The sequence below is a fragment of the Hoylesella pleuritidis genome, assembly GCF_963541955.1.
In the GTDB taxonomy this organism is placed as follows: Bacteria; Bacteroidota; Bacteroidia; order Bacteroidales; family Bacteroidaceae; genus Prevotella; species Prevotella pleuritidis.
Map to the genome: position 1 here is coordinate 115,344 of NZ_CAUTUT010000002.1, position 57,671 is coordinate 173,014.

Sequence of the window (57,671 nt, forward strand, 5' to 3'; positions counted from 1 at the left end):
TACCGTTTTCGTCTTGTGTCGGCTGTGTTTCATCGCCCGTCAGATTACCTTTCTCGAAGCGAACGGCCCGCACCTTACCGTCGCGAAACGACTTTACTTCAAAGTGAGAACTCAATGCATTAACGGCTTTGAGACCTACTCCGTTCAAGCCTACGCTCTTTTTAAATGCCTTGGAATCATATTTTCCACCCGTGTTGAGCATACTCACGGCCTCGACTAACGGTCCTTGGGGAATGCCTCGACCGTAATCGCGCACGCTGACACGCAGATTCTCATCGATATCTACCTCAATCCGTCGGCCAGCATTCATCCGAAACTCATCGATGGAGTTATCGATCACCTCCTTGAGCAGCACATAAATACCGTCTTCGGGCATCGAACCGTCGCCCAACCTACCGATATACATTCCCGGCCGAGTGCGCACGTGCTCCATATCCGACAAGTGACGGATGTTGGCATCGGTGTAAGAAGCGGTTTCTTTTGCCGCTGTCGAGGAACCCGAAAGTGTTTCTTCTATATCTTCCCTCATTCTATTTCACCTTTCTTCAACGGCTTTCTGTAACACGCTCTGCGCTTATGCTGCACGGGTTCCAGTGCTCCCCACTGACTCTGAACCGTGAAATTGGTCTCCATTTCCACCTGCGTCTCACCCCATTCAAAGCCATAAGCCTGGTAATAAGGAATAAGATCGGCTAAAATCAAAGCATTGACGCCCTTCGGACGATACTCCGGAAGCACGCCAATGAGCAACAAATCGACCACCTTAGTCTTGTGAAACTTGATGGCACGAAGCAGATACCACCAACCGAAAGGCCACAACCTACCGCGCCGGCACTTCTGTAACGCACGCGTAAGTGACGGTATCGAAATGCCTACTCCTACCAATTTGTTGCCCGCACTGCGGTCTTCTACCAATGTAATGAGGTTAAGATCGGCTAGTGGGAAATACATATTGATGTATTGTTTAATCTGTCTTTCAGAGAGTTGAGAATATCCATAGAGGTCTTTATATGTCTCGTTGATAATCTCGAAAATCTTAAATCCATAGCCTTCTTCAAAGATTTCTTTCTTCGTCAGCTTCTTTACGCACAAGTCGTAACGCTCACTTACAACCTCGGCAATCTTGGCATACTTCTCGGGAATCTCTTTCGGAACATACAATTTGTTCTCAACATAATTCGTATCGACAACAAAACCGCCTGCATTCTCAATGTGGCGGGGGTAATAGTCATAGTTATAAATCGTGGGCATCGTACCCAATTGGTCGAAGCCCAACGTAAGCATACCCTCCGGATCCATATCGGTGAAGCCCAGCGGACCCACGATTTCGTCCATCCCGTGCTGCAAACCGTAGTCTTCCACGGCTTTGAGCAAGGCTCGTGAAACCGCCTCGTCGTCGATGAAATCAATCCATCCGAACCGTACCGAATTGCGTTTCCACTTCTCATTAGCTCTGTGATTGATGATGGCTGCTATCCTTCCTACCAATCGGTCGCCCTTATAGGCCAGAAAATATTCGCTTTCACAGAAATCGAAAGCCGCGTTCTTGTCCCGCCGTAAGGTGTTCATCTCTTCGCTGAAAAGGTTAGGTGCGTCATACGGATTACCTTTATACAAGTCGTAATGAAAGTTGATGAAAGTGCCTAAGTCCTTTTTTGTCTTTACTGTTTTTATCGTTATTGATGACATTATAATCGTTCGATTAATGCTTTAAACGTGCAAATATACTTCAATTCGTGCAGATTACAAAATAAAACGTCGTGAATCGCATAAAACATTTTCATAACTCCTCGATTCGGGTACACTTGCTTACACCTTGTTTTATACCCGGTTTCACCGCCCTACTCTACTCGTCAATACAGGAAAAAGAACCGGCGGTTACGATTTCCATATTTCATTGTCAATCAATAAGATACAAGTCGTGCTGCGTTTAACCGTTAAACAGCCTGCATTCAACCGTTAATCACACACCGTTTAACGGCCTTTCACAAGGTAATTTACCGTTAATTAAAACGTAAGTAGAAAATGAACCGGATGGCGGTCGCTGAAAGAACAGTATCAGCAACCGGTAAATTGGACAAAGAAAAGGGGCACACCGGTTATCCACCGATATGCCCCTTATGTATAAATTGTGCTGAGCACAGATGCGTTTTAATCGTTGAGCTTGGCCGCAATGAACTCGCGGTTAAGACGAGCGATATTGGCTATCGACTCGTTTTTGGGACATTCGGCCTCACAAGCACGCGTATTCGTGCAGTTTCCGAAACCTAACTCCTCCATCTTCATCACCATAGCTTTAGCTCGACGAGCTGCTTCGGGACGACCTTGGGGCAGCAATGCCAACTGACTTACCTTCGAACTGACGAACAACATAGCTGAACCGTTCTTGCAGGCAGCCACACAAGCGGCACAGCCAATGCACGTAGCGCAGTCCATTGCCTCGTCGGCAGCCTCTTTGGGGATAAGAATTGCATTGGCATCTTGCGGCTGACCGGTACGCACGCTGATGTAACCGCCGGCCTGGATAATCTTATCGAAGGCTCCGCGATCGACCATACAGTCTTTGATTACAGGGAATGCAGCCGAGCGCCAAGGCTCTACCGTGATGACATCTCCGTCATTGAAGCGGCGCATATAGAGCTGACACGTAGTGGCTCCGGTGGCCGGTCCGTGCGGATGTCCATTGATATAGAGCGAACACATACCGCAAATGCCCTCGCGACAGTCGTGATCAAAGACAAAGGGTTCTTTGTTTTCTTCGATCAACTGTTCGTTAAGAATGTCCAACATTTCGAGAAATGAGGTGTCACCTGGGATGTCTTTCATCTCGAACGTATCAAAATGACCTTTCGCTGTGGGGCCGTTCTGACGCCAAACTTTAAGCGTAAAACTGATATTTTTGTCCATTGTATTTTTAATTTTTAAGTTGATGAGTCTTTGAGTCAATGAGTTTTAATGGAGACAATGCCTCTTTTCAGAAGAAACATGAGTTGAATTTAACTTACAAACTTGTAAACCTATAAACTCACAAACCCAATTACGACTTGTAATTTCGTGTCTGCACCTTAATATATTGATAGTTAAGATCCTCTTTCAACAGCGTAGGTTCAGCATCATCAGAGCCTTCATATTTCCAACAAGCAACGTACATATAGTGCTCGTCATCACGTTTGGCCTCGCCTTCCTCGGTTTGCGACTCTTCACGGAAATGCCCGCCACAACTCTCGTTACGGTTAATGGCATCGTAAGCCATCAGCTCTCCCATCGTAATAAAGTCACGAAGATGGATCGCTTTGTCAAGTTCCACATTGAGACCTTCCTTCTCTCCGGGAATACGCACGTGCTCATAAAACTCTTTGCGCAATGCTTTGAGCTCGACAAGCGCCTCTTTCAAGCCTTCGAGATTACGCGCCATACCTACCTTATTCCATAAGATCGTGTAGAGTTTCTTATGAATATGGTCGACACTCTCATCTCCCTTTACATTATATATACGGTCGATTTCAGCCTGAACAGCTTTCTCAGCCGCTTCAAACTCGGGCAAATCAGTAGAGAAACGAGGCACAGTGATCTGATCGCTCAGGTAATTCTGCATCGTGTAAGGTATCACATAATAGCCGTCTGCAAGGCCTTGCATCAGCGCACTGGCACCTAATCGATTGGCGCCGTGGTCTGAGAAGTTACACTCTCCGAGTGCAAACAGCCCCTTGATGGATGTTTGCAGTTCATAGTCTACCCATATTCCACCCATTGTGTAATGAATTGCGGGATAGATCATCATAGGGTTTTCATAGGGACTTACATTCGTTATCTCCTCGTACATATCAAAAAGGTTGCCATAACGCTGCTCTACTACGTCGCGACCTAATCGTCCGATGGCTTCCGAAAAATCAAGGAACACAGCTAAACCGGTATTGTTTACGCCAAAGCCTTTATCACAACGCTCTTTCGCTGCACGGCTGGCAACATCACGAGGAACGAGGTTTCCGAATGCAGGATAGCGCCGCTCAAGATAGTAGTCACGGTCTTCTTCGGGAATATCTCTACCCTGAAGCGTTCCAGCTCGCAGTTTTTGGGCATCTTCGAGTTTCTTAGGTACCCAAATTCTACCATCATTTCGCAGCGACTCCGACATCAAAGTCAATTTCGATTGCTTATCTCCGTGAACGGGAATGCACGTCGGGTGAATCTGCACAAAGGCTGGATTGGCAAAATAAGCACCCTTACGATAACACTGAATAGCAGCCGTACAGTTGCAGCCCATTGCGTTTGTAGAGAGGAAATAGGCGTTACCATAACCGCCGGTAGCGATACATACAGCGTGTGCAGCGAATCTTTCGAGCTTGCCTGTTACCAAGTTCTTGGCTATAATACCGCGGGCCCTGCCGTCGATAACAACGAGATCTTCCATCTCATAGCGTGTATAGAGTTTTACCGTGCCATTATGCACTTCCTTGCTCAGGGCCGAATACGCACCGAGCAACAACTGTTGACCGGTCTGTCCCTTTGCATAGAACGTACGACTAACCTGCACTCCGCCGAAAGAACGGTTCGCAAGCATACCTCCGTATTCACGAGCGAAAGGCACCCCCTGCGCTACACACTGGTCGATAATCGATGCACTGACCTCTGCCAAACGATAAACGTTAGCCTCACGAGCACGGTAATCGCCTCCTTTAATCGTGTCATAAAACAGTCGATAGACTGCATCACCGTCGTTCTGATAGTTCTTTGCCGCATTGATACCACCTTGTGCAGCAATCGAATGGGCACGACGCGGAGAGTCTTGAATGCAGAAATTAAACACGCGGAATCCCATTTCACCAAGCGAAGCAGCAGCAGATGCCCCCGCCAAACCTGTTCCTACGACGATGACATCAAGTTTGCGCTTGTTCGCGGGATTAACAAGCTTCTGATGAGCTTTATAGTTTGTCCACTTCTCTGACAGTGAACCTTCGGGAATTCTTGAATCTATTTGTGACATAATCGTTATTTTTTACGTAATAAAGGATAAATTATCGACAACAGAGACTGGGTGCACAGCCGAACGCGAAAGCTAAAACGACAACCAAAAAGCCCAACATCAGCAAGGTAGTATAAACTAAACCGATCGTCTTCCAACGGTCGAACCAAACCTTTCCATTGATTCCCAAGGTCTGCATTGCACTCCAAAAGCCATGCGAAAGATGAAACCAAAGGGCTGCTAACCATACAACATAGAGCACGACGTACACCGGATTGCTGAATGTTTCCTGAATATATGCAAAGCCATCAGACGGACTGAAGCGTGTGGGAAGATGCAAAAGTTCGGCAAACATCATATTATACCAAAAGTTAAAGATATGCAACAACAGGCCCAACACAATGATCAAGCCCAGCACAAGCATATTTCTTGACGCCCACTCTACCTTAGGACTCCAGTCGGTAACGGCATAACGCTCCACACCACGTGCCCTACGGTTCTGCGCTGTCAAGATAAATGCATAGACAATGTGAATCACTGTGAGTGCACCCAGGCCCACTGTAGCAACGACGGCATACCAGTTGGCACCCAGAAATTCACAAATCAAATTGTAAGCACTACCCGAAAAGAGTGCCACTACGTTCATCGACATATGAAATGTCAGGAATAAGACAAGCGCAATGCCGGTTACCGACATTATGACTTTCCTACCGATAGATGAATTAATTAACCACATAAATGATTGATTTTTAATTATTTAATTGTTATTTTTTGATTTTTCAACTTCATATCTTTAACATTCTAATACACTTTTTGAGTGAAACAATACCTACTTATAAGTATGTTTCACCCTCGATTTGCTTGCAAAAATACTATATTTTAGTGATTAATCAAAAGTTTTTCACTAAAAATCAAATTAAAATTCTTACTTTTGCGGAAAAAAGAAAGAAGTAAGGATTTAAGTGAGTGGAAAGAGATTGCAAACCGACGGATAAGAATTTCCCAAACAGTTGATAACAAACGAAAAAAGCAGCAACCGAAAAGGGTGTAACACTTAACTTAAAAACTCAAGAACTCAGAAACTTACAGTGTATGCAATTCAAATATGATGTCCTCGTCATCGGGGGCGGACACGCTGGGTGCGAAGCTGCTTCAGCAGCAGCAAAACTTGGTGCCGAGACCAGTCTGATTACGATGGATATGAACAAAATAGCCCAAATGAGTTGTAATCCAGCCGTAGGCGGGATTGCAAAAGGGCAGATTGTACGTGAAATCGATGCCCTTGGTGGACAAATGGGACTGATAACCGATGCCACGGCAATACAGTTTCGGATGCTCAACCGCGGTAAAGGGCCAGCAGTTTGGAGTCCACGTGCCCAGTGCGATCGTGCAAAATTCATTTTAGAATGGCGTAAAAGGCTCGATGAGATCGACCATTTAAGCATTTGGCAAGACCAAGCAGACGAGTTAATCGTTGAAAACGGCGAGGCCGTCGGCGTGCGAACAGTATGGGGTACAGAGCTTCGTGCCAAGAGCATTATCGTTACCGCAGGTACGTTTCTCAACGGATTGATGCACATCGGACGCTATCAGATTCCCGGCGGACGGTGTTCCGAACCCGCAGTTTACCATTTCAGCGAAAGTATCTCACGTCACGGCATTCGCGTTTCACGAATGAAGACAGGCACACCGGTACGCATCGACGCCCGAAGCGTACATTTCGAAGATATGGAAAGACAAGACGGCGAGACCGATTTTCACCGATTCAGTTATATAGGTGAACATCGAACATTGAAGCAATTACCGTGTTGGATCTGTTATACAACCGAAGAATCACACACCGTCCTTCGTCAGGGACTCGCCGATTCACCCCTTTTCAACGGTCAGATACAGAGTGCGGGCCCCAGATATTGCCCTTCCATCGAGACAAAACTCGTTACTTTCCCTGACAAAAACCAACACCTATTATTCTTGGAGCCCGAAGGCGAAGACACAAACGAGATGTATCTCAACGGATTTTCATCGAGTATGCCGATGGAAATACAGCTAAATGCCCTCCATCGAATACCAGCTCTGCGCGAAGCAAAGATTTATCGGGCCGGTTATGCTATCGAATACGATTATTTCGATCCGACACAATTAAAGCAAACATTAGAATCCAAGGTAATAAAAGGCTTGTTCTTGGCTGGCCAAATCAACGGAACTACCGGTTACGAAGAAGCCGGTGGGCAAGGACTTGTAGCCGGAATCAATGCCGCTCTGCACTGTACCGGCAACCAAACATTCACGATGAATCGGGACGAAAGCTACATCGGAGTACTCATCGACGACCTGACAACAAAGGGTGTAGATGAACCTTACAGGATGTTTACATCCCGGGCAGAATATAGAATACTGTTAAGACAAGACGATGCAGACGCCCGACTTACCGAGAGAGCTTATCATTTAGGTTTGGCCGACCGCAATCGCTATGATCAGTGGATACAAAAGAAAGCGGCAATTGCGCGAATTGTAGATTTCTGCAATACCACATCGGTGAAACCAAAAGATATAAACACCAGCTTAGAAGCCATCGGAACCACCCCACTTCACGAAGGTTGCAAAGTAGCTGATCTCATTGCACGCCCACAAATCACACTGAACAACTTGTCGGAAGCCATTCCCGAATTAAAAGCTTTGATAGAATCTGCTCCTGATCGATGTGCAGAAATTGCTGAAGCTGCCGAAATCAAGATGAAGTATAAAGGTTATATCGAGCGCGAAAGACTGATTGCCGACAAGATGCACCGTCTTGAAGACATCAAAATTAAAGATAGATTCGACTACGAAAAACTGCACGAGATTTCCACAGAAGGCCGCCAAAAGCTTGCAAGAATCAATCCGGAGACACTCGCGCAAGCCAGTCGCATCCCCGGAGTATCACCGAGCGACATCAACGTATTACTCGTTTTACTCCACCGATAATCGTTTCACGTGAAACAAAGAACAGCTAAACAAACTCATAAAGTATTGAAAATGAACAACAAACTATTGTTAGACCATCTGAGATGTGTACCAGATTGGCCGAAGAAAGGCGTCAATTTCAGAGACGTTACAACGTTATTCAAGAACCCCGAATGCCTCAAAGAGATTACTGAAGAGATGTATGACTTGTACAAAGATAAGGGTATTACTAAGATTGTTGGCATCGAAAGCCGAGGCTTTGTGATGTCATCGGCTTTGGCATTAAAGCTGAACGCCGGTATCATTCTATGCCGAAAACCTGGCAAATTACCGTGTGAGACAGTGCAAGAAAGCTATGCCAAGGAATACGGAAAAGACACGATTGAGATTCATAAAGACGCAATCGATGAAAACGACATTATTCTTTTACACGACGACTTGCTGGCAACGGGCGGAACAATGAAAGCCGCCTACGACCTCGTTAAGAAGTTTCACCCTAAAAAAGTGTACGCAAACTTCATCATCGAATTGGTAAATGAAGGAATGAACGGACGCGAAGCATTCAACAATGAACTTGAAATCTCAAGCCTCATTAAGATATAAGAGAAGCAAGAGAGATAACGCTCTGAAAATCAGCAGCTTCTAAACCTCTTGCGAAAAGCCGTTAAACGCACTGCAATTAACGGCTTTTCGCAGTGCATTTAACGGTTAAATGCAACGTATTTAACCGTTAATTACAATACAAGAAACAGTTAAACGCAAAACGCTTTCAATAAGTCTAAATTCCGACCAACAACCAAAGTCAAACTAACCATTATCATCCAGCAGATACAACTGTCGTTCCACGTGAAACAAAACGACATAAACGTACTTTAAATAAAAGAGATTACGAATGACGAAAGAAGAAAATGAGAAGCGCCTTTCCTACTTAAAGAGCATCGTTTCGACAATGCCCGAAAAGCCTGGTAGCTATCAGTTTTATGACGATAGCCACACAATTATCTATGTAGGAAAAGCAAAACATTTGAAGCGTCGTGTCGCATCATATTTCCATAAAGAAGTAGACCGATTCAAGACAAAGGTTCTCGTCAGTAAGATTCGGGATATATCTTACACCGTTGTCAATACCGAAGAAGACGCACTTTTATTGGAAAACAGTCTTATTAAGAAGTATAACCCACGTTATAACGTGCTGCTGAAAGACGGAAAGACTTATCCCAGTATCTGTATCACGAACGAAACATTCCCCCGAATACTAAAAACACGCACGATAGACAGACGTTTCGGTACTTACTTCGGCCCTTACAGCAACCTTTCGAGTATGTATGCCATATTGGAACTCATCAACAAACTCTATAAGCCCCGCACCTGCCACCACCCTATCGAACTTGGAGGCATTGTACAAGGAAAATACAAAGCCTGCTTAGAATACCACATTCAAAACTGCGATGCACCGTGTATCAACAAGATTTCTTATAAAGAATACCAGGAAAATATTGCCCAAGCACGGGAGATTCTAAAAGGAAACACACGCAAAGTAAGCCAAATAATCTATGCAATGATGCAGGAGAAAGCCGCCGAATTAAAGTTCGAAGAGGCAGAAGTGTTGAAGAAGAAATACTTATTAATCAACAAATTCTGCGCCAAGAGCGAGGTTGTAAGCCATACAATCGATGATGTCGACGTGTTCACAATCATCAACGACGACAGCCATAAGAACGCTTTCATCAATTATATACACGTTAAAAACGGCACGATCAACCAGAGTTTCACTTTTGAGTATAAGCGAAAACTACACGAAACAGATACCGACCTATTGATTACTGCGGTTACAAATATCCGCGAAAGATTTCAAAGCACGGCCAAAGAGGTTATCGTTCCTTTCGAGATGGAGTGGAAATTGAAAGACGCCGAATTCTTCATTCCTAAACGGGGAGACAAGAAACGCCTTTTAGAACTCTCTGAAATGAATGGTAAGCAATATAAATTCGACCGACTGAAACAGGCAGAAAAGCTCAATCCCGAGCAAAAATCAACGCGTTTAATGAAAGAGTTGCAAGACAAATTGAAGCTGCCCAAACTCCCTTATCAAATAGAATGCTTTGACAACTCGAACATATCAGGCAGTGATGCGGTTGCGGGCTGTATCGTGTTCAAGGCAATGAAGCCATCGAAAAAAGACTACCGAAAATACAATATCAAGACAGTCACGGGCCCAGACGACTATGCTTCAATGCAGGAAGTAGTACGACGACGTTACAAGCGAATGCTGAACGAAAGACAACGGCTGCCAGATCTCATCATCACTGACGGTGGAAAGGGGCAAATGGACGTTGTTCGGCAGGTCGTAGAGGATGAATTGGGAATGAATATACCCATTGCCGGTTTAGCCAAAGACGACCGACACCGCACCAACGAACTGCTTTACGGATGGCCACCGAATGTCATCGGATTGAGCACAAAATCGGAGTTGTTCCACATTCTGTCTCAAATCCAAGACGAAGTTCACCGCTATGCCATCACTTTTCATCGCGATAAACGCAGCAAACGCGCCCTTCACAGCGAGTTGGACGATATCCGCGGCATCGGCCCTAAGAGCAAAGAGGCGCTCATCAAGGCATTAAAGACCGTCCAAAACATTAAAAACACTGATATTCAGAGGCTTACATCAATCATTGGAAAGGTGCGAGCGGAAATCGTATTCACATATTTTCATCCTTAAATTTGGAGCTTTCCACAAATTTAAATACCTTTGTAAAATGAGACTTGTGATACAAAGGGTGAGCCGAGCATCGGTTACTATCAACGGGAAAGTCAAATCATCAATAGAAAAAGGACTGTTGGTGCTCGTGGGAATAGCTCCGAAAGATTCGGCCGAAGACGCGGAATGGTTAGCAAAAAAGACCGCTTCCCTACGCATTTTCGATGATGAACAGGGTGTGATGAACCGTTCCATACAAGATATCGGAGGTGAAATCCTCATTGTAAGTCAGTTTACACTGATGGGCGATTGCCGCAAGGGGAATCGTCCCTCATGGATAAACGCAGCACCACACAGCATTGCCATTCCCCTTTATGAGGCCTTTTGCGAACGACTTTCTGCACTATTGGGCAAGCCGGTAGGTACCGGTGAGTTTGGCGCCAATATGCAAGTGGAACTCGTCAACGATGGACCTGTGACGATAGTGATGGAAAGGCCCCTCCCCATCCCTACCCCGTAGGGAGAAAGTTATTCGCAAATCGAGTAAGAAAGAGGAAGTAGTAAGGAGGTAAGGAGCTTACAGTAAAGGAGTTAGAAGGAAATAATAAAAAGGCAAAGAGCTTATGACAAGCGAGGAAGAAGTATCTCATTAAACACCAAAAGATAATGATGGACATAGAAAAAGACAGTGAATATACACGCAATAAAGGCTCCCTCCCTACGGGGGAGGAACGGAGAGGGGCTCTCGCTGAGGATTGGCGAGCTCCCCTCTCTTTATCATCCGCTCAACGCCTTGTAGATGAATGGATCAAGACTTACGGTGTGCGCTATTTTTCGGAACTGACAAATATGGCATGCTTAACCGAAGAAGTGGGCGAATTGGCACGTATTATGGCCCGCACTTATGGCGATCAGAGCTTTAAAAAGGGTGAGAGTCACGACCTCGGAGACGAAATGGCAGACGTGCTTTGGGTGCTGCTCTGCCTTGCAAACCAGACCGGTGTTGACCTAACCGAAGCCTTTCGGAAAAACCTCGAAAAGAAAACCGCACGCGATAAAACACGACATCACAATAACAATAAATTGAAATAAGTATGGCAATAACACCAAAAATCGAGCCCGCTCATCACCACCATCACCACGATGAGCCACAGAAAAGCAAATATGAACAGGTTCTCGACAAGTATAACACAGACATTAACGACGACGAAATGCGCACGGCCGTGCAGCAAATTATTGCTGAAAAGGTGCACGAAAACGACAATTTAGAGACAAAAAAATTCCTTTTCGGCAGCATTGAACTCACAACGCTCAAGACAACAGACTCTGATGAGAGTGTGATGGCATTCGCCGAGCGTGTCAATCAGTTTGATGCCGCCTATCCAAATCTGCCCCACGTGGCCACGATCTGCGTTTACCCGTGTTTTGCTTCGATTGTAAGCGAGACATTGGAAGTAGACGGTGTGGAGATCGCTTGCGTCTCGGGGAGTTTTCCTTCATCGCAGGCGCTCATCGAAATAAAGATTGCCGAGACGGCATTAGCCGTGAAAGACGGAGCCACGGAGATTGATATCGTGATGCCGGTAGGCAAGTTTCTCAGCGGCGATTACGAAGGCGTGTGCGACGATATCAGCGAGTTGAAGCAGACGTGTGGCACTGCTGCAATGAAGGTTATCCTCGAAACGGGTTGCCTCCGCAATGCTTCAGACATCAAAAAAGCCTCCATTTTATCGATGTATGCAGGTGCCGACTACATCAAAACATCAACAGGCAAGGAGAAAATTGCTGCTACACCCGAGGCCGCTTACGTGATGTGCCAAGCCATCAAGGAGTATTACGACGAGACGGGAATACAGATCGGCTTCAAGCCCGCAGGCGGAATTAACAGTGTGATGGATGCACTCACCTATTACACAATCGTAAAAGAAGTGCTCGGCGACAAATGGTTGACCAATAAGTGGTTCCGTTTGGGCACGAGTCGGTTGGCTAATCTCCTGCTGAGTGAGATCGAAGGAGAAGAGATTAAGTTCTTTTAAAAAGGGGAGAAGTGAAAAGGTGAAAGGGTGGAAAAGTGAAAAGAGATTTCAGCCAATGCCCTTTTGCAATGCAATTAACCGTTAGTTACAGTGCGTTTAACGGTTAGTTATACTGCAATTAACGGTTAATCGCACACCGATTAACGGCTTTTTAGAATACAACTAATGGTTAGTTACAATCTCTTTCCACTTTTCCACCCTTTCACTTTTTCACCTTCCTTCCCCCTTTCAAACGTTTCTGTCAATAATAAAGTCGACATATGCCGTGAGTGCCGACTTGATTCCGGGATCTGAAACGTACGTATCGATAAACGCCATTGCCGATTTTCGATACTCGTTCATCCGCTGTTCGGCATATTCGATACCGCCGTTAGTCTTAGTGAAAGCCACCAAACGGGCGATTTCATCGGTGTTTATCTCACGTGTTTTCACTTTTCGGGCCAGCGACATCATCGTCTCGTCGCCCGCAGAACGCAGTGCATAAATGACAGGAAGCGTCAACTTACCCTCTGCCATATCGTTACCCGTAGGCTTGCCGATGGCCGTCGAGTCGTAATAATCAAATATATCGTCGCGAATTTGGAAGATAATCCCGATGTCGCTACCGAACTTTTCGGCCGCCGCCACATTCTTTTCACTGGTTCCGACAGATAAAGCACCAACGGCAGCACAGGCTTCAAAGAGAGCCGCTGTCTTCTGTTCGATCACTCGGAAATATACTTCCTCGGAGATTTCTTGACTCTGAATGTTCGTCAGTTGCAGTATTTCGCCGTTCGAAAGCGTGCGCCCCAGCTCTGCCAAACGGCGAACGATGACCTCACTGTGCGTGAACGACACATAAAGCAAGGCCGTAGAGAGAATGTAATCGCCCACAAGCACGGCCACCTTGTTATTATATGTCGCATTGACCGAGGCCTGACCGCGCCGCTCACCACTCTCATCCACCACGTCGTCGTGCACCAGGCTGGCCGTGTGAAGCAGTTCCAGCCCCACCGAAGCGTTCTGAGTGGCATCGTTGATAGTGCCGAACGCCTTTGCTGCCAGCAGTATCAGCATCGGCCGCATACGCTTTCCGGCTCGATGACGAATGTGTTCGAGCACTTGCGAAAGCAGTCCGTCGCTGTGCGAAAGCGACGTATCAAAGAGCCGGATAAAGTCGTCGAGCTCCGGTGTTATCGGTTTTTTGATGCGTGACAAATAATCCATTGGTGATCGAAATTTGTCACAAAATTACTGCTTTTATCGCGATTTGTGGCATTTTTTTATTACTTTTACACGGTCAAAGCAAAAGATTTATGGACAGACTCTTCCTTTTAGACGCTTACGCATTAATCTACCGATCTTACTATGCGTTTATTCGCAACCCGCGAATTAATTCAAAAGGCCTCAACACTTCGGCTATAATGGGATTCTGCAACACGCTGAACGAGGTGTTGACAAAGGAAAATCCCACCCACATCGGCGTGGCTTTCGACCACGGATTGACGTTTCGCAACGAGGCATTCCCTGCTTATAAGGCGCAGCGAGAGGCTACTCCCGAAGACATCAAGATTTCAGTGCCCATCATCAAAGATATTCTGGCGGCCTATCGCATACCTATTCTGCAAACAGAAGGCTTCGAAGCCGACGACATTATCGGTACATTGGCCGTGAAAGCAGGTGCCGACGGCATCGAAACTTATATGCTCACGCCTGACAAAGACTATGGACAGCTGGTGAGAGACAATGTTTTTATCTTCCGCCCTATGCACGGCGGAGGTTACGAAACGATGGGAGTAGACGAAGTAAAAACCAAATACGGCATTGCATCTCCGGCTCAGGTAATTGATCTTTTGGCACTGATGGGCGACTCGGCAGACAACTTTCCGGGCTGTCCCGGCATCGGAGAGAAGACGGCTGTCAAGTTAATCGGCGAATTTGGAACTGTCGACGAGCTGCTGAAACATACAGATCAGCTTAAAGGAGCAATGAAAACAAAAGTAGAAGAACACGTAGACGATATTCGAATGTCGAAGTTCCTCGCCACGATTCGCACCGACGTACCCATCGATCTTAACCTCGACGAATTGCAACTTACCGAACCCGACAATGAAAAACTGCGCGAACTGTTTACCGAATTAGAGTTTAAGAGCTTCGCAGATCGCATCTTGAATAAACGTAAAAACAATAAAACGCCTGTTAACGGACAGCTGGATCTGTTCGGCGTAAACACGACCGAGCATGCAGGTGAGCCTGAAAACGAGAGTTTTGAGAGCTTAAAAACAGTCCCGCACGAATACAAACTCGTTGAAGATCAACACGAAATGCAGCGCATTTGTGACTTTTTCAGGACAAAACAGATATTAAGTTTAGACACGGAAACCACTTCTACTAACCCGATTGACGCCGAATTGGTGGGCTTGAGCTTTTCGGTCGAAGAACGAAAGGCCTTTTATGTGCCTGTTCCAAACAACAGTGAAGAGGCTCAAAAGATTGTTAATATCTTCAAACCGCTATATGAAGACCCGTCAATTGTTAAAGTAGGGCAAAACATTAAGTATGATTTAGAGGTGTTGCAACATTATGACGTAGAGCTCAAAGGCCAGCTTTTCGATACGATGATAGCGCATTACCTCATCCAACCGGAACTTCGCCACAATATGGATTATATGGCCGAAGTGTATCTCCGATATCGAACCATCCACATAGACGAACTCATCGGGCCCCGCGGAAAGAATCAACGCAGTATGCGCGAGCTGTCGCCCGAAGCCGTTTATGAATACGCTGCGGAGGATGCCGACATCACTTTGCAACTGAAAAACGTATTGGAACCGAAACTGAAAGAGCTTGGTGTAGAAGAGCTTTTCTATGAAATAGAGATGCCTTTGGTTCCAGTCTTGGCCGAAATGGAGATGAACGGCGTGTGTATAGACACTCAGGCGCTGCGCGAAACATCCGAAACACTCAACCGACGGATGCACGAACTGGAACTCAGAATTTATGAATTGGCCGGCAAAACATTCAACATCGCTTCGCCGAAACAGGTGGGCGATATCCTGTTCGGTGAAATGAAGATCATCGAAAAGGCCAAACGAACGAAGACTGGACAGTATGTCACGAGTGAAGAAGTACTTCAACAACTTCGTGGCAAGCACGAAATCGTGGCCGATATACTTGATCACCGCGGGCTGAAAAAGCTCCTCGGCACTTATGTCGACGCCCTTCCGAAACTCATCAATCCCCGAACAGGCCACATACACACATCTTTTAACCAAACAGTTACGGCCACTGGGCGTCTCTCTTCAAGTGACCCCAACCTGCAAAACATACCTGTTCGCGGCGAGGATGGCAAGGAAATACGCAAGTGTTTCATACCGGACGCGGGCTGCGAGTTCTTTTCCGCCGATTACAGTCAGATCGAATTGCGCGTGATGGCGCATCTGAGCGAGGACGAAAATATGCTCGAAGCCTTTCGCGAAGGCTATGATATTCACGCTGCAACGGCTGCAAAGATCTATCACGAAACGATGGATAGCGTGACACGCGACCAACGGACGAAAGCCAAACGGGCCAATTTCGGCATCATTTACGGCATCACTGTCTTCGGACTTGCAGAGCGTTTGGACATCGATCGGGCAGAAGCCAAACAGTTAATAGACGGTTATTTCGAGACGTATCCGCGTGTGCGCGACTATATGGAGCGGTCGAAAGAGTCGGCTCGAATGTGCGGTTATGCCGAGACTGTTTTCCATCGGCGTCGCTATCTGCCCGACATCAACAGTCACAATGCCACCGTTCGCGGTTTTGCCGAGCGTAATGCCATCAACGCTCCGATACAAGGTAGTGCAGCAGACATCATCAAAGTGGCGATGGTTCGCATCTACCAGCGTTTCAAACGTGAGGGAATCCACTCTAAAATGATTCTTCAAGTGCACGATGAATTGAACTTCAGTGTGCTGCCCGATGAACATTCGCAGGTAGAAAAGATTGTGATGGAAGAGATGCAAGCTGCTTATCCCCTCTCCGTTCCCCTCATTGCAGACGGCGGTTGGGGCAAGAACTGGTTGGAAGCGCATTGAATATAAATGGCAAATAGACAATGGAAGAGCAAAATAATATCACCATTTATAAAACTAAAGATGGCAAATCTTCTATCGCTCTTTATGCAAAAGATGGCAATGTTTGTCTGAATCAACAGCAAATTGCACAACTTTTTGCCACCTCAAAGCAAACAATCAGCTATCACATAGTTAATATTCTGAAAGACAAAGAGTTGAAAGAAGAATCAGTTGTCAAGTATTTTTTGACAACTGCAGATGATAACAAGCAATATAAAATCATTTACTACTCCTTGGAAATGATATTAGCCATCGGGTATCGAGTACGAGGAATACGTGGAATTCAATTTCGCTAATGGGCAACACAGCATCTCTCGGAATACCTAATAAAAGGTTTCACGATGGATGATGAGCGCTTAAAGAATCCCAATGGATATCCCGATTACTTCGATGAACTGTTAGAACACATCCGAGATATTAAAGCTTCGAAAAAAAGATTCTATCAAAAACTACGGGATTTATTCAAATTGAGTTCAGATTACGACACATATCAAAAGGCAACTCAGATGTTCTTTGCTGAAACTCAGAATAAATTGTTATATGCAGTTACCCATCATACAGCAACAGAACTTATCGCATCACATGCCAATTCATCAAAACCCAATATGGGATTGACTTCTTGGAAGGGAACTATCGTACGTCTTCAAGACATTATGATAGCTAAAAATTATTTGGGAAAAGACGAAATTGACACGCTGAATCGACTCGTGACAATCTTCCTTGAAACAGCAGAACTAAGAATAAAAGAGCGAAAGAGTTTAACGTTAGATTATTGGCGAAATAATGTCAACAACTTACTTAATTTCCAAAATATGGATATCCTATCAGGAAAAGGAACCATATCAAACAACCAAATGGAACTTTTCGTAAAAAAAGTATATGAAAAATTCGATCAAAAAAGAAAAGAAAGCGAAGCAAAAGAAGCTGATCTTGATGAATTGAAAGCATTAGAAGACTTAGAAAAAAGAATTAAAAAGCGAAATAATAATTAGTTTGCCAGTTCCTGAGATGTTCGATTTCACGAACAAAAAACAGACAACCTCATACTCAGTAACCATCCACACCTTACACGGACGATAACGATTCTATTCCTACTAATTCTTCTCTGTCAATTCACAAATCATTTTCAATGATGCAAGAAGTATCTAACCGCTACTCAGAAAGCGTTACTTACCCGCCGTTTAACGGTTAGTTGTACTGCAATTAACGGTTAATCGCACAGTTAAGTAACGGTTAATCGCACACCGTTTAATGCTTAAATACACATCCATTAAATATCAATTGCTCCACCAATAGATATTTATTTGATAATCAATAATTTGCAGCGGTAGTCTTTTTTGCGTTCATCCGCGTAGCGGATGATACAGAGTCATTCACGCTCTGTATTTACGTGGGAATCAACCAAATACAATCCGTTTTGTGAGGAGCGACTCATCATAAAACGGATTATAGCTTTTCGAAAGATAATTAACCATTAGCCGGAATATGACTCGTATATATATGATTTTCGATGATATAATAGGTGTAGCCTGATTTTAGCTTTGGACTGTTTCGGCAGGACCTTTTCACCCTTTCACTTTCTCACTTTTTCACCTTTAAAAATATTCTTGTGGCGTTCAATACGGCTAAAAGGGCGACGCCACTGTCGGCAAATACGGCCTCCCATAGTGTGGCAACGCCTAATAAGCCGAGACACATCACGAGGAGTTTGATGCCGATGGCCAAGGCGATATTCTGATAAACGATGGTGCGGGTGCGGCGACTCAGACGGAGCGCTTCAGCTACTTTCGACGGTTCATCAGTTTGAATGATTATGTCGGCGGTCTCAATCGCAACGTCAGAACCCATTGCGCCCATCGCCATTCCTACACTGCTGAGAGCCAAAACAGGTGCATCGTTGATGCCGTCACCAACAAATGCCACCGTCATTCCGCGCTGTTCCAACTGTTCGATGTAGTTGACCTTATCCTGTGGAAGCAAATTGCCTTGGCCGTTATCAATGCCGAGAGCGGCTGAAACCTCGTCGACCATAGCCTGACGGTCGCCCGAAAGGATATCGATTCGTTTCACGCCTGCTTCACGCAAAGCATCGACGGCTGCACGGGCATCGGCTTTCGGCATATCGGCCAACTCAATATGCCCTCGAAACTCGCCGTTGCAAGCACAGAGAATAACCGTCCCCGAGAGGCCGTTCACAGTTGTGGGATATGCCACTTGGTGTTTGTCGAGCAGCCGTTGGGTACCGATAAGCCATGCTTTGCCGTCGACCGTTCCCTCGATACCGTGTCCGGCAATGTCTTTTATCGTGGCCCGGCGATCCGAATGGCGCCCATTCACGATGGCTTTGGCAATGGGATGATTGCTGTTTTGTTCGATGGCGACGATCGATTGCAAGTCGTCGTCAGTTAATCCGACCGTCTTCTGCAAAGTGAATGCGCCCGAAGTGAGTGTCCCGGTCTTGTCGAACACGACAGTATCTACGCGTGTCATTGCATCGAGATAGTTGCCTCCTTTGAACAAAATACCGCGTTTGGAACCTGCGCCGATGCCTCCGAAATAGGTCAGCGGTATGCTGATGACCAATGCGCAGGGGCAAGAGATGACCAGAAAGACTAATGCCCGGCGGAACCATTCGCTGAAAACGTAATGAAAACCGCCGTCAATCGTGGTGTAAATCCACGGTAACAGCACGGTGAGAACAGCCAAGGCGATGACTGTCGGTGTGTAAACGTGGGCGAATTTGCGGATGAATAATTCGGTGGGCGATTTGCGTTCGGCTGCCTCTTCCACCATTTTCAGGATACGCGAAATGGCCGATTCGCTTGCGGGTCGCAGTACGCAGAGTTGCACCACACGGTCGGTGGGAATCATTCCGGCCAATACTTCTGCTCCGGATGTAATGTTTCGGGGGGCCGATTCGCCCGTGAGAGCAGCGGTGTTGAAGGCAGCTGAAGCCTCACTCCAGCCCTCTCCTAAGGGAGAGGGGGCGCATAGCGTTCCGTCTAACGGCACTCGTTCGCCTGCTCTTACTTCTATAATGTCGCCCACTTTCACGTCATCGGGATCGGTTTCGACAGTGGTTGCACCGATGTTTGGGCTTTCTTCGGCAATAGGAAGATGGTTCGTCACGCGGCGCACTTTCGTCGGGCGCAGTTTAATTAGTGCCTCGATATTGTCTCGTGCGCGGTCGACCGCCCGATCCTGAAAGGCTTCGCCGATGCAGTAAAGCAGCATTACGGCTACGGCTTCGGGGTACTCACCGATGGCAAAGGCGCCTATTGTGGCTATGGTCATCAGCATAAACTCGCTGAAAATATCGCCTTTTACGGCCCATTCCCACGCCTCGCGGACGACGGGTAAGGCCACAAAGGCGTAGGCTACACCATAAAATACCAACCGTGTGGGCGTATTTTGAAACCACGTAGCATCCCATTCTTGCAGTAATAGGCCTGTAATAAGCATTGCGGCTGCCGTTATAATCTTTCCAACAGGTAGTTTTTCTTCTCCGTGATCGTGTTCCATTATTTTATCTTTTGATTGTTTTCTGCCTGCAAAGGTAAAACAATTCGGGTGCAACTCGGTTGCAATATAATACCGACGAACGGCAGAAGGTTTTTTCGTCGGAACTTATATGCTTCTGCTGTCGTAAATAATTGGTTATTAAGAAGATACAAACTCGATTGCGATTAGCCGTTAAATGCCGTGCAATTAACGGTTAAACGCACGGTGAATAACGGTTAATTGCACGACAAGTAACGGTTAATTGGAAACGGCTTTATTATAAGTAAGACATAGCCTCACCCTTTTCCCCGTGATGTCTTTTCACTTTAAAGTGATCGAAACCTTTACCGTAAACGCCCATTACGGCGCTTTGCGTGACGAAAGCGTTGGGGTCTATGTCGTCGATCATTCGATAAAGAAGGCCTGCTTCGCGCTGTTTGGTGACCACGATCAGTACTTTCAGGTTGTTGCCCGAGTAGTAACCGTGGGCGTCTATAACCGTACATCCGCGATGAGGAGGGTCTGCTGTGATGCGCTCGCATATCTCATCGTAACGCTCGGAGATAATAAGAAACTGCACAGAACGGCGTCCTGAGTTGACGACTTGGTCTAAAACGAAAGCCGTAATGATGAGTACGACATAACCATAGATGACTTGTTCCCAACTGTGCAGTGCTACATAGCTGAACGTTACGATGATCATATCGCAGAGAAGAACCACTCGTCCGAGCGAGATGTCACGATATTTGTTGACGATTGCGGCCACAATGTCCGAGCCTCCGGTGCTTCCGTTGAACGAGAGTCCGTATCCGATGCCCACTCCGCAGAATACTGCACCGATGATACTGGCCATAAATGGTTGGTCGGTCAGTATCGTGGGGTGAGGGAAAAGATTGCGAAACGCGGCCACGAACATCGTGAGCAACACCACGCCATAAATCGTTTTGATGCAGAATTTAAGGCCTAACACCCTTAAAGCGATGATCAACAGTACTGCGTTTACTGAGAAAAAGGTAACCTGAACAGGCACCTTTGCACCCCAGAACAGAATCGAAGAGAGTCCTGCTACACCGCCGGTGCTGATGTTGTTAGGCAAAAGAAAGATGGTCCAACCAATGCAATAGGAAAGCATTCCGATGGCAATCATCACATAATCCATTATTTCTCGATAGAGCGCTTTGCGTGTGATATGTTTCATCTTATTGTCTAAAATGGTTTTTGTCGATACAAAGGTAGATGAACTTTGCAACATTTCAAAATATAAACAGTGAAAAATTGAGACACTCAAGTCGGCGATTTATCAGGGAATTTCGCTATCTTTGCAGTCCAAAGGAATGCCAAACAGAACAATGAACGACGACTTCGATATCAGAGATGAACGTATTTCGCCGGCCGAACGCGACTTCGAGAACGCACTGAGACCGCCTAAATTCGCCGACTTCAGCGGTCAGACGAAAGTGGTGGAGAATTTAGAGGTGTTCGTAGAAGCTGCTAAATACCGCGGCGAACCGCTCGATCACACACTCCTTCACGGGCCGCCGGGCTTGGGAAAGACTACACTGAGCAATATCATTGCCAATGAATTGGGTGTGGGATTCAAGTTAACGAGCGGTCCGGTGCTTGATAAGCCGGGCGATTTAGCGGGTATTCTCACCTCGCTTGATGCTAACGACGTGCTGTTTATCGATGAAATCCATCGTCTTTCGCCTGTTGTCGAAGAGTATCTTTACTCTGCAATGGAAGACTTTCGCATTGATATAATGATCGATAAGGGACCTTCGGCACGGTCGATACAAATTGATCTCAATCCGTTTACGCTCATTGGAGCCACCACTCGCAGCGGTTTGCTCACGGCTCCGTTGCGTGCCCGTTTCGGCATTAACTTGCATTTGGAATATTACGAGCCCGAAGTACTGGCGCGAATCATTAAGCGTTCGGCTTCGATTCTGAATGTTCCGATAGACAATGAGGCTGCTATTGAACTCGCACGACGCTCTCGCGGTACGCCCCGAATTGCCAATGCGTTGCTCCGCAGAGTGCGAGACTTTGCACAAGTAAAGGGCGATGGGCGTATCGATACAACCATATCGCGTCTCTCTCTCACGGCTTTGAATATCGATCAGTATGGTTTAGATGAGATAGATAATAAGATTCTGCTCACGATTATCGATAAATTTAAAGGCGGTCCGGTGGGAGTCTCGACCATTGCGACAGCTATCGGCGAAGACAGCGGTACTGTGGAAGAGGTTTATGAGCCGTTCCTCATTATGGAGGGATTCATCAAACGAACGCCCCGCGGCCGTGTGGCAACCGAGCTTGCGTATCAACATTTCGGCCGAAATATATTTAACAGCACCGCGAGACATCCTGGATTGTTTGACGAATAAAAATATGAAGACAGGCCTTTTTATAGGAAGTTTTGACCCGTTCACTATTGGGCACGATGCCGTTGTGCGTCGGGCGTTGCCGTTGTTCGATCGAATTGTCATTGGAGTAGGGGTCAATGAGCGTAAGAAATATATGTACAGCCCTGACGTAAGGGTGAAAAGCATTGCCGAACTCTATGCCGCCGAGTCTCGAATAGAGGTCAAAGCCTATAACGATTTGGCTGTGGAGTTTGCACATCGAGAGGGTGCTTGGTTCATCATTAAAGGTGTCCGGAGCATCAAAGACTTTGAATACGAGCGTGAACAAGCCGATATCAATCGGCAGATCGGCGGTATAGACACCATCCTTTTCTATGCAGAACCGAAGATGGAAAGTATCAGCTCGACAATGATTCGTGAACTGATACACTTCGGAAAAGATGTAAGTGAATTCTTACCAATGAAGAAATGATTACATATAACAGTGAAAACATCAAAATGCCGAGGCTGAAACGGCGCGAGACTTCGGTTTGGATAGAGACCGTTGCAGCTACTTACGACCGTCGGATAGGTGAAATCGGCTATATGTTTGTAGACGATGAGAAGATACTTGAAATCAATCGGGAGTATCTCGGACACGATTATTATACCGATATCATTACTTTTGATTATGATGAAAGAGATGTTCTCAATGGTGATATCGTGATAAGTGTCGACACGGTGCGCAGCAATGCCGAGCAGTTCGGCAAGTCGTTCGACGACGAGTTGCACCGGGTCATCATCCACGGCATTCTTCATCTCTGCGGCATTAACGATAAAGGTCCCGGCGAACGTGAGCTGATGGAAGCCGCAGAAGACAGAGCACTCACACTGCTTAAGCTGCTTTCGGACAAACAATAGATGTTCAGTGGTCTGCCGATGAATTCAACTGAAAGTTTATTTCTTCATTAGGAAGGCATCAGCATCATTGAGAACAGGGAACTCCTGACGGAATTTCACCAACGCGGTCATATCCAATTGTGCCGTAGCTTCGCATTCGCGGTTAGCCTCACAGGCTGCAAGGGTATTGCCATAAGGGTCGAGAATGACGGATGCTCCGCAATATTCGCACTGTGGATCACGCCCCACGCGGTTGACTCCCACCACAAAGCACTGATTCTCTATGGCTCGGGCACGCAGCAATGTACGCCACGCAGCAATGCGAGATGTAGGCCAATTGGCCACGTACAGAATGCAATCGTAGTCTTTCTGATTACGACTCCACACAGGAAAACGCAAGTCATAACACACCTCCAATAAGAATCTGATACCTCGAAAAGCAACAATCACGCGCTCATTACCACGTGTAAAGCATTTATCTTCACCGCTGTACGTGAAGAGATGACGCTTGTCGTAAGTGTCGACGCACCCGTTCGGCTGTACGAAATAGAATCGGTTGTAAAATCTTCCGTCATCATTTACGGCCACAGAACCTGCTATCGCTGCTTTGCATTGGGCTGCTTTGCATTTCATCCAGTGCAGAGTCTCACCATCATTCGGCTCTGCAAGTCCGTCAGGTTGCATCGCAAAGCCCGTCGAAAACATCTCGGGCAATACATAGAGATCAGCTCCTTGTTGCCTGTCGATAGCTTCGTCTGCCGCCCGAATATTGCTTGCGGGATCGGCCCAAATGATATCTCGTTGCAGTATCGATACTCTCATAGCTGCCCAGCTTCTACCATTAGCACCACACGTTCAGTCAAACGGTCGACGCCGTTGGGGTCATACTGCTTTTTAAGACTGGCTCCGAACATCCACGCAAAGGCCTGATAAAAGCCTGCACGCACCGGACCGAGAATGGCTTGGATAAGATTATACGACGTGGAATTGCATTCACGGTAAACCAATTTGATGAGAAGTTTACCCTGTGAATAAGTCAGTTTTTTCATTCTCGGCGTATATTCCTGTTTAATACTCTGCTCTACCTTTTTGAGATGCGCATCCCGTGCCTTTTTATTCGGCAACGTTTGAAGATACTCATAGGTTTCAAGTATAATTGCGTTGCACTCCTTTGCGATGGGCAACACCTTTTTCACGTTATACACCAAACGGTTGAACGCCTGCTGCTGATACGCATCTTTGAACACGATTGGCGGATAAACGTAAACGTTATTCAGTTCGACATACTGAATACTGTCACCTCTCAGCAGCACTTTTCCCACTTTTACCATCGGCACGAACGTGGGATTATCCATATCAACGGCCCTATCTTCGGGGTTAATATAGCCCGGTCGGTCGTTCTGTGCTTGTATTTGCAAAGAGCAGAACACCGCAATCGCTGTGAGTATCGTCGTCTTCCACCTCATCGTTTGCAAATTTACGGATATTTTCTTATACTAAGTCACATCTTTATTGATATTTATAGAATTAAAATTCTTCAATAAATAATTGTCCATTTAACTCTTAATCAGAAAAACGATACAATGTGGATAAAATAAAAAGTAGATAAGTGGATGGGTGAAAAGATTCGGACGGAAAAATGGAAAGACACAAGATAATGAGTACGTAATAATCATTGAATTTCCTGCTTTTCCCTTTCTGGAAATGGTTAAATATAACCCTCTTTTTCATTAACCGTTAATCACCGTGCGAAAGACCGTCAAACGTCGTGCAACTAATCGTTGATCGCAAGGGGAGTAACGAAAACTCATAAATCGTTAAATACTAAGGGATTTTGCAAACGGTCTCATTTTTTATGACTATCTTTGCCGAATGAAGATACGAATCATCAATAACGGGCATCAGCCTTTGCCCGTTTATGCTACCGAAAAGAGTGCAGGGATGGACCTTCGGGCCAACATCAACGAGCCCATTGTACTGCATCCGATGGAGCGACGACTGATTAACACGGGGTTGCACATCGCTCTTCCCGACGGATTTGAGGCCCAAGTACGTCCCCGCAGCGGCCTGGCGCTGAAGCACGGAGTAACCGTTCTCAACTCGCCGGGTACAATCGACGCCGATTATCGCGGTGAAATAATGGTGCTTTTGATTAATCTTTCGCAACAAGACTTCGTTATTCGCGACGGAGAACGTATTGCCCAGCTCGTGGTTGCACGTTACGAGGGAGCACAGTGGGTAGAAGTAGAATGCTTAGACGAGACCGAACGCGGCACAGGAGGCTACGGGCATACGGGTGTGAAATAAACAAATGAAATTCACGTTACGACATATCGCGCTCTGCGTTGTGGTGGCCCTATTGTTGACCACAGCTCTTTTATCAGCCACTGCACACCAAGCGGCAGAGCAACAAACCGCTTTTTCGCCTGCCGGCAGGCCCTTTTCAAGCGATAACTCACACGCGCAGAATTCTCAACGCACAATTCCTAATTCTCAATTCTCACTTTCTTCGCAAGACAGCATACGCTATAACTACTTCTTTCTTGAAGCCGTTCGGCAGCAGAATGCTGGTCATTATGCCGCCGCTTTCGACCTATTGAGCCATGCCTTGGCCATCAATCCAAGGGCAGCCGAAGCATATTTCGCTCGCGCAACATACTTTTCGGAATTGCAACAAGACTCTTTAGCCTTGGTCGATATTGCCGAAGCAGCTCGCCTGAATCCTGCAAATGACACGTATATGGAGCGTCTTGCCATCGCGTATATCAATCGACAAGATTTCGATAAGGCCATCGCGACCTATGAAGAATTGGCCCAACGCGATCGCACGCGCAGTGATATTCTCAATATTTTGGTGCAACTCTACGAACGACAGAAAGATTATCAGAAGATGATTCGCGCCATCGACCGCATTGAAGAGAACGAAGGCAGCAGTGAAGAGATCACGCTTTACAAGATGCGTGTTTATGATTTGATGGGCGATAAGAAGTCGGCTTACCGTGCGTTGAAGGCTCTTTCGGACAAGCATCCCAGTGATTTGACTTATCGAGTGATGCTGGGCAACTGGCTGATGCAACACGATCGGTCTCGGGAAGCATTCAAGATATTCAGTGCTGCACAGCGAGAAGACCCTGATAATACAGCTGTCGAAAGTTCGCTTTACGATTATTACAAGGCCACGGGACAAGATTCGGTGGCGCAATCATTGATGGAACGGATGCTGATCAGCCCGAAGACAGATACGAAAAGTCGTATCTCGATGCTCCAACAAGTGATTCGTGAGAACGAAGAACACCGTGATGACAGCACGAAAATCATCTCTTTATTGCATCGGATGATGCAAGCTAACCCCAAAAGTAGCGAGATTGCCGAGGTGAATGCCGCTTATGCTACGCTGAAAAAGCTGCCGCAAGACACGATTAGCCGTGCTTTGTTGCACGTTTTACACTTAGCGCCCGATAATGCAGGTGCCCGTCTCCAACTCATTCAGGCCGAGTGGCCTACGAAAAACTGGGATCGGATTATCGAATTGGCATCTCCCGCCCTGCAATATAATCCCGAAGAAATGGCGTTTTACTATTTTATGGGATTGGCTTACTATCAAAAGGACGAGCGAGACAAGGCACTTGAGATGTTCAGAAAGGGTGTGAGCGAGATCAACTCACAAAGCAATGCTGACATTGTATCCGATTTTTACGCGATGATGGGCGACATTCTATATCAAAAGGGATGGTCGGCCGAGGCCTTTGCAGCTTATGACAGCTGTTTGGTTTGGCGTGAAAACAATATCGAATGTTTGAATAACTATGCCTATTATTTAAGCGAACGGGGTGAGAATCTGCACAAAGCGGAACAAATGAGCTACCGAACCGTCAAGGCAGAACCTAAAAATGCAACCTTTCTTGACACTTATGCGTGGATTCTCTTTATGCAAGGACGCTACGCAGAAGCGCAGATTTATATTGAGCAAGCTGTCGTCTGTGACACCGCTTCGGTGCAAAACGCAACGATATTCGAGCACGCCGGCGACATCTACGCACGTAACAACAATATCGGGAAAGCCTTAGAATATTGGCAAAAGGCGCTTAAAACCGGCAGCAAAAGTGTTTTATTACCCCGTAAAATCAAGTTAAAGAAATATCTCAAAGCGTGAGTCGGACAGTCGACTTACCATTCAAGACTAAACGAAATAAGATGAATCGAATAACCCTTAACGTTCTCTCCGCCGGCGTTTTGCTGCTCCTTGCATCGTGCGGAGCCAAAAGAGCCGTCGTAAACGACGCGCATCGGGCACAGACACAGGCCCAAGCGTCGGCCGATCGATCAGCAATGAGCAAGTTGGCAGCCGTTCAACGCATCTATGATAACCAAGTTTACGCACCGAATATCACCGGATCGATGTCTTTCAACATACAAGGCGGAGATAAAGACATCACTGTTCCCGGTTCGGTTCACTTGCGTAAGGATGAAGTAATACGGTTGCAACTATTCATTCCGATTATCGGCAGCGAGGTGGGAAGATTGGAGTTTACACCCGATTACGTGTTGCTCATCGACCGGATTCATAAGGAATACATTCGGGCCGACTATTCGCAGCTCGACTTTCTGCGTGCTAACGGACTGAATTTTTACAGTCTTCAAGCGCTATTTTGGAATCAATTGCTCTTGCCCGGAGCCAAAAGCGTGGGTGAGGAAGACCTCAAACGCTTCGACGTCGACCTCGATGCGGCCGGTACTTCGCTGCCCGTGACGCTGCAAAAAGGTCTGATGCGCTACCGGTGGGACACCGATCGTGGGACAGGGCGCATTACTCGTGCCACCGTTCATTATGCTTCGGCAGCACACGGCACGTCTGATCTCACGTGGAATTACAGCGACTTTCGCAGCGTTGGGGTAAAGATGTTCCCCGCAAAGCAGTCGTTCCGCTTCACCACTACAGCCACCAAGCAGCGCCATACGGTGCAAGTGGCTATCGAAATGAATGATGTCAAGACCGACAGTAACTGGGAATCGCGCTCCAAAGTGTCTGAAAAGTATAAGCGTGTAGAGGCTCAAGACCTGCTCGGTAAAATCTTAAATATGTAAATGAAACGCATTGTCATTTTATATTTAGCCGTTTTTTGCGTCCTCGGTTCAGGTGCGCAGCAGCGTCGCTCCGCACAAAAGGCGCAGCCGAAAACTACGAAGGTAGTCAAGAAGAAACCTGCAACAAAGGGCAAGAAAGCACCGGCTGTTAAGGCAAAACGCCCTTCGAGCACTGCGGCGGCATACGCTTCGGTGCGTAAATTGCAGTCACAACGGGCCGAAATACAGAAGAAAATTAAGCAGCAAGAACGTGCCCTGCGCGCCAATCAGGCTGATGTCAAGCAGCGATTGCAGAACTTAATGGTCATCAACAGCGAGATAGACGAGCGCCAAAAGTCGATCGATGGCATTCAGAAAGACATCCATCAGATCGATGGTAACATCGGAATCCTCAAATCGCAGCTGCAAACCTTAGAGCAGCAGTTGACCGATCGCAAAACCAAATATATCCAATCGATGCGCTATATGGCCCGTCACCGCTCCGTTCAGGATAAGATGATGTTCGTATTTTCGGCTAAAAACTTCACGGAGATGTATCGCCGGCTTCGCTTTGTGCGCGAATATGCGGCATTCCAACGGGCTCAAGGCGAGATTGTCAAGGCCAAACAGCTGCAAGTAAATGATAAACACAAGCAGTTGGAGACCGTCAAAGGCTATAAGAACAACCTGCTCTACAAAGATAAACGCGAGCACGCCGCCCTACAAACGAAGCAAGATGAGCAGAAGAAAGTGGTGCAGAACCTGCAAAACCAACAGCGAACCATTCAGGCGATTATTGCTGAACAGCGCAAGAAAGACGCTGCACTGAATGCCATTATCGACCGAATGGTGGCCGAAGAGGTTGCAAAAGCCCGGGCACGAGCCGCTGCCGAGGCCAAACGAAAGGCCGAAGCAGCTGAGGCTGCACGGCGTCGCGCACAGGAGTTAGCTCGTAAAAAGGCAGCAGCCGAGGCTGCCGCACGTGAGAATCAGCGCCGAATTGCCGAGGCAAAGGCCCGTGAAGCACAGCTGAAAGCAGAAGCCCGAGCAGCAGCTCAGGCTGAAGAGAACGCTCAGAAAGCCCGACTCGCAGCCGCGGAAAAGGCTAAAAAAGAGGCAGCCGATAATGAAGCGCGGGCCGCCGCAGAGCGAAAAGCACGCACGGAATTGGCTGCTCGTGAGGCCGAAGCGGCCCGATTGGCTGCCGAACGCAAGGCAATGGCCGAGCAAGAACGTAACAACAGGGCTATAGCAGAGGCTAAAAAGAATGCGGAAGAGGCTCGCCGGCTCAGTACTGTGGATCGAATGATGTCCGGCGGATTTGAAGCTAATAAAGGAAGACTGCCTATGCCCATTACAGGAAGCTATCGGGTGGTAAGCCATTTCGGGCAATACAACGTGGAAGGATTGAAAAATGTAACGCTCGATAACAAAGGAATCAACATCTTGGGACAGCCGGGCTGTATGGCACGAAGCATCTACGACGGCGAAGTAAGCGGCATTTATGGCTACAGCGGCACGTATGTCGTGATGGTTCGGCACGGTGCTTACATTTCCGTTTACTGCAATTTGAAGTCGGTAAGTGTATCGAAAGGGCAGCGGGTAAGCACTCGTCAGAGTCTCGGAGCTGTCGGAACGGACAACATCTTACAGTTCCAGCTTCGTCGGGAAGCCGCTAAACTCAACCCCGAAGTATGGTTGGGGCGGTGAATTGAACCATTGGTGTCTCTTTAAATGAGACACGAACGGAAGAACAAAAGAACATAAATGGAAAGGGATTTGTATATACTTGATTTACAGTTATATACAAATCCCTTTTTAATTAACGGTTACTTGTCGTGTAATTGACCGTTAAACGCACATCGTTTAACGGCTTTTTGCGTTCTGTTTAACGGTTAGTTGTATGGTAATTAACCGTTAATTGCATTACGTGTTGTATCTTATTGTTTTTCAATGATATACAAATTATATTTCTCGTATATCCTTTTGCACTTTTGTCTAACTCCTCAACAGCAATCGGAGCGGTGTATGTGCCCCGACAAAAGGAAAGGGAGGCCTTTCCATTGAATGTCGATCAAAGAATGAGCAATTGTCAATTATTAATTGAATACAGCTCCCCATCCCTCTAACTTAGGGGATTCAGAGGGGAGATTAGTCGTCAATCGACAATTATCAAGCGATTTTTCTCTTTCTAAATGGGGGTCAGCGTCGCTCTTTGAAGATGACATTGTTAGCGCCGCTGGTGATCTTCAAGGCTTCGGGATGCTCTTCGATGAAACTGTCTATGTGGCGAATGCGCTTCTCTTCCAATATCTCATCGACAGCGATCAAGATGCCGGTCTCTTCTACTTCACCGAATCCGTAGTTGATGGCAGTGCCGAACAGCTTCATTGTTGGGCTGAGATTCATATACGCATTGACCAAAGGCGGGATGTTATAACCTAATTGTCGAATCTCGTGATTAAGTATCTTATAGTCTTCTCGGAAGTCATCTTTGCAGAAAAGAGCCTCTAATTCCTTGATGTCTGTCTCTATTTTGAGCGGTTTCATCGGTACAATGAGATTGTCTTTGTCATCGAAATGCTTTTTAAGAAAATAGAGAATCATATCCCGTCCACGGCGAATGTAGGACGGATACATCGTCATTTTGCCGAAGAAATACCTCAAATGAGGATTAAGAACGGTTAAAGCACCGAGTCCATCCCATAGGTTATCGAGGGCGAAAATACTTTTAGTATTGACCCGAACATTCTGATATTCGAGCGAAACAAACGACCGTCCTAACTCGACTGTATACGGAAGGTAATCGCGGATGAACTTATCCGAGAAACGAAACATATGACTTGTGGCCAGTCTTGGCTGTTTTTCGTTGTCCAATTCGCAGTCGGTGCCATTGAGATAACGATATCCTCCGATGATCTCTTGTGCCTCAGGGTTCCACACAATGAGCTGTTTGTAACAGTTCTTACACGTGTCAAACTCATCGAGATCAAGTGATTTGCCCGTTCCTCCGCCTGCTGCACGGAAGGCAATCTCACGTAATCGGCCGATCTCTCGCAGTACATTGGGTGCTGTGTGAGCCGTGATGACATAGATTTCGTTATGACTTTTGTTCGTCATCCGGAGCTGCTTGTCGGATGTCAGTTCCTCTCTGAGCAGCCGTTTGTCGACCGGTTGGATAATGTCTTCTTCCATTTTATTCGAGTTCATATACTTTGTCTTCCACGATTTTAGCCCATTCCATCGGTGTTTTTGTATTGTCAAAGGTTTTCCAAGAGATGGGTCTGCCTATCGAAACACGAAAAGTCTTGTGCACGTTTTTATACATTTCATCGACTAAAAACAGCATAGCGATGTTGAATTTGATGTGAAGTGCCTTGCAGATATTGGCCAGTCGATAGAAAAAAGGCGAGTTCTGACCGCCGAAATGTATCGGAATGACGTCGCGATGTGTCTCTATACTCTTGGTGATGAATGTCTTTCGCCACGGCAAGTCGTGAATTCGGCTGCCCTGTTTGCGGCTGCACAGCCCTGCGGGAAACATCAAAATGTGGTTCTCACTGTGGAATCCCGCCTCGACCATAGCAGGAAAACTGCGGCTCTGTAAGCCCGTCTTGTTGATGGGTATGCATAAAGGAGCTAGCCCGGGCAAGTTCATCAACAGATCATTAACCAGATATCGGAAGCGACCGTCATATTGTCGGCCGATGATTGAGCCCAAAGCTACACCGTCGATACCGCCAAGAGGATGATTAGAAACAAATGTATAAAGTCTGCCATCAGCCTTATCGGGAAGATTTTCACGGCCGTTGACTTCGAGTGTCATATCGAGATAGCGCACACAAGCATCGAGCCACTCTACACCTTGCTTCTCACGGTTCTTCCAAAGGAAGTCATTCACCTCTTTCTGATGTACGATCCGCTTGAGCCAAGACACCAACACGTCGGGCACAAACTTGGCTTTGTCCCCCATTTTGTCTTTTAGAATGTCATCGATGTCTATGGTTTTCTCTGTCAGTCTGCCCATTTGGGAAAGAGTATTAATGCATTGCAAAAATACAATAACTTTTCCTTATACACCGTTTTTTTGTCAAAAAACTTTTCTTTTTCCACATTTTAGAGTGAAGAAGATGCCTGTTTGGAAAAGAAATCGTATATTTGCACAACCTATCAAACCATCTGAAAGCCAATGAAAAGACTGCTCCTGTTTATCGCTATCGCATTATTCACATTATGTTCTGCCGCACAACAGCCGCAGGAATGGATGAAATATTACGACCGATTGGGTGATATCGATGACGTAGAGTCGATTGCTTGGGAATCGACTTACGACATCCTGTGCGATCTGGCAGCCCATCCCGTTCCGCTGAATACGGCTACCCGACAAGATTTAGAGCAAATTCCGTTTCTCACGGCCACGCAAATCGAGGAACTTTGTACCTATCTTTATCAATACGGCGGGATGAAATCGTGGGGTGAATTGGCGCTTATCGAATCTTTGGACGAACCTCGCCGCAAATTACTTCCTTATTTCCTGACGCTCGATTCAGGCAAAGACAAAACCTTTCCGAGCCTCTGTAACATTGCGAAATACGGTCACAGCGAAGTTGTAACCGCGCTACACATACCTTGTTATACACGTAAAGGCGATCGCAACGGCTATTTAGGCTATCCCTATAAACACTGGTTGAGATACACATTCAGTTACGGTCAATACGTGAAAGCAGGTCTGACGGCTTCGCAAGATGCCGGAGAACCGTTCTTTGCAGGCCGCAATCGATGGGGGTATGATTATTATTCGCCTTATCTGATGCTACGAAACTTGGGCCGTATTAAGGCTATTGCCGTAGGCAGATACCGCCTGCGATTCGGGATGGGACTTGTAATGAACAATGATTTCAGCTTCGGAAAGCTCGCATCTATTGCTTTATTAGGTCGTTCTTCGACCTCCGTGCGGGCCCATTCGTCGCGATCCGAGGCCAATTATATGCAGGGAGCAGCTGCCACCGTAGCCCTTTCGCGAAATCTCGACATTACAGGTTTTGCCTCATTACGCAAGATCGACGCCACACTTAACCGCGACAGTACAGCTATCGTTACGTTATTGCACACGGGATATCATCGCACACAGAGCGAGATGGCGCGTAAACACAATGCCGAAGAGCGGTCGGTTGGCGGAAATATACGCTATTTCGGTGGTGGCTTTCACATCGGAGCGACGGGCGTTTTTACGCAGTTCAGCAAGCCGTTGGCTCTGAAAACCGAGCAGCTTTATCGTCGTTATGCCCCCGTCGGACGCCGTTTTTGGAATGTAGGAATTGATTATGGTTACGCAAGCAGGCGTCTGAATATCAACGGCGAGACTGCAACGGGCGACTGTCGGGCGTTTGCCACGCTCAACAGCATCAGTTATCAGCTTACTGCTTCGCTGACATTGCTTGCCATCCAACGGTTTTATGCTTATCGTTATACTGCCATTTATGCCGAAAGTTTCAGTGACGGCGGTAATGTTTGCAATGAGAGTGGCCTCTATTTTGGGGCCGACTGGCGACCGACTCGCTCGTTTTTGCTGTCCGTTTACACCGATTATGCTTATTCGCCGTGGGCGAAATACCGCGTATCTCACCCTTCCCATTCGTGGGACAACGCGCTGTCGGCCACCTATACGCACCGTTCCATCACGTTTCTTGCACGTTACCGGCTACGCCGCAAACAGCGAGACAACGCCAGCAAGACTGCACTTATTGGCCGAACAGAGCAGCGCGGGCGTCTTTCCGTAGCTTATGACGGCAGTCGATGGACATCGAAGACACAGGCAGACATCGCTCATTATCAGACCGAAACAGGTAGCTTGGGCTGGATGTTAACACAAAACATCGGCTATTCGCATCGTTTTCTGACTGCGGATGCAAGTTTCGGCTACTTCCATACAGACAATTATGACAGTCGTCTCTATGTTTATGAGCGCGGACTGCTATACAATTTCACATTCCCCGTTTTCTTCGGACACGGCATCCGATATGCATTTCGTGTACGAACAGACCTCACCCCGCGCCTGTTCATCATCGCCAAGGTTGGCACTACCGATTATTTCGATCGTAATCGCATCTCTACTGCGCTGCAACAGATTGCCCACAGCTCTCAAACGGACATTGATTTGCAGGTTCGTTGGCGATTTTAGAGACACAACTTTACCCCCACTCCCTCTTCCTTAGGAGAGAGTGAGCAAACGATTTATATCTTTCTGATAATCAATCATATACAAATTGTACTACAATTAACAGTTAAATAACTTGCAACTAACCGTTAAACGGTGTGCGATTAACCGTTACTTGCAATGCAATCAGCCGTTAATCATATTACAACTCATATTTAATTGATAATCAATAAAATATAAATCAAATCCCATTTATTGAGCAATCAAACCGCGAATGCGGTCGTCAAAAGCAGAGAGTGCAGCCTTGGCACCTTCTCCCATAGCAATAACAATCTGCTTATAAGGCACGCTCGACACATCTCCAGCAGCATAAACACCGGGCAATGAAGTGCGATTAGTCTCGTCGATTTTTACTTCTCGCCGGGCAGTCAACTCCAATTGGTCACGGAACAAATCGCTGTTAGGACTCAAACCGATTTGTACAAACACACCATCGAGCTTGATTTCACGCTCTGTATCGGTGTTGCGATCTTTCACACGAATGGCTGTCACTTTCTCGCCATCGCCCAAAACAGCCGTTGTCTGAGATGAAACGAAGATATCAACATTGCCCAAACTATGGGCTTTCTCCTGCAAAACAGTGTCGGCACCGAGCTTATCGGCAAACTCCAACACGGTGACATTCCGACAGATTCCGGCCAAATCGATAGCCGCTTCAATACCCGAATTGCCGCCGCCGATAACTGCCACGTTCTTGTTCCGATAAAAAGGACCGTCGCAATGGGGACAGAAATGCACACCATGACCAATGTATCGAGTCTCTTCTTCAACATTCAATCGGCGCCAACTTGCACCTGTTGCGATAATGACTGCGGGTGAAACAAATTCCTCACCGCCACGAACGAAGACACGTTTCTGCGTTCCTTGCAGCGCTACACGATCTATTTTTCGATTTTCAAAGACATCGATTTCATAACGACCGATATGTTCTTTTAGGTCGGCAGCTAATTGTGCACCTGTCGTTTGAGGCACGGAAATGAGATTTTCAATACCTACCGTGTCTTTCACCTGACCTCCGATGCGTTCTGCAATGATACCGACGCGCAGACCTTTGCGGGCCGAATAAATAGCGGCCGATGCCCCGGCAGGTCCTCCTCCGAGTACAACGACATCATAAGTACGTTCGATCGGTTCGCCGATAGCAGTTTCCGAACTGCCCATTCGGTCTTCTAATTTCTGCAAAAGTTCGCCCAAATCACCGCGACCCGTATGAAACGGTTCACCGTTAACAAACACCGAGGGTACGCCTTGTATGTTCCGCCGACTCACTTCGTCTTGAAACAAAGCTCCGTCAATCATTTCATTGCTGATCGAAGGATTGAGAAGCGCCATCACATTGAGTGCTTGCACAACATCAGGACAATTCGTGCAGGTGAGTGAAACATATGTTTCAAACTTTATCTCACCCTGAATAGCTGCTATCCGACGACTGATGGCCTCATCGGGAAGATTCTTTCCCTGTCCGTCTGCATTGAGTACAGCTAACAAAAGCGATGTAAACTCGTGCCCATTAGGGATTCCACGGAAGCGAATACCCGTCTCTTGTCCGTCTTTCAACAACGAAAAGACCAACTGGTGAGACTCATCTTCGACGAAAGTAACCGTGAGTCGGTCGGACGTCGATGCGAAATCATTGAGAAATTCGCGCATTTCCACTGCCTTGTCATTATCAGAACCGATGACGGCAGCTAATGTATAGTTCGATTGCAAGCCCTGGAACAGGTCGCGAACTTGACTTAAAATATTGGTATCTAACATTGAGTTCCTCCTCATTCTTCCCTCAGAGGGAAAGTAATTTCTATGGATTTATATTTTGATTGATTCGTATCAATACTCTTTTTTGAACTTCAATAAAACTCAAAAAAATAAAACCCTCCTTATGAAGGAGGGTTTTAAAGGGATTCATTCTTAGATTTTCCCTACCAAATCAATACTTGGTTTCAGTGTCTCTGCACCCTCGTTCCACTTTGCGGGACAAACTTCGCCAGGATGAGAAGCTACGAATTGAGCTGCTTTTATCTTGCGAACGAGTTCGTCTGCATTGCGTCCGATACTGTTATCCTGTATTTCACAGAGCTTGATAAGGCCTTCCGGGTCAACGAGGAACGTTCCTCGGTAAGACAATCCTTCATCTTCCTTATACACACCGAAGCCTTTTGCCAACACAGCCAACGGATCGGCGAGCATCGTGTAATTGATTTTCTTAATGCTGTCAGAGGCATCGTGCCAAGCTTTATGCACGAAGTGAGTGTCGCAACTTACTGAAAATACCTCCACACCCATTGCTTTCAGCTCGTCGTATTTACCTGCAAGGTCTACCAATTCGGTAGGACATACGAAGGTAAAATCAGCCGGATAGAAGAAGAACAGAGCCCATTTACCCTTAATATCTTCGTTAGATACTTTCTTAAATTCGCCGTTCTGAAAGGCATTTACATTAAACTCAGGTGCTTGTGAATTGATAATTGATGACATAATAATAATTATTAAAACCTCTCTCCGACCCTCCTCAAAGGGGAAGGAAGGCTTATTGAATAATAATTTAGAGGTTGATTATAATTTGTTTAATTAAAATTGAATATTTCACTAATTGTTTTTTACTTTCCTCTCTTCCTTTTCGGAGAAAGTCAAAAGGTTTTTTTAGCGCATTCTCTTACCTACAACCTCCCAGTCGATAATATCCCATACAGCTGCGATATGATCCGGACGGCGATTCTGGTAATCAAGATAGTAAGCGTGTTCCCACACATCTATACCCATCAAAGGATTGAGTCCGCTACGCAAAGGATTACCACCGTTAGGCTCTTTGGTAATGACCAATTTACCACTTTGGTCCTGAGAGAGCCATGCCCAACCTGAACCGAACAATGAAACAGCGGCTTGTGTGAACTCTTTTTTGAATGTTTCAAAGTCTCCGAAAGATGCATTGATAGCCTCGGCAATCTTTCCTTGCGGTACGTTTCCACTGACAGGAGACTTGAATTGAATGAAATAAAGCGTATGATTCAATGTTTGTCCTGCGTTATTGAACACCGGACCTTCGGGTGCAACCTTAACAATCTCCTCCACAGATTTGCCTTCTAACTCAGTACCTTTAATCAAATTATTGAGCGTATTGACATAATTCTGTAAATGTTTACCATAATGAAAGTTGATGGTTTGCTCGCTAATAACCGGTTCCAATGCGTTAGGTGCATACGGAAGTTGTGGCATTTGTATCATCATAAACAATAGTAATTTAGTTAATAACATATCTCTTAATTTTTAATTTCGATGCAAAGATACGCCCATTTGCAACAACCTCAAACAGATAAAACCTATCATCTCATTGAGATAATCTATAAATGTCTTTCTAACCCTTTGTTTATCGATATCTCAGTCATATCCGACAAATGTGTGACAAACTAAAAAAATATCGCCGATCATTGTCTAATTCGATTTTTATACCTATCTTTGCGAACAACTAAACCTATATGACACTACAACAATTAGAATATATAGTGGCTGTATATCGCCACAAACACTTTGCCAAAGCAGCCGAAAACTGTAATGTAACGCAGCCTACTCTGAGTTCGATGGTGCAGAAATTGGAAGACGAATTGAGTGTAAAGATCTTCGATCGAAAGACCAATCCCATTACCGTTACACCTATTGGACGACTCGTTGTGGAGCAAGCGTGGCGCACACTACTGCGTGCTCGCAAGATAAAAGAGACCGTAGAAGAAGAGAAACACTCGTTGATGGGAACGTTCAGAGTGGGTATTCTGCCTACGATTGCACCTTATCTGATTCCTCGTTTCTTACCGCAACTGATGCGAAAATACCCTGAAATGGACATCCGTGTTGCCGAAATGAAGACCGAAGACATCAAACGCGCCTTGCGACACGATGACATCGATGCCGGTATTTTAGCTCAATTAGATGATATGGACGACTTTAACGTCACGCCGCTCTTCTTTGAACAGTTCTTCGCTTACGTGGCTCGAGAAGATAATTTATTTAAAAACAAAACCATCAAAACAAGCGATCTCACCGAAGAATATCTGTGGTTGCTCGACGAAGGACACTGTTTCCGCGATCAACTCGTAAAATTCTGTCATCTCAAAGCGGCCAACAAGAGCAAGAAAGCCTATTCTCTCGGCAGCATCGAAACCTTTATGCGCATCGTGGAAAGCGGTAAAGGCGTCACCTTTATACCCGAACTCGCCACCTATCAATTCAATAATCACCAAATGGAACTTGTCCGTCCGTTTGCCATTCCAATACCGACGCGCGAGATTATAATGCTCACCGGCAAGAGTTTTATCCGCCGAACGATTCGCGATTTGCTTACAGAAGAAATCCGAAACGCTGTTCCCAAGGAAATGCTTCAATTGAGAACGGCGCAGATAAAGGTGTAAAGATCTGAATAAAAAAGCCCGAATCAAGTGTCGCTCGACACCCGATTCGGGGACTACTGCTATCAAAATTAAATGTAACCTCTTGTTATCCTTCTACTACTCTTACCTTATCGGTCTCATATTTCCTATCTACAACGATGAGCAACATCGGTTGCATACTCGATGACATCGTGCTGCCTCGCTTGATTTTATAAGTGAACTCTAATTTGTTATTTCGTTTGACGAGCTTTCCGGGAATGATCTTCGTTTGCTGATTTGTAATCGGAAGTACCACACCAATTACAAATTGCTTGTTGAAATCTATATTTGTAGGAATCCCATTCTTACCCATTGTAGCAGCCATTCCATAGAGTTTATTAAACGTCTTACTGTCCGTCACTTTCGGATCAGTCGGAATTTGTGCGTCATTATTGAAAAAATAGTTGTGCGCTATCGTGTACTCGACACTCTTTTTACCACTTGTACAAGTGTGTTTACAGGCACACGAGGCAATAAAAATAACTGAAACGATAGCCATTAATATACTGCCTGCTAACTTTTTTTCCACTCTTTTTATTTCAATCTTTATCCTTTGTTGTTGAATATGATTACTGATATGAATGCAAGATAATCCGATTCCTTGCATAGAAAGTATTTTCTTTAATGCGCTTTAACATCTATTTATTATCGACAAGATGATAAGTTTCAGAGAGAGGAACACGAAAACGATCGCCCCAAACACCGTTAGGCAAACGTATTCCACACGTGATAATCATATTGATTTCAATCGAATAGGGTAGATGAAGTGCTTTTTTGACAAGCCGACTATCGAATCCTTCGAGTGGACAAGTGTCATATCCGACCTCGCTCATTGCCAACATAAAGGTTTGAACAGCCAAAGCGCAACTCTTATGAACTACCACTCGCATATCATTCTCACTCACTTGGTGTACAATCGGACGGAAAAGTCCAACGCATTGAACCAACAGTTTGCGTCCTAAACCTGCCAAACCGAAAAAGCGAGAATATATAAACGGTATCACCTTCTTATAATACATCTCCCATTTTTTTATTCGTTTGTCCTGCTTTTCAGCCGGACTGTTACGCCGAACATTGTCCCGTTCAAATGCCAACGCAGCTTGAGCACGTTCCCGATAACGATCTTGACGAGTAACAAACACAACCATTTGCTGGGCCGATTGTGCTGTAAGCTGATCTAAACAAGCGTGACTCAATTTCTTCAATATCTTTTTATCCGTGACGTGATAGCACTCCCACAACTGCATATTCGAGCTGGTAGGAGCCAATGTTGCCAACTCCACGCACTGTTTCACCTGCTCAGTATCTATTGTTTTATCAGGATCGAAATGACGAACAGCTCTTCGATGATTTAAAATTTCTTGTAAACTCATATTCTAAAAGAATTGATTCATTTATCTGCCAACAAATCTTATGCCAATAACTCACCATTATCCTTGTTTCAATTAACCGTTAATCGCACTGTATTTAACGGCTAATTACAGTGCGAAAAGCCATTAAACGCAAGGTAATTAACGGTTAATTGAAATAATGGTTGTATCTAATTGATATACAGGAAAATAGAAAATAAAAATAATTTTACTCCCTATCCTTCTCCTTTTAAAAATAAATCGTGTTGATAACTGTGTGGAAAAGTGTGTGGAAAACTTATTATTTATCCACACACTTCAAATCAATGACTACGAGATGTGCAAATCCCGACAGTTTTGAAAGCATTTTAACGCAGTTTTCCACGATATTATTGAGAGAAAAGATATAAACTTATTAACTTTGCAGGAGTATAAGAATATTGTGGATAAAACGCCTATCTAATTTATTACCAGGCGTAAACGAACGGGATAAATAGTTGAAAACAATATTTAAATGTGGATAACGGAATATCCAAATAATAATTGATCAAGTTATCAACTTATCCACGTCGTATCATCACAAACATTCTTTTTTCCTTTAAAGAATAAAAAGATAAGAATATAATAATGGCTGAGTTGAAAGAGAATTGGTTGAAACAGGGATTCATCGACGAACCGATTGCCGATGGAATTGATCTGAAAAGTGAAATAAGAAAAATGTGTCGAGAGAAAAATGCAGTAATTCTCGCACACTATTATACAGTAGGTGAGATTCAGGATGCAGCTGATTTCATCGGCGATTCATTGGCATTGGCTCGCAAAGCAGCTGAAACCGATGCACGAATCATTGTGATGTGCGGCGTACATTTTATGGCCGAAACCAATAAACTGTTGTCTCCTGATAAGTTGGTATTAGTTCCTGACCTCAATGCCGGTTGTTCGTTGGCAGACAGTTGTAATGCAAATGATTTGCGAAAATTCAAAAATGAGCATCCCGGATACAAAGTTGTGAGCTATGTCAACACCACTGCGGCAGTGAAAGCGTTGACAGATGTGGTGGTGACGAGCGGTAATGCGAAGCATGTTATCGACCAGTTACCAGTGGATGAAAAGCTTATTTTCGGTCCGGATTACAACTTAGGTAATTATATTAACAGCATAACGGGACGACAAATGTTGCTTTGGGAGGGTGGTTGTCACGTTCACGAGCGTTTCTCTGTGGCTGAAATCGTCAGACTGAAAGCACTTCATCCCGATGCCGTTACAATGGCTCACTTGGAGTGTAAAGGGCCTGTCTTGGCCATTTCAGATGTTGTTGGGTCTACAGCTGTTATGTTGAAGTATTGCATCGAGAGTGAAAAAACGGAGTTTATTGTGGCTACCGAGGCCGGAATTTTACACGAAATGCAGCGAAATTGTCCTGAAAAAACGTTTTATCCGGTGCCTCCCGAGGTGAGTGAAGGTGGTTTGGGATGCTCCTGCAATGAGTGTGAGTTTATGAAAATGAATACATTGCAGAAGCTCTATAATACCTTAAAATATGAGTGGCCGTGTGTAGATGTCGATCCGATGATTGCTGCCGAGGCTGTGAAACCAATTCAACGGATGTTGGAAATGAGTTGAAAGGTTTCCCGTTTTACCTTTCTCAACAATCTATATAACTTATAAATCATTGATGGATGAGTTTTTCCTTCTTTTCGAGGAGATAAGGAGGGACCTCCCATTCGTATGAGTTTATATCGCCAATCGCCTTTTACATTCCACTGTTTTCTTAGTTTTTCTGTTTCGTTAAACAATTCTTGGCTTTGCAAACGGAATGCGTGCATTGCGAGTGCAAATATTCGATAATTGAAGTAATGATTGATTTCAGGAGCTTGGAGATTGTATTTGCGGATGAGATAATAGCTCAATCGGGTAACACCTGTAACGAAACGGAATTGACGCTCATCGTCTTCGGCATTTGAAACAGAAGTTTTTCCCGTACTATAATATAAGGTAACATCGGGAAGATAGGCAATTTTTCCCGCGTATGCCATAATGAATGAAAGTTGCAAATCTTCGCATTTGAAGGCTTGATTACGGAAAAGCATCGGGTCTTCGGCATAGGCTTGCAGGAAAGTTTGCTTGCGATAAAGGGCGGTGCAGAGGTGAATAACGGGCAAACCTACTTGTATTGCGATTGGAACCAACAGTCTCCGACCGTCTGTAATGCTGTTTTCAGCGGAAAGAATAGGGTGGGGAAGAACGCTCTTCGATGGTTCGTCATAATATCGCCAAGCGGTATGTACGAGTGTGATTGATGGATTTTCTTCTAATAATCTCACCTCTTTTTCGAGCTTCAAAGGGTCTACCCAAAAGTCGTCTCCTGCACAATCGGCAACGAACTGGCCGTTACACGCGAGTAGTGTATCATAATAATTGTCGATAACTCCTTTGTTTCGGTCGTTTCGGTGATAGTGAATGATGTCGGGAAAACAGGTTGCATAACGTTCGCAAACAATTTGAGTAGCGTCTGTTGAACAGTCGTCGCCGATACAAATTTCTATCGGCAGGTGGCATTTCTGCATCAAAATGGAGTCTAAGGCTCGACCGATCGTTTGCTCTTGGTTGTAAGTTACAACAACGACGGATATACAATTGTTCATCTTCGGCATTGTTTTAAGAAGTTGAATAATTGGTAGATCATCCACGTCAGAGCGCTGCTTGTGATGTAAACCGCAGCAAAGAGCAGTACGACGAATAAATAATGCGTGTCGTATTCGATACTGATATATTTCGTAAAACGGCTTAACAGCAAAGGAACTCCACCACAAAGGAAGTAATAAACAAGGCTATGTGCACCCGTCCATTCAATCAGTCGATTTGTGGGTAGTCGCTGAATAAGCATCATTGTCAATGCAATGGTAGTGAAAATATCAATGAGAAAGAGTGCGTAATTCGTAATATGGATAGGCCAGATCAACAAAGCCACATTCCATTTATATTCAAGTATTTTTATAATCAGTAATAAAATAATCAGTAAGTATGTGTATGATGGTTTGTGAAAATGGTTGAAACGTGATTCGTTTCGGTGATAGACGTAGCCTGCACAAAGGAAAAGAAGAGCTTGAAAGGCATTGTCTAATTGCCAAAAAAGTGGTTGATGGTGTGTGGATAAAGGGATGGATGCAAGGAAAGCGATAATGGATAGGAGAATAATCCATTGTGTTTTGCCTCGTGATACACACAGAATCAACATAAAAATCAGTTCACTCACAATGAGTGCAGCCACAAACCAAGAGGCGTTTCCGGTGAGGATACCTGTCAAAAGATGGTTAATAGAAGTATTATCGGCGTGCGCCCACATTTTGGGTAAGGCCATTATAGCGGTGAAGAAGAAGTAAGGCAGGATGAGACGAAGTGTTATTGATCGGAGTTTTCGACGCCAATTGAAGCCGTTTTGACTATAAAAAAGATAGCCGGAGATAAAGAAAAAGAGGGTGAGTGCATTGACAACGTAGAGCGAATAAGGGATGATATTGCGACCGGTAGCATAGAGTTCGGTATGGTCTAACAATATTGCGAGGATGCAAATGCCGCGTAAAAGGTCGATCCAACGTATTCGCTCCATTTTAATCAGCTATTTTCAGTTGACGATAACGATCTTACATATAGTGCCTTTTTTACCTTCTTGCGTAGCTGTTTGCACCATATAGACACCGCTCGAAACGCGTTTGCCGCTGCGATCAGTACCATTCCATCGATAGATTCCGCCATTGCTGCGACCTTGATTGACAAGTATTCCGCTCGCAGTAACGATTTTTATGTCGGCATCGTACGTTAAACCGGTGATCGTTATGGGACCATTGTAGTCAGGATGAACGGGATTTGGATAAGCATAAACACTGTTTTTGGTCATCGTTTTGGCCGGTTCGGTGGCATCACTCAGGTAAGAACAGAGTCCGTTTTCTGTTCCGAAGTATACTTCTCCGCTGTTTCCATCAATGGCAATAGACTCAATATTGTTTGAGAGTAATGGACTGTTGTCGGCCGTAAAGTGATGAATCTGGGTGAGATGGTTGCTACTTATCAGGTAAACTCCATCTCCTTGGGTACCGAACCATTTACGATTCGCACCGTCGACAGCCACACATGTAATGTCGATTCCGTTGAGAAGATAATCTGCATAATCGGTTCCGTCGTTGCGGGGAACTTTTATTTGTGTGAATACAGGCTTCGTGTTGTTTATTTGGTCGCGCTTCAACAGCAGCGGACCGACATCTGTTCCTATCCAAATATGGTGTTCTTTGTCTTCTGCAAGACACCTGGCGTAATGAACATTGACAGTGGTTCCATCTTGATTCGTAAAACTTTTGAAAGACAGCAGACGGTCGGTCGAAGTGTTATAACAGAAAAGCGAGGGTGTACGATGATAATCGTTGGCGAACCAAAGCAGACCTTCGGCATCGAAAATCATTGATTTCATATTCTCCAAAGACTTCTTTTCATCATACATCAAAGCCGAATTATGATGCGAAAGCCATTTTCCTGTGGTGTTATATTCTACTAACGAGGTAGAGGGACTAATGCTGTTGAGTGCCCAAAGATTGCCTTTTGTATCGAATTTGATACTTTGAACAATGACGTAATTTTTGTCTTTGGAGTTCGGAACAGTTGAAGCTGTCTTCAAAACGGGCACATTATTGTTATAGTTTTGTACAAATTTACCATCGTAAAATTCATAAACTCCCGTTCTACCAGATACAAATATGCGTTTATTATCACGCGGATCGATATCTATTCCACTGTTATCCACAAATTGATAACCTGTTAGTCGACTGATGTTTTCATCTTGATAGATATGCCAATTACCATTATCAAGCACCTGAACAGTGCCTGGACGCATCATATCTTCGGTAGAAGTGAAGCCTCCTCCGACAGTATATAATCGGCCGTTTTGGTGTCGCATAAAGCCGAAATTATTGTATTTTGGACCTCCGGGATTGGCATTTTGAATTGTTTTCAGCAGTTTTTCGTCGATCATTTTAGAGTGAGGTATGTGCTCACCTACACGTTTCCATTGGCTTTTATCATATAAGTTAGCCGTAAGTAACGCCGACCAAAGTCCATGAGAAGATGAAGATGCATAGAGACGGGCGTCTTTGATGTAGGCATAATCTACTCGGAAGCCAAGACGATAAGTATCGCTGATCTCGCCAGTCTTCATATTCAGCTTCACGATTCCAAATCCGTTGCAAAGATAAGCACTGTTACCGGCAACGTAAATGCTATTGACTGTTTTGTCGGTTGTCATCGACTTATTGCGATAATCGGGTATATTCATTACATCACCGTTATCTGCCAACAGGTCGATATTATTGTTTTCGTAGAGAATAAGAAGTTTTTTCGCACTCGTACACCACGCTATTTGTGAAACTGAACAATCGTTTAAGCCGTTCGCTTTATCGTAAGTGGTAACGCTCTTATCGCTGAGATCATAGCGAAAGACGCTTTTCGAAGCCAGAACGAACAATTTTTGGCCTGCTGATTCGATATTTTCTACATTACGATAAGCCATATATGCTTTCCACTTTCCTTGTTGAGCGGAAACAGATAAGGCATAAATTACACAGAAAGTGAGTGTTAAAAGTGTTTTCTTCAGCATTTTTTAGACTATGAATTAAGCTGCTTTAAGTAGTCAGCTAATTGTTTAACGGCGCGTGCCCGATGTGAAATTTGATTCTTGATATCCATTCCCAATTGAGCAAATGATTGTTGATAACCGATGGGAACGAATAAAGGATCGTAGCCGAAGCCTGCTGTTCCTTGCTTTGTCAGTGCTATATGGCCTTCTATTTTTCCTTCAAATGTATGAGAAATAAGTTGATTTGATGTTTTAAGTAATAACGCAATAACTGTGCGAAACTGTGCTTTTCGGTTGTTGTTATTACCTAATTCACGAAGAAGTTTGCGCATATTAGCCTCACTGTCGTGGTCGGTTATGTCGTCATAGCGAGCACTTCGCACGCCGGGAGCACCTCTGAGTGCTTCTACTTCAAGGCCGGTATCGTCGGCAAAACAACTTAATCCATATTTATTATACACGTAACGAGCTTTAATCAGAGCATTTTCTTCTAACGTATTACCCGTTTCCGGAATATCTTCCGTACATCCAATATCGTGCAAAGAAACGATTTCAAACTCACTGCCGAGGATATTTCGAATCTCGGATAACTTGTTTTGGTTATTTGTTGCGAATACAATCTTCATTCTTTTTGTAATTTTTCTTCTTCCATTTGAAGTGGAGTAGGAGAGAGAGTATGATTTTTCGGCACTTTCACTTTCATCTCATCAAATCCTTCTCCGTATACACCGATCACCTCACTTTGACTTACCAAGGCATCGGGATCGAGCATTTTGATGATTCGGAAGATAAAAGTACTCTCATTCTTTTTAGCTAAAATGCATAAGACTTTCATATCTTGCCCCGTGTACCAACCGTGACCGTCAAGTACGGTAACGCCTCGATCGAGCTGGGTAGCGATTGATTGCGCAATGTCTTGGTACTTTTTAGAGAATATAAAAAACTGAACCGACTGCCGCATACGGCTCATATAGGTGTCGAGCATATAGTTTTCGATAACCATTGTACAGAATCCGAAGACTACTTTATGCGTTCTTTCGATGATGGTTCCGAACTGAGGGAAGAAGAAACAACTACCGATGATGATGAAATCGACGAATATCAGCACCTGACCTATTGAAAAGTTGTGGTACTTATTGACGGCAGCTGCAATGATATCTGTGCCTCCCGTACTTCCGTTGTTATGAAAGACGATGCCCAAAGATGTGCCGGTGAAACAGCATCCGATGATGAGCGACATAAAGTCTTGTCCTTCGCCGAGAATCTTTACGGGGTTACCGGCTGCGTCGACAGGTACTGCCGCCTGTGCAACTTTCAGTATAAAATAAAGTGCTATGATAGCATAGATGGTCTTCATAAGGAACTTTAAGCCCAGCGATTTAAATGCAACGATGAGCAATAGAACATTGATGATGATATAAGTGTTCTCTACCCGGAAGCCCGTTGCATAGAAAATAATGGCCGACATACCTGTAACACCACCTGCAACGATCTCGTATGGCAGGAGGAAAAAGGCCCAAGAAAAGGCATAAATGATAATTCCTAAGGTAATAAAGATATAATCTTTAGTCTCATTCCATATCCTTTGATGGTCAATAGTCATAACTTTGATGTTTTAATTGGATTTATCTAAGCTCCTAAGTTTAGGAGGTTGGAGATCTATACAATGATTGATTTCATTTATTTTTGCGGCTTGAGCACCACGTTTACAATACGTTTCGGCACGACAATCACCTTTACCACGGCATTGCCTTCTATGTATTTGCGCGATTTCTCATCGTTAATGACAGCCTGTTTGATGCTTTCTTCGTCGACATCAGTGGCAAATTGCATTTGGAATCGTGCTTTTCCGTTGAACGAAATGGTAAGTTGCATCTGGCTTTCTACCAAATATTGTTCATCGTAAACGGGCCAATGGGCATCGCAAACACTGTCGGTGTGCCCAAGAGCAGCCCATAACTCCTCTGCGATATGCGGTGCAAAGGGTGCAATCAATACGATAACATCGGATAAAAGACTGCGATTGCGACACTTGCTTTGCGCTAATTCGTTGACACAAATCATAAAAGCAGAGATTGATGTATTGTAAGAGAAGTTCTCAATGTCTTGCGTTACCTTCTTGATCAACTTGTGAACAGATTTCAATTGCTCTGCCGTCGGCTCGCCGTCAGTGGGCAGAAAGGCACCCGAACGATCGTAGAAGAGTGCCCAAAGTTTCTTTAAGAAACGATGACAACCGTCTATTCCATTAGTGTCCCACGGTTTGCTCTGTTCCACCGGACCTAAAAACATCTCGTAAAGGCGCAATGTATCGGCGCCGTATTGATTGACAATGGTATCGGGATTGACCACATTGAACATCGATTTAGACATCTTTTCGATGGCCCATCCGCACAAATAGCGTCCTTCTTCGAGGATAAACTCAGCGTCTTTAAATTCCGGTCGCCAATTCCGGAACGCCTCGATGTCAAGCACATCATTGTGAACGATGTTTACATCTACGTGAATCGGTGTTACGTCATACTTGTCTTTTAATCCCGAAGACACGAAAATCGGTTTCTCGTTAGGTGTTGATGAAATAATGCGATACACGAAATTGGATCGTCCTTGAATCATTCCTTGGTTGACAAGTTTATGGAATGGCTCGTCCATACAGCTTACTCCGCAGTCGAAAAGGAACTTATTCCAGAACCGGGAATAAATCAAATGACCCGTAGCGTGCTCTGTTCCGCCCACGTAAAGATCTACATTCCGCCAGTATTCATCGGCTTCCCGACCCACAAGTGCGTGTTGATTGTGCGGGTCCATATATCTAAGGTAATACGCGGAACTGCCTGCAAAGCCCGGCATTGTATTGAGTTCGAGTGCGAATATGGTCTTTTCATCTATAAAAGACTTGTCAACAACGGTCTCATTAACTGTGTCCCACGCCCATTTTACGGCGTTTCCGAGAGGCGGTTCGCCTGTTGCAGTAGGTTTGTAATCGGTTATTTCGGGTAATTCCAACGGTAGTTTGTCTTCCGGAATCATATAAGGCATTCCGTCTTTATAGTACACCGGGAACGGTTCTCCCCAATAACGTTGTCGCGAAAAGATAGCGTCGCGCAAACGATAGTTGACCTTTACGCGACCCAAACGATGCTCCGTAACATACGCTTTGGTTTTAGCAATTGCCTCTTTTACGGTCAATCCATTTAAAACCAACCCCTTTTCTGGATGCATTTCTCCTCTTTCGGAAGAGTCGGGAGAGGCCGGGCTGTTCATTACAATACCTTCTTTGGCATCATAACTCTGTTCACTTACATCGGCACCTTCAATCAATGGGATGATCGGAAGATTGAAATGCTTGGCAAAAGCATAGTCTCTCGAATCGTGAGCAGGCACTGCCATAATCGCGCCTGTGCCGTAACCGGCCAATACATAATCGCTGATCCAAATGGGAATCGGTTTGTTTGTCAAAGGATTTATCGCATAGGACCCGGTGAAAACACCTGTAACACGACGGTCGGAAATACGTTCTCGCTCTGTACGTTTCTTCGTTTGAGCCAAGTATTCGTTCACTTCCGCACGTTGTTCTGCCGTTGTTACTGATTGTACATACTCGCTTTCAGGTGCCAAAACAGCGAAAGTGACGCCGAACATCGTGTCGGCACGTGTCGTAAAGATGGTGAAACATATGTCGCTGTCTTTCACTTTGAACTCCACTTCGGCACCTTCCGACCGACCGATCCAGTTTCGTTGTGTTTCCTTTAACGATTCCGTCCAGTCTATTTGGTCTAATCCGTCGAGCAGTCTTTGTGCATACGCCGACACGCGCAAGCACCATTGACGCATTTTTTTTTGAACAACGGGATAGCCGCCACGCACTGAAAGGCCATCGACTACCTCGTCATTGGCCAGCACTGTACCCAGTTCGGCGCACCAATTGACCATTGTTTCGCCCAAATAAGCAATGCGATAGTTCATCAAAACCTGCTGTTGCTCCCGCTCGTTCATCGCATTCCATTCGGTCGCCGATAGTTTCAATTCTTCGCTTTGAGCTACATTCAACCCTTGGGTACCGTATTCTGAAAGATAAGTCGCGAGCTTTTCAATAGGTAAAGCCTTACCTTCGGCATTGTCATAATAGCTTCCGAACATCTTCTGAAACGCCCATTGCGTCCACTTATAATAACTGGATTCACAGGTGCGAACCTCTCTTTGCCAGTCGAAAGAGAATCCTATCTTGTCTAATTGTTCACGATAGCGCTTGATGTTAGCAGCTGTCGTGATGGCAGGATGCTGTCCGGTCTGAATCGCATATTGCTCGGCGGGTAGGCCATAGGCATCATATCCCATCGGATTTAATACGTTGAAACCCTGCAACCGCTTGTAACGTGCATAGATATCACTGGCTATATAACCTAGCGGATGACCCACGTGAAGGCCCGCTCCGGATGGATACGGGAACATATTAAGCACATAGAATTTCTCTTTTGCTTTGTTTTCAGTCACTTGATAGGTTTTATCGGCAATCCATTTTTGTTGCCATTTCTTTTCGATTTCGCTGAAATTATATTCCATTTTATCTGTGATTATTTGTCGATTGATGCAGACATAGGGGCTCAATGTCTGCAGTTTGCAAAATTACGAAAAATCTCTGACAAAGTAATGAGCTGTTCCGAAAATCTCGATTTTTCATCAGAAGTTAAAGAGTTAGAGGATTGAAAGGGATAAGTCAAATGTAAAACGAATGTATAAAAGTGGTGAGTCTTTATCTCTCTAATCCTTTCTTTGACCTAAATTGAGGTAATAAAATCATTCCGAATGCGGTCATTTGCTCAATAAGTTGTATTTTTACGTTAGATAAAAGGCTGATATATATGTGTGTTTAAGAGCTGAATTACCGATAAAATGCTGTTGAAGAAGTCGGCAGGAAGAGATGATGTCTATGTGGATGATTTCATATTGATTCTCAATAGAATACGAACTTCATTCTAACTAACGGTTAATCGTGTTGCAAGTAACCGTTAGTTGTCAGGTATTTAACGGTTAGTTGCGGTGCGAATAACCGTTAATTGAAACGAGATTTGTATGTATCTGAAAATCAGGTACGTACAAATCCCGTTTTATCTTTATTCTTTTGTCCCTCTGTCTGAAATTATAGCAATCTCTCACCAAGTGTTCTTTATGTTTTCAGTGCATATTTCTTTTCGGTACATAAATATCATTTGTTTCTGTAAAATATGCAGTATGGACACATTATTTTATATTGGGGAAGACGTGTTAGAGGGCTGTTCTATTTTGGTTTATCGTATATACTGTTTCTTACCGTTGATGATATACAAGCCCTTCTTAGGATTTTTGGCTTGTCTTCCGGTTAAATCGTAAATCTTATCATCTGTTTTTCGGGTGTTGACAGTAGGCTCTTTGATGTTTGATGTCACTGATTTTTTACCTTTGAAATAGAGAAAATAATTACTGTTTCCTCTGATATGGAATCTGAAACCGAGTTCCATTACACCGTTGGTAATATGACTTCTGTCTGCATCTATATATCCTGTGGCATTTATCAAGATGCCTCCCGCAGTGGGAATTTCTACGATTCCCGGTGTATGTACTATTTGAATCGAACCGTCTGCACGGTCTTTGAACGAGACTTTATCTATTGAGAAATCAGGAAATAGCCCTGTTGCGGTTTTCATTTTCTTGATAATCAGTGAGAATTCTCCATATTCGTTCTTTGTAACTTCTATTTCTCCGACATTCTTTGTACCGCTTTTTTCAGGATGTGTATTCACTCCTGCATAGATGTTGCCATTGTAAACACCCATTATTTTACTAAAATCTGACTGGGCGGAAATCGATAAATAACTTAAAATAAATACGCTGAAACTGAATAATAATCTTTTTTTCATCTCTTGATGGATTCTGAAATATAATAAAAATAACGACCGTCTGCTCTTGGTTTATACATTATTTAATAGGGAAAAATAGTCTGGTCTTTCTCTAATTCGAGTGCAAAGATAGTTTTTTTACGATATTATTGGTCATTATTCTTGTTAAATAATTCCATTATTCTGCTTTTTACGTTTTGTGAAGGAGTATATTTCTCATTGTTTTACTTGATTTTTTATCCGGATATTCGTATATTTGCGGTATGGAAAATCAGGTGAAAGAGGATGAGAAATATATGCGTCGGTGTTTGCAATTGGCACGAAACGGACTGCTGACAGCTCGACCTAATCCGATGGTTGGGGCCGTTATCGTGAGCGATAAAGGGCGAATCATCGGCGAAGGATATCACATTCGGCCTGGCGAAGGGCACGCCGAAGTCAACGCTTTTGCGTCAGTGAGGGCCGAAGACGAGCCTTTACTGGCGCAATCGACCGTCTATGTGAGTCTCGAACCGTGCTCGCACTATGGTAAAACGCCGCCTTGTGCTGACCTGATTGTGCAGAAAGGTGTACGAAGAGTGGTCTGCGGGTGTGTCGATCCGTTTGCAAAAGTACAGGGAAGGGGTATTAAACGCATTCGCGAAGCAGGTATCGAGGTGACTGTCGGAGTATTGGAAAGGGAATGTTTGCAGCTCAATCGACGTTTTATAACAGTCAATACGAAACATCGTCCGTATGTCATCTTGAAGTGGGCACAGACTTCCAACGGCTTCATAGACGACAACTTACGGCCCATTGCGCTCTCAACGCCATTCACCCGAATGTTAGTTCATAAACTGAGAGCCGAAAGCGACGCCATCCTTGTGGGCCGGATTACCGACGAAAGAGAGCATCCGCGCTTGGATGTACGCGATTGGTGGGGGCAGAATCCATTGCGTTTGGTACTTGATCACAGGCTTTCGTTGTCCGAGCTGATGGCCGATCTCTATGCGCGCGGCGTGCAATCGCTCCTCGTAGAGGGCGGTGCTGCTACGCATCGGAGTTTTATCGAGGCTGAGTTATGGGATGAAATTCGAGTAGAAACAGTATCTTTCACTGTGCAAACAGGTACAAAAGCCCCTGCGATTCCGGGTGAAGCACAACTTGAAAGTCGGCAAATCTTTTCGAATTTTGAAGTTGACAAGTTAGCAAGTAAACGAGTGAATGAGGGTGGAAGTAAGTTAATGGAAGCCAATATAATCGATGTTTATCGGCACAGATAAATTTATTTGCGACCGAAGTCGGCCGGAATCTCCCCCCATTTTTTTGTTTCCCATTTGATGATGGGCGTCTTGACGATGTGCGTTTTCAGCCATTGCTCGGCGCGGGCAATGACTGCGAAGAGCGCTTCTGTTTGTGAATCGCGCTTTAATTTGGTTTTACATTGCTTCTTCTTAACCCATAAAATGGCGTTGTAAGAGTCGCTGTAAATCACCCGATTGGTGATATTCTGCTTCTCTAAAAGGGCCAGTGCGTGGACAATTGCAAGAAATTCGCCGATGTTGTTGGTGCCTTTCACAGGACCGAAATGAAAGAGTTGCGTACCCGTTTGCAAGTCAATGCCCTGGTATTCCATCGGTCCGGGATTGCCGGAGCAGGCTGCATCCACAGCGATAGCAGCTGCCTTGACTTCCAAAGGCAATGGAAGCACGGTATCGTGGCGGGTTTCCGGTGGATTGTGCAGCATCTGTTGGTACAGTAGATAATGTGAATTCGGGATGGATTACATACGCTCCGGAACCTCGATTCCCAACAAACGCATACCGTTTTTGATGATTTTGGCTACATTCTTTGCCAATACCAGGCGTACTATTTTCTGTTTTTCGTCCTCTGCATTGAGGATACTGTAATCGTGATAGAATTGATTGAACTCTTTCGTTAGCTCGTAACAGTAGTTCGCAATGCCGCTGGGACTGTAATCTTTACCTGCTTGCAGCACCACCGAAGCATATTCGTTCATCTTCTGAATGAGTTCAATCTCCTTGTCATTGATAGGCATATCACCGGCAAGCGACGTCGGAACAGACTGCCCTTCGGCGTCGGCCTTGCGCAGAATGCTACGGATTCGGGCATAGGTATACTGAATGAACGGACCCGTATTGCCGTTGAAGTCGATGCTTTCAGCGGGATTAAACAACATATTCTTGCGTGCATCGACTTTCAAAATGAAATATTTCAGGGCGCCGAGACCCACGATTCGGGCAATGTTATTGCGCTCTTCATCGCTCATATCGGCAAATTTTCCTAACTCTTCGCTCGTCTTCCGTGCATCGGAAATCATCTCTTCAATCAGCTCATCGGCATCAACTACAGTGCCTTCGCGGCTTTTCATCTTGCCGTTGGGTAGTTCCACCATTCCGTAAGAGAAGTGAACGAGGTCTTTTCCCCATTCGAATCCCAAGCGGTCTAACAGCAAAGAGAGTACCTGGAAATGGTAATTCTGCTCGTTTCCGACGACATAAATCATCTTATGAAGTGCCGGATAGTCTTTGAAACGTAAAGCTGCCGTACCGATATCTTGCGTCATATAGACGCTCGTTCCATCCGAACGGAGAAGCAATTTTTGGTCTAATCCGTCGCCGGTAAGGTCTGCCCAGACGCTGTTGTCGGCTTTTCGGAAAAAGAGTCCTTGCTTTAAACCCTCTTCTACCTTTGCTTTCCCGACGAGATACGTGTCCGATTCGTAGTAGATTTTATCGAAACCGACGCCCAAAGCCTTGTAAGTCTCGTCGAAACCGGCATAAACCCAGTCGTTCATCCGCTTCCAGAGAGCCCGTACTTCGGGGTCACCCTGCTCCCATTTCACCAACATTTCGTGGGCTTCTTTCATCAGCGGCGCTTCCTCTTTGGCTTTTGTTTCGGCCGCTTCTTCGGTCATTCCCTCGCCAACGAATTGTTTTTTGAGTTGCGAAATCTCATCACGGTAATGCTGATCAAAGGCCACATAATAGTCGCCTATCAGATGATCACCTTTCTTTCTGCTCGTTTCGGGCGTCTCGCCGTTGCCCCATTTCAGCCACGCCAACATTGATTTGCAGATGTGGATACCGCGATCGTTCACGATGTTGGTCTTGATTACGCGATTGCCATTGGCCTGCATAATCTGCGAAAGGGCCCAACCCAAAAGGTTGTTACGCACGTGTCCCAGGTGCAAGGGCTTGTTGGTGTTGGGCGAAGAATATTCGACCATTACGAGCGGAGATGCTTCCGTAACAGGCTTTTCACCGAAACGGTCATCCGAATGGATGTCATTCAGCAGACTGATCCACGCTTCCGCTGCGATAACAAGATTCAGGAAGCCTTTCACCACATTGAAATTGGCCACGGCCTCACAGTGTTTGGCTACGTATTCGCCGATTTCCTGTGCTGTGTCTTCGGGTTTTTTACGCGATATTTTGAGGAAAGGGAACACCACAAGTGTGTAGTTTCCCTCGAAAGTTGACTTCGTTTTCTGCAACTGAACCATTGCTTCCGTCACCTCTTGTGCGTATAATTCCTTCACGGCTGCTATCACAGCGCGGCTTATCTGATTCTCGATTTTCATACCGTTCATTATCCGATAAAATGTGGTTTACAGTCTGCAAAGTTACGCATTTTCGTTAAGAGTAGGAGATTCGCTGCCGAGAAATTTCCATAAAGACGATAAAAAGGCAGAAGTTTTGGCCCAGAACTTTATCCGAAAGAATAGGAGAGGGAAGGGCGATAGCTATCTTCTGAAGAAGAATTAAGAGCGAAGTTTAGAATGCTTGGGAGTAAAATTTCTGCTCGGTTGTATTTTATTGATAATCAATTAAATACATAACTCGTTCCGATTAACGGTTAATCACCTTGCAATTAACGGTTAAACGCACGCCGTTTAACGGCTTTTTGCACGATGATTAACCGTTAATCGGAAACGTAGTGTAGTGTAATTGACATATATCGTATATCTCACTGATAATTAAAGTGTTGTAAAACCAATGCAAAAATGTAGGTCGATAGCATATAATTTGCTTTCTTTTGCCAATCAAGAACAACGGAATGAGGGTGAGATGTTTGGCGGATCAGCATTTTTTCAGTATCTTTGCTCCCGTAAATTCCATTATATAGGAAATGAGAATACTGTTGAAATCGGCTTTATTATTTATATTATCACTCACTGCATACAGCCTCCGCGCAACGGATTTCGTAGACTATGCGAGTCCGCTTGTGGGCACGGCGTCTTCTTACGAACTGTCGGCGGGCAACACTTATCCCGTTATTGCGATGCCGTGGGGGATGAATTTCTGGACGCCGCAGACCGGAAAGATGGGCGACGGATGGGTATATCGCTATACGGATCATAAGATTCGGGGATTTAAACAGACGCATCAGCCGAGTCCGTGGATTAATGATTACGGACAGTTTTCATTGATGCCGATGACCGGCAGAGCCGTATTCGATGAGGATAAACGGGCCAGCTGGTTCTCGCATAAGGCCGAAACGGTGGCTCCTTATTATTATAAGGTATACTTGGCAGACTATGATGTGACCACGGAAATTGCTCCGACGGAACGCGCGGCGATGTTTCGCATCACTTATCCCGATACCGACAGCGCTTTTGTCGTTATCGATGCGTTTGATAAAGAGTCGTATGTCAGGGTAGAACCTGAGGCTCATCGCATTGTGGGTTATACCACCCGAAACAGTGGCGGAGTGCCTAAGAATTTCCGAAACTATTTTGTTGTGGAATTCATTAGCGGCTTTTCGCATTGTGATTTGGTATTGAATGGCCGCCGACTGACGGATCTTCTCACAGCGAAAAGCCATCACTCTGGAGCCATTGTAAGTTTTTCGGCTTGCAAAGGGGCTCCCGTGGTTCTGCGGGTGGCTTCTTCTTTCATCAGTGAGGAGCAGGCTTTGCGCAATCTCGAAGAGTTGGGCAGCGACGATTTCGATACGGTCAAGGAGAAAGGGAAGCGTCGGTGGAACGACGTTTTGAGTCGCATCGAGGTGCAAGACACTGATGTTGACCGTCTGCGCACATTCTATTCGTGCCTTTATCGGTCGCTCTTATTCCCGCGTCAGTTGGCGGAATACGATGCTGATGGTCGTCCTTGGCATTACAGTCCATATAATGGGCAGGTGCTTCCAGGCCTTATGTATACCGACACGGGCTTCTGGGACACGTTCAGGAGCCTCTTTCCGTTGCTTAATCTGCTGTATCCCGAGGTGAGCAAACGTGTACAAGAGGGACTCGTTAACGCTTATCAAGAGAGTGGTTTCTTGCCCGAATGGGCCAGTCCGGGGCATCGCGACTGTATGGTTGGCAACAATTCGGCCTCTGTTGTGGCCGATGCTTACCTCAAAGGCGTGCGTATCGGCAACATCGATACATTGTGGCAGGCCGTTGTTCACGGTGCTAACGCAGTACATCCCACGGTTTCTTCCACCGGTCGGCAGGGCTTTCAGTATTACAACCGACTTGGATTCGTGCCTTATGATGTGAAAATCAACGAGAGCGTAGCGCGTACTTTGGAATACGCTTACGATGACTGGTGTATCTATCAGTTAGGGAAAGCGTTGGGAAAGAGTGCTCGTGAGATCGATGTTTACCGCCGTCGGGCTCTTAATTATCGAA

45 protein-coding genes and 1 pseudogene (2 of these 46 cut by a window edge) are annotated in these 57,671 nt (G+C 45.2%); 20 read left to right on the plus strand and 26 right to left on the minus strand.

Going from position 1 to position 57,671, the window contains the following annotated elements; translation table 11 throughout:
• The 5 genes from RWY97_RS01220 to RWY97_RS01240 form a co-directional block, all read right to left on the minus strand.
• Positions 1–529, minus strand: partial view of a DNA topoisomerase IV subunit B gene (locus RWY97_RS01220; protein ID WP_021584810.1) — the 5' end (the start) only. The gene continues 1,439 nt to the left of window position 1, outside the view; 529 of the gene's 1,968 nt are visible here — the first part of the coding sequence; the start codon lies at positions 527–529; its stop codon lies off the left edge, out of view.
• Entirely contained in the window at positions 526–1,689 is a 1,164-nt protein-coding gene (locus tag RWY97_RS01225; protein WP_315565037.1) for an N-acetyltransferase, read from the minus strand. The genes RWY97_RS01220 and RWY97_RS01225 overlap by 4 nt, the downstream gene beginning before the upstream one ends.
• A gap of 462 nt (positions 1,690–2,151) precedes the next feature.
• On the minus strand, positions 2,152–2,907 hold the full coding sequence (locus RWY97_RS01230; RefSeq protein WP_021584889.1) for a succinate dehydrogenase/fumarate reductase iron-sulfur subunit: 756 nt from the start codon (positions 2,905–2,907) through the stop codon (positions 2,152–2,154).
• 130 nt (positions 2,908–3,037) lie between these two features.
• Positions 3,038–4,984: a fumarate reductase/succinate dehydrogenase flavoprotein subunit gene (locus RWY97_RS01235; RefSeq protein WP_315565038.1), complete on the minus strand. Its 1,947-nt coding sequence runs from the start codon at positions 4,982–4,984 to the stop codon at positions 3,038–3,040.
• Between the two features lie 31 nt (positions 4,985–5,015).
• Positions 5,016–5,699, minus strand: a complete 684-nt coding sequence (locus RWY97_RS01240; RefSeq protein WP_315565039.1) for a succinate dehydrogenase/fumarate reductase cytochrome b subunit — start codon at positions 5,697–5,699, stop codon at positions 5,016–5,018.
• A 356-nt stretch (positions 5,700–6,055) separates the two neighbouring features.
• Here RWY97_RS01240 and mnmG point away from each other — a divergent pair, with 356 nt between their 5' ends.
• From mnmG to deoC, 6 genes are all read left to right on the plus strand, one after another.
• On the plus strand, positions 6,056–7,927 hold the full coding sequence (gene mnmG / locus RWY97_RS01245; RefSeq protein WP_315565041.1) for a tRNA uridine-5-carboxymethylaminomethyl(34) synthesis enzyme MnmG: 1,872 nt from the start codon (positions 6,056–6,058) through the stop codon (positions 7,925–7,927).
• A gap of 51 nt (positions 7,928–7,978) precedes the next feature.
• A complete protein-coding gene (locus RWY97_RS01250) occupies positions 7,979–8,509 on the plus strand; it encodes an adenine phosphoribosyltransferase (protein ID WP_314078212.1) in 531 nt (176 codons plus the stop codon).
• Between the two features lie 289 nt (positions 8,510–8,798).
• Positions 8,799–10,628, plus strand: coding sequence for an excinuclease ABC subunit UvrC (uvrC, locus tag RWY97_RS01255; protein ID WP_021584928.1), 1,830 nt, complete (start codon positions 8,799–8,801; stop codon positions 10,626–10,628).
• Between the two features lie 37 nt (positions 10,629–10,665).
• On the plus strand, positions 10,666–11,127 hold the full coding sequence (gene dtd, locus RWY97_RS01260) for a D-aminoacyl-tRNA deacylase (RefSeq protein WP_273175074.1): 462 nt from the start codon (positions 10,666–10,668) through the stop codon (positions 11,125–11,127).
• 287 nt (positions 11,128–11,414) lie between these two features.
• Positions 11,415–11,699, plus strand: coding sequence for a nucleotide pyrophosphohydrolase (locus tag RWY97_RS01265; RefSeq protein WP_315565107.1), 285 nt, complete (start codon positions 11,415–11,417; stop codon positions 11,697–11,699).
• A gap of 2 nt (positions 11,700–11,701) precedes the next feature.
• On the plus strand, positions 11,702–12,643 hold the full coding sequence (gene deoC, locus RWY97_RS01270) for a deoxyribose-phosphate aldolase (RefSeq protein ID WP_315565044.1): 942 nt from the start codon (positions 11,702–11,704) through the stop codon (positions 12,641–12,643).
• Positions 12,644–12,871: 228 nt separating this feature from the next.
• Here the strand turns inward: deoC and RWY97_RS01275 are convergent, their stop codons facing one another.
• Positions 12,872–13,849, minus strand: a complete 978-nt coding sequence (locus RWY97_RS01275; RefSeq protein WP_315565046.1) for a polyprenyl synthetase family protein — start codon at positions 13,847–13,849, stop codon at positions 12,872–12,874.
• A gap of 89 nt (positions 13,850–13,938) precedes the next feature.
• Here RWY97_RS01275 and polA point away from each other — a divergent pair, with 89 nt between their 5' ends.
• Both polA and RWY97_RS01285 read left to right on the plus strand, forming a co-directional pair.
• Positions 13,939–16,701 (plus strand): DNA polymerase I, encoded by a 2,763-nt coding sequence (gene polA / locus RWY97_RS01280; protein ID WP_315565048.1) that lies wholly within the window; start codon positions 13,939–13,941, stop codon positions 16,699–16,701.
• 20 nt (positions 16,702–16,721) lie between these two features.
• Positions 16,722–17,732 (plus strand): annotated as a pseudogene (locus RWY97_RS01285) (virulence RhuM family protein).
• A gap of 589 nt (positions 17,733–18,321) precedes the next feature.
• Here RWY97_RS01285 and RWY97_RS01290 read toward each other — a convergent pair.
• Positions 18,322–20,262 carry a heavy metal translocating P-type ATPase gene (locus tag RWY97_RS01290; RefSeq protein WP_315565050.1) on the minus strand — a complete coding sequence of 647 codons (1,941 nt, stop codon included), beginning with the start codon at positions 20,260–20,262 and terminating at the stop codon, positions 18,322–18,324.
• A 256-nt stretch (positions 20,263–20,518) separates the two neighbouring features.
• The gene (locus RWY97_RS01295; protein WP_315565052.1) at positions 20,519–21,439 is read right to left on the minus strand and encodes a YitT family protein; all 921 of its coding nucleotides are present in this window, start codon (positions 21,437–21,439) and stop codon (positions 20,519–20,521) included.
• Between the two features lie 151 nt (positions 21,440–21,590).
• On the opposite strand from RWY97_RS01295, the gene ruvB reads away from it, so the two are divergent.
• The 3 genes from ruvB to ybeY are packed head-to-tail and all read left to right on the plus strand — an operon-like array spanning position 21,591 to position 23,507.
• Positions 21,591–22,628, plus strand: coding sequence for a Holliday junction branch migration DNA helicase RuvB (ruvB, locus tag RWY97_RS01300; protein ID WP_314739115.1), 1,038 nt, complete (start codon positions 21,591–21,593; stop codon positions 22,626–22,628).
• A gap of 4 nt (positions 22,629–22,632) precedes the next feature.
• Entirely contained in the window at positions 22,633–23,079 is a 447-nt protein-coding gene (gene coaD / locus RWY97_RS01305; RefSeq protein WP_315565054.1) for a pantetheine-phosphate adenylyltransferase, read from the plus strand.
• Positions 23,076–23,507 carry an rRNA maturation RNase YbeY gene (gene ybeY / locus RWY97_RS01310; protein ID WP_315565055.1) on the plus strand — a complete coding sequence of 144 codons (432 nt, stop codon included), beginning with the start codon at positions 23,076–23,078 and terminating at the stop codon, positions 23,505–23,507. The genes coaD and ybeY overlap by 4 nt, the downstream gene beginning before the upstream one ends.
• A 36-nt stretch (positions 23,508–23,543) precedes the next feature.
• Here the strand turns inward: ybeY and RWY97_RS01315 are convergent, their stop codons facing one another.
• Positions 23,544–24,308, minus strand: coding sequence for an amidohydrolase (locus RWY97_RS01315; RefSeq protein ID WP_315565056.1), 765 nt, complete (start codon positions 24,306–24,308; stop codon positions 23,544–23,546).
• Positions 24,305–24,952 (minus strand): DUF4294 domain-containing protein, encoded by a 648-nt coding sequence (locus RWY97_RS01320; RefSeq protein WP_273175084.1) that lies wholly within the window; start codon positions 24,950–24,952, stop codon positions 24,305–24,307. Before RWY97_RS01320 ends, RWY97_RS01315 begins: the two co-directional genes overlap by 4 nt.
• A gap of 406 nt (positions 24,953–25,358) precedes the next feature.
• Between RWY97_RS01320 and dut the strand changes: the two genes are divergently transcribed.
• From dut to RWY97_RS01340, 4 genes are read left to right on the plus strand one after another with little or no spacing between them, the layout of a single operon-like run.
• Entirely contained in the window at positions 25,359–25,793 is a 435-nt protein-coding gene (gene dut, locus RWY97_RS01325) for a dUTP diphosphatase (RefSeq protein WP_314078248.1), read from the plus strand.
• Between the two features lie 4 nt (positions 25,794–25,797).
• Positions 25,798–27,639 carry a tetratricopeptide repeat protein gene (locus RWY97_RS01330; protein ID WP_315565059.1) on the plus strand — a complete coding sequence of 614 codons (1,842 nt, stop codon included), beginning with the start codon at positions 25,798–25,800 and terminating at the stop codon, positions 27,637–27,639.
• A 41-nt stretch (positions 27,640–27,680) separates the two neighbouring features.
• Positions 27,681–28,571: a lipoprotein insertase outer membrane protein LolB1 gene (lolB1, locus tag RWY97_RS01335; RefSeq protein WP_024991434.1), complete on the plus strand. Its 891-nt coding sequence runs from the start codon at positions 27,681–27,683 to the stop codon at positions 28,569–28,571.
• Positions 28,572–30,260: a murein hydrolase activator EnvC family protein gene (locus tag RWY97_RS01340; RefSeq protein WP_315565062.1), complete on the plus strand. Its 1,689-nt coding sequence runs from the start codon at positions 28,572–28,574 to the stop codon at positions 30,258–30,260.
• A gap of 492 nt (positions 30,261–30,752) precedes the next feature.
• Here the strand turns inward: RWY97_RS01340 and RWY97_RS01345 are convergent, their stop codons facing one another.
• Positions 30,753–31,745, minus strand: coding sequence for a glycine N(alpha)-acyltransferase GlsB (locus RWY97_RS01345; RefSeq protein ID WP_024991436.1), 993 nt, complete (start codon positions 31,743–31,745; stop codon positions 30,753–30,755).
• A gap of 1 nt (position 31,746) precedes the next feature.
• Complete coding sequence (locus RWY97_RS01350) at positions 31,747–32,577, minus strand: lyso-glycine lipid O-acyltransferase GlsA (protein ID WP_315565064.1); 831 nt, start codon at positions 32,575–32,577, stop codon at positions 31,747–31,749.
• 162 nt (positions 32,578–32,739) lie between these two features.
• On the opposite strand from RWY97_RS01350, the gene RWY97_RS01355 reads away from it, so the two are divergent.
• The gene (locus RWY97_RS01355) at positions 32,740–34,731 is read left to right on the plus strand and encodes a helix-hairpin-helix domain-containing protein (protein ID WP_315565065.1); all 1,992 of its coding nucleotides are present in this window, start codon (positions 32,740–32,742) and stop codon (positions 34,729–34,731) included.
• Between the two features lie 228 nt (positions 34,732–34,959).
• Here RWY97_RS01355 and ahpF read toward each other — a convergent pair whose 3' ends face one another.
• The 3 genes from ahpF to RWY97_RS01370 all read right to left on the minus strand — a co-directional run bounded on the left by ahpF (position 34,960) and on the right by RWY97_RS01370 (position 38,019).
• Positions 34,960–36,525: an alkyl hydroperoxide reductase subunit F gene (gene ahpF, locus RWY97_RS01360; RefSeq protein ID WP_315565067.1), complete on the minus strand. Its 1,566-nt coding sequence runs from the start codon at positions 36,523–36,525 to the stop codon at positions 34,960–34,962.
• 150 nt (positions 36,526–36,675) lie between these two features.
• Positions 36,676–37,242 (minus strand): alkyl hydroperoxide reductase subunit C, encoded by a 567-nt coding sequence (gene ahpC, locus RWY97_RS01365; protein WP_315565069.1) that lies wholly within the window; start codon positions 37,240–37,242, stop codon positions 36,676–36,678.
• A gap of 165 nt (positions 37,243–37,407) precedes the next feature.
• Positions 37,408–38,019 (minus strand): superoxide dismutase, encoded by a 612-nt coding sequence (locus RWY97_RS01370; RefSeq protein WP_314739008.1) that lies wholly within the window; start codon positions 38,017–38,019, stop codon positions 37,408–37,410.
• Positions 38,020–38,240: 221 nt separating this feature from the next.
• Here RWY97_RS01370 and RWY97_RS01375 point away from each other — a divergent pair, with 221 nt between their 5' ends.
• Positions 38,241–39,167: a hydrogen peroxide-inducible genes activator gene (locus RWY97_RS01375; RefSeq protein ID WP_021584905.1), complete on the plus strand. Its 927-nt coding sequence runs from the start codon at positions 38,241–38,243 to the stop codon at positions 39,165–39,167.
• 85 nt (positions 39,168–39,252) lie between these two features.
• On the opposite strand, the gene RWY97_RS01380 is transcribed toward RWY97_RS01375, so the two are convergent.
• Together RWY97_RS01380 and RWY97_RS01385 are read right to left on the minus strand one after the other, a co-directional pair.
• Complete coding sequence (locus RWY97_RS01380) at positions 39,253–39,714, minus strand: hypothetical protein (RefSeq protein WP_315565072.1); 462 nt, start codon at positions 39,712–39,714, stop codon at positions 39,253–39,255.
• 109 nt (positions 39,715–39,823) lie between these two features.
• Positions 39,824–40,558: a nitroreductase family protein gene (locus tag RWY97_RS01385; RefSeq protein WP_315565073.1), complete on the minus strand. Its 735-nt coding sequence runs from the start codon at positions 40,556–40,558 to the stop codon at positions 39,824–39,826.
• A 603-nt stretch (positions 40,559–41,161) separates the two neighbouring features.
• Here RWY97_RS01385 and nadA point away from each other — a divergent pair.
• On the plus strand, positions 41,162–42,157 hold the full coding sequence (gene nadA, locus RWY97_RS01390; protein ID WP_036931351.1) for a quinolinate synthase NadA: 996 nt from the start codon (positions 41,162–41,164) through the stop codon (positions 42,155–42,157).
• On the opposite strand, the gene RWY97_RS01395 is transcribed toward nadA, so the two are convergent.
• The 7 genes from RWY97_RS01395 to RWY97_RS01425 form a co-directional block, all read right to left on the minus strand.
• Positions 42,133–43,179, minus strand: a complete 1,047-nt coding sequence (locus RWY97_RS01395; RefSeq protein WP_315565075.1) for a glycosyltransferase family 2 protein — start codon at positions 43,177–43,179, stop codon at positions 42,133–42,135. The two genes, nadA and RWY97_RS01395, sit on opposite strands and share 25 nt — an antisense overlap.
• The gene (locus RWY97_RS01400) at positions 43,176–44,144 is read right to left on the minus strand and encodes an acyltransferase family protein (RefSeq protein ID WP_315565077.1); all 969 of its coding nucleotides are present in this window, start codon (positions 44,142–44,144) and stop codon (positions 43,176–43,178) included. The genes RWY97_RS01395 and RWY97_RS01400 overlap by 4 nt, the downstream gene beginning before the upstream one ends.
• Before the next feature lie 15 nt (positions 44,145–44,159).
• The gene (gene porZ, locus RWY97_RS01405) at positions 44,160–46,178 is read right to left on the minus strand and encodes a type IX secretion system anionic LPS delivery protein PorZ (RefSeq protein ID WP_315565079.1); all 2,019 of its coding nucleotides are present in this window, start codon (positions 46,176–46,178) and stop codon (positions 44,160–44,162) included.
• Between the two features lie 8 nt (positions 46,179–46,186).
• On the minus strand, positions 46,187–46,783 hold the full coding sequence (locus tag RWY97_RS01410) for a non-canonical purine NTP diphosphatase (protein WP_315565081.1): 597 nt from the start codon (positions 46,781–46,783) through the stop codon (positions 46,187–46,189).
• A complete protein-coding gene (locus RWY97_RS01415) occupies positions 46,780–47,760 on the minus strand; it encodes a YitT family protein (RefSeq protein ID WP_021584811.1) in 981 nt (326 codons plus the stop codon). Before RWY97_RS01415 ends, RWY97_RS01410 begins: the two co-directional genes overlap by 4 nt.
• Positions 47,761–47,837: 77 nt before the next feature.
• On the minus strand, positions 47,838–50,720 hold the full coding sequence (gene leuS / locus RWY97_RS01420; protein ID WP_315565084.1) for a leucine--tRNA ligase: 2,883 nt from the start codon (positions 50,718–50,720) through the stop codon (positions 47,838–47,840).
• 725 nt (positions 50,721–51,445) lie between these two features.
• The gene (locus RWY97_RS01425) at positions 51,446–51,970 is read right to left on the minus strand and encodes a hypothetical protein (protein WP_315565086.1); all 525 of its coding nucleotides are present in this window, start codon (positions 51,968–51,970) and stop codon (positions 51,446–51,448) included.
• 326 nt (positions 51,971–52,296) lie between these two features.
• Here RWY97_RS01425 and ribD point away from each other — a divergent pair, with 326 nt between their 5' ends.
• Positions 52,297–53,295 carry a bifunctional diaminohydroxyphosphoribosylaminopyrimidine deaminase/5-amino-6-(5-phosphoribosylamino)uracil reductase RibD gene (gene ribD / locus RWY97_RS01430; RefSeq protein WP_315565088.1) on the plus strand — a complete coding sequence of 333 codons (999 nt, stop codon included), beginning with the start codon at positions 52,297–52,299 and terminating at the stop codon, positions 53,293–53,295.
• Positions 53,296–53,297: 2 nt separating this feature from the next.
• Here ribD and RWY97_RS01435 read toward each other — a convergent pair whose 3' ends face one another.
• Entirely contained in the window at positions 53,298–53,759 is a 462-nt protein-coding gene (locus RWY97_RS01435) for an RNase H family protein (RefSeq protein ID WP_025065007.1), read from the minus strand.
• 36 nt (positions 53,760–53,795) lie between these two features.
• The gene (gene argS / locus RWY97_RS01440) at positions 53,796–55,616 is read right to left on the minus strand and encodes an arginine--tRNA ligase (RefSeq protein ID WP_315565090.1); all 1,821 of its coding nucleotides are present in this window, start codon (positions 55,614–55,616) and stop codon (positions 53,796–53,798) included.
• Between the two features lie 557 nt (positions 55,617–56,173).
• Here argS and RWY97_RS01445 point away from each other — a divergent pair.
• Positions 56,174–57,671, plus strand: partial view of a GH92 family glycosyl hydrolase gene (locus RWY97_RS01445; protein WP_390883240.1) — the 5' portion only. Its footprint extends 779 nt past the window's final position; 1,498 of the gene's 2,277 nt are visible here — the first part of the coding sequence; it begins with the start codon at positions 56,174–56,176; its stop codon lies off the right edge, out of view.

What these genes read in the sequence shown, in the direction of transcription:
- RWY97_RS01385 (WP_315565073.1), bottom strand. Translation starts at nt 40,558, where the DNA reads ATGAGTTTACAAGAAATTTTAAATCATCGAAGAGCTGTTCGTCATTTC.
- porZ (WP_315565079.1), bottom strand. Translation starts at nt 46,178, where the DNA reads ATGCTGAAGAAAACACTTTTAACACTCACTTTCTGTGTAATTTATGCC.
- ruvB (WP_314739115.1), top strand. Translation starts at nt 21,591, where the DNA reads ATGAACGACGACTTCGATATCAGAGATGAACGTATTTCGCCGGCCGAA.
- RWY97_RS01425 (WP_315565086.1), bottom strand. Translation starts at nt 51,970, where the DNA reads ATGGGTGTTTACAATGGCAACATCTATGCAGGAGTGAATACACATCCT.
- dut (WP_314078248.1), top strand. Translation starts at nt 25,359, where the DNA reads ATGAAGATACGAATCATCAATAACGGGCATCAGCCTTTGCCCGTTTAT.
- RWY97_RS01345 (WP_024991436.1), bottom strand. Translation starts at nt 31,745, where the DNA reads ATGGAAGAAGACATTATCCAACCGGTCGACAAACGGCTGCTCAGAGAG.
- RWY97_RS01410 (WP_315565081.1), bottom strand. Translation starts at nt 46,783, where the DNA reads ATGAAGATTGTATTCGCAACAAATAACCAAAACAAGTTATCCGAGATT.
- RWY97_RS01240 (WP_315565039.1), bottom strand. Translation starts at nt 5,699, where the DNA reads ATGTGGTTAATTAATTCATCTATCGGTAGGAAAGTCATAATGTCGGTA.
- RWY97_RS01330 (WP_315565059.1), top strand. Translation starts at nt 25,798, where the DNA reads ATGAAATTCACGTTACGACATATCGCGCTCTGCGTTGTGGTGGCCCTA.
- ahpC (WP_315565069.1), bottom strand. Translation starts at nt 37,242, where the DNA reads ATGTCATCAATTATCAATTCACAAGCACCTGAGTTTAATGTAAATGCC.
- RWY97_RS01415 (WP_021584811.1), bottom strand. Translation starts at nt 47,760, where the DNA reads ATGACTATTGACCATCAAAGGATATGGAATGAGACTAAAGATTATATC.
- argS (WP_315565090.1), bottom strand. Translation starts at nt 55,616, where the DNA reads ATGAAAATCGAGAATCAGATAAGCCGCGCTGTGATAGCAGCCGTGAAG.
- RWY97_RS01435 (WP_025065007.1), bottom strand. Translation starts at nt 53,759, where the DNA reads ATGCTGCACAATCCACCGGAAACCCGCCACGATACCGTGCTTCCATTG.
- RWY97_RS01370 (WP_314739008.1), bottom strand. Translation starts at nt 38,019, where the DNA reads ATGTTATTAACTAAATTACTATTGTTTATGATGATACAAATGCCACAA.
- RWY97_RS01315 (WP_315565056.1), bottom strand. Translation starts at nt 24,308, where the DNA reads ATGAGAGTATCGATACTGCAACGAGATATCATTTGGGCCGATCCCGCA.
- ahpF (WP_315565067.1), bottom strand. Translation starts at nt 36,525, where the DNA reads ATGTTAGATACCAATATTTTAAGTCAAGTTCGCGACCTGTTCCAGGGC.
- RWY97_RS01225 (WP_315565037.1), bottom strand. Translation starts at nt 1,689, where the DNA reads ATGTCATCAATAACGATAAAAACAGTAAAGACAAAAAAGGACTTAGGC.
- RWY97_RS01295 (WP_315565052.1), bottom strand. Translation starts at nt 21,439, where the DNA reads ATGAAACATATCACACGCAAAGCGCTCTATCGAGAAATAATGGATTAT.
- mnmG (WP_315565041.1), top strand. Translation starts at nt 6,056, where the DNA reads ATGCAATTCAAATATGATGTCCTCGTCATCGGGGGCGGACACGCTGGG.
- RWY97_RS01400 (WP_315565077.1), bottom strand. Translation starts at nt 44,144, where the DNA reads ATGGAGCGAATACGTTGGATCGACCTTTTACGCGGCATTTGCATCCTC.
- nadA (WP_036931351.1), top strand. Translation starts at nt 41,162, where the DNA reads ATGGCTGAGTTGAAAGAGAATTGGTTGAAACAGGGATTCATCGACGAA.
- RWY97_RS01355 (WP_315565065.1), top strand. Translation starts at nt 32,740, where the DNA reads ATGAAAAGACTGCTCCTGTTTATCGCTATCGCATTATTCACATTATGT.
- RWY97_RS01320 (WP_273175084.1), bottom strand. Translation starts at nt 24,952, where the DNA reads ATGAGGTGGAAGACGACGATACTCACAGCGATTGCGGTGTTCTGCTCT.
- RWY97_RS01235 (WP_315565038.1), bottom strand. Translation starts at nt 4,984, where the DNA reads ATGTCACAAATAGATTCAAGAATTCCCGAAGGTTCACTGTCAGAGAAG.
- dtd (WP_273175074.1), top strand. Translation starts at nt 10,666, where the DNA reads ATGAGACTTGTGATACAAAGGGTGAGCCGAGCATCGGTTACTATCAAC.
- ribD (WP_315565088.1), top strand. Translation starts at nt 52,297, where the DNA reads ATGGAAAATCAGGTGAAAGAGGATGAGAAATATATGCGTCGGTGTTTG.
- RWY97_RS01395 (WP_315565075.1), bottom strand. Translation starts at nt 43,179, where the DNA reads ATGAACAATTGTATATCCGTCGTTGTTGTAACTTACAACCAAGAGCAA.
- RWY97_RS01290 (WP_315565050.1), bottom strand. Translation starts at nt 20,262, where the DNA reads ATGGAACACGATCACGGAGAAGAAAAACTACCTGTTGGAAAGATTATA.
- polA (WP_315565048.1), top strand. Translation starts at nt 13,939, where the DNA reads ATGGACAGACTCTTCCTTTTAGACGCTTACGCATTAATCTACCGATCT.
- RWY97_RS01275 (WP_315565046.1), bottom strand. Translation starts at nt 13,849, where the DNA reads ATGGATTATTTGTCACGCATCAAAAAACCGATAACACCGGAGCTCGAC.
- RWY97_RS01250 (WP_314078212.1), top strand. Translation starts at nt 7,979, where the DNA reads ATGAACAACAAACTATTGTTAGACCATCTGAGATGTGTACCAGATTGG.
- lolB1 (WP_024991434.1), top strand. Translation starts at nt 27,681, where the DNA reads ATGAATCGAATAACCCTTAACGTTCTCTCCGCCGGCGTTTTGCTGCTC.
- RWY97_RS01375 (WP_021584905.1), top strand. Translation starts at nt 38,241, where the DNA reads ATGACACTACAACAATTAGAATATATAGTGGCTGTATATCGCCACAAA.
- RWY97_RS01340 (WP_315565062.1), top strand. Translation starts at nt 28,572, where the DNA reads ATGAAACGCATTGTCATTTTATATTTAGCCGTTTTTTGCGTCCTCGGT.
- deoC (WP_315565044.1), top strand. Translation starts at nt 11,702, where the DNA reads ATGGCAATAACACCAAAAATCGAGCCCGCTCATCACCACCATCACCAC.
- uvrC (WP_021584928.1), top strand. Translation starts at nt 8,799, where the DNA reads ATGACGAAAGAAGAAAATGAGAAGCGCCTTTCCTACTTAAAGAGCATC.
- ybeY (WP_315565055.1), top strand. Translation starts at nt 23,076, where the DNA reads ATGATTACATATAACAGTGAAAACATCAAAATGCCGAGGCTGAAACGG.
- coaD (WP_315565054.1), top strand. Translation starts at nt 22,633, where the DNA reads ATGAAGACAGGCCTTTTTATAGGAAGTTTTGACCCGTTCACTATTGGG.
- RWY97_RS01350 (WP_315565064.1), bottom strand. Translation starts at nt 32,577, where the DNA reads ATGGGCAGACTGACAGAGAAAACCATAGACATCGATGACATTCTAAAA.
- RWY97_RS01230 (WP_021584889.1), bottom strand. Translation starts at nt 2,907, where the DNA reads ATGGACAAAAATATCAGTTTTACGCTTAAAGTTTGGCGTCAGAACGGC.
- leuS (WP_315565084.1), bottom strand. Translation starts at nt 50,720, where the DNA reads ATGGAATATAATTTCAGCGAAATCGAAAAGAAATGGCAACAAAAATGG.